The organism is Streptomyces sp. NPDC002130 (assembly GCF_040296465.1).
Lineage (GTDB): Bacteria > Actinomycetota > Actinomycetes > Streptomycetales > Streptomycetaceae > Streptomyces.
This window is the reverse complement of record NZ_JBEOXI010000016.1, coordinates 1-55,366: the sequence shown is the minus strand read 5'-3', so window position 1 is coordinate 55,366 and position 55,366 is coordinate 1. Positions and strand designations below refer to the sequence as shown.

Sequence of the window (55,366 nt, the reverse complement as noted above, 5' to 3'; positions counted from 1 at the left end):
CGGGACGCCGCGCCTGGAACCGGCGAAGAGCCGCGGCTCACGGCCGGAGGGCCGGTAGCGCAGGCCGTCGGCGTCCCGTACGAAACGGCCGCCCCGGCCGGTCGTCAGCAGGGCCGTGTGGTCGAAGAAGTTGAGGCCGAGGCCGCGCAGCAGGACGGGCTCGCCCGCAGGGACGGAGGACAGGTCGACGTCGGCCGGGTTGGCGGGCGGGACGTGGCGCAGGCCGTGCCGCGCGGCGTGGGCCGCGTGCCGCAGCAGGTCCGGGCCTGCGGTCCTCGGCAGATGCCCCTGGGCCAGCACCACCGCGGACAGGCCGGTCAGGGTGCGGCCGTCGTCGAGGGTGAGGGCCTGGCGCTCGCCGGGGGAGTCGTCGAGCCGTACCGCGCGGGCCCGGTGCGTCTCGACCCGTACGGATGGCGGCGCCTGCCGTACCACCTCGGCGAACACCCACTCCAGGTAGCGGCCGTAGTCGGCCCGGGTCGGGTACTCGTCCGGGCCCAGTCTGCCGCCCGCCCACTCGTGCAGGCTCGGACCCGGGCGGATCGGACCCGAGCAGTCCACGCTGTCGTCGGTGAACAGGGTCACCTGGCAGGCCACGGTGTTCATCAGCAGCTCGGGCGACTGGGCGGTGCGCCAGACGCGGCCGGGGCCGGGCGGGTCCGGGTCGATCACATGGACCGTCAGCCGGGCGCCGGGCGGCAGGAGTTCCGGGGCGGAGGCACACAGGCGTTCCAGGACGCTGGTGCCGCGTGGCCCGGCGCCGACCAGGGCGACGGAGACACCCGTGCGTCTCGTGGCCGGTCCAGAACCGTCGGCCGGTCCGTGACCATCGGCCGGTCCGTGACCATCGGCCGGTCGGTGACCGTCGGCCGGCACGGCTTCCTCGGTTTCCTGGGTTTCCTCGTGCGACGCAGACAAGGGTGGGACTCCCGGGCGTGGGGGGCGCGTTCGGCGGTCCGCCGGGCAGGAAGCGGACGGTCCGCCTCATCATGCCGCCGCCGGGGAGGGACACCGGGGTTCGTGGGGAAGGATTGACGGTCGCTGTGGGATGCCTCACGAGCATCACGGGACATCCCCGAGCACAGCACGGCAAACGGGTGGAACAGCCGGGTTACGGGGCAAGCTCGGAGTCCAGCAGTGTCGTCAGGCGGGGCCCCGCCCCCTCGCGGGCCTTGGCCTGCTCCAGCCGCAGCCGGGCGGAGCGGCCCCGCATGGTGAGGGTCATGAGCTGGTTGCCGAACCAGGGGCCGCCCGTCTTGCGCCAGCCGACCGGCGGGCTCGGGAGGCGGCCGTGCCGGGCGAGGCCGCGGCCGAGGCCCCGAGCCATCGCGCTCCAGCCGATGCGGAAGGCCAGCCGCATCGACAGCGGCACCGAGTTGTGGACGGGGGAGCAGACGAGCTGCACGACCCGGGCGTCCGGGCCCCGGCCGGGCCACGAGGGCTCGGCGATGTAGGCGTGGTGCACGTCCCCGGACAGCACGCACACCGTCGCCGGTGCGTCCCGACCCGAGCCCGCCTCGGCGATCAGCGCCGCCAGCCCCGCGAAGGACTCGGGGAACGCCGACCAGTGCTCCAGGTCGGCGGCCCGCCGCACTTTCTCCCCCAACCGCGCCCAGCGCTCGCCGCGTTCGCCGCCGCACAGCGCCGCGTTCCACCCCTCGGCGTCGTGCACCAGGTGCGGCAGCAGCCAGGGCAGCGAGGTGCCGATCAGGAGGTGGTCGTAGGCCTCGGGCCTGTCCAGCACCTGCTCGCGCAGCCAGGCGTCCTCGCCCGGGTCGAGCATCGCGCGCTCGTCCTCGGCGAGGACCCGGGCCGCCCGGCTGTCCACCATCACCAGACGTACCCGCCCGAAGTCGCGCCGGTAGCTCCAGCGGGCCGTGGCCGCGTCGGCGTCGGCCCGGGCGGCGAAGGCGCGCAGCGTGTCGGTGCCGTCGGGAGCCTTGCACACCGCCTCGTACACAGGGTCGGCCGCCAGCTCCTCCAGGGAGAGGTTGCCCAGGTGCTGGTGGACCCAGTACGACATCAGGCCGCTCAGCAGCCGCTCCTGCCACCAGCCGGTGGAGCGCATGTCGGCGAGCCAGGAGGCGGAGGTGTTCCAGTCGTCGATCACGTCGTGGTCGTCGAAGATCATGAAACTGGGCACGGTGGACAGCAGCCAGCGGATGCGCGGGTCGAGCCACGACTCGTAGTAGAGGTGGGTGTACTCCTCGTAGTTGGCGACCCCGCTGCCCGGCCCTTCCTTCAGGTCGCGGCGGGCCGCCAGCCAGCGCTGCGTCGAGTCGGAGGTCTCGTCTGCGTACACCTGGTCGCCGAGCAGCAGCAGGACGTGCGGCCGCTCACCCTCGGGGTCGGCCGCGAGACGGGTGGCGAGGGCGTCCAGGGCGTCCGGGCCGACGGGGTCGTCGCCGCCCGCCGGCGGGGAGGCCCAGCGGCACGAGCCGAAGGCCACGTTGAGGTCGCCCTCCGGGCCCGGCGCGTGGATCGCCGAGGGCGGGAAGGGGGAGCCGGGCAGCGGCCACACCCGGGTGCCGTCGAGGAGCACCTCGTACGTCGTGGTCGTACCGGCCGTGAGGCCCGTCACCGGGACAAGCGCGTAGTGGTGGCCCGCGATCTGGAAGCTGCCGGCCGTGCCACCGGCGCCGTCGGCGCAGCGCACCTCGGCGGTGCACGGACGGCTCGTCTCGACCCACACGGTGGCGGACGAGCCGTCGGTGTACCTCAGCAGCGGTCCGAGGCGCAGTGCGCTCATGTCGTTCCCCTCTCCGTCGCCCCGTACGGTACGGAACGACGGAGGTCAGCGGGGAGGTTCCGACACGACATCAGCGTGTCAGCAGCTCGCGAGGTAGTTCTGCAGCGCGGACTTCTCGGCCGAGTCGACCGACAGGCCGTAGTAGTACTTCACCTGCACCCAGGCGCGGACGTAGGTGCAGCGGTACGTCGTCCGGGAGGGCATCCAGGTGGCCGGGTCCTGGTCGCCCTTGGCCTGGTTGACGTTGTCGGTGACCGCGATGAGCTGCGGGCGGGTGAGGTCGTTGGCGAACGACTGGCGGCGGGACGTCGTCCAGGAGTCGGCGCCGGAGTCCCAGGCCTCGGCCAGCGGGACCAGGTGGTCGATGTCGACGTCGGAGGCGGCGGTCCAGGTGGCGCCGTCGTAGACGGAGTACCAGCTGCCGCTGGTGGCGGCGCAGGAGGAGTCCTGCTGGACGTTGGTGCCGTCGCGCTTGAGGACGACCTCGCGGGTGTTGCAGGCGCCGGACTGGGTGATCCAGTGCGGGAAGAGGTCGCGGTCGTAGCCGGTGCGGTCCTCGGGCGCCACGGTGAGCGAGGCGAGGTAGGTGCGGGCGGTGGCGGCGCTCACGGGGGTGGGGAGGGCGGCGGAGGCCGTGGGGGCGTTGAAGAGGGCCACGGAGGATATGAGCGCGGTGGCCGCCGCGGCGAGACTCAGCCGTCGACGCGCGTAGAACCTGGGCATGCGAACTCCCTGGGGAGAGGGGGGTGTTGGCTTGCGAGCGAGGGAATGCTCGCGCTGCCGTGTGACGCACAGATGTGCGTCCGGTGAGAAGTTAGTGACGCGGCCATGACATGACAAGATTCAAGGCGGAACTTTTCACTCCAGGCGCTTCCCGTACCATGGACGGCGCAGAAGGGGAGTAGCTCTTCGCCGGACCGTCGACATACTGCTCAGCCCGCCTGAGCCGGCGCCCGGAGGCCGGTCCTTTCCCGGACCTGCCAGCGAGACCTTCGGCAAAGCAGTGCACGCCCGTGCCCCCGGCACGGGTACCGATGTGCTGCCGTGCCGAGGTGTCGCGTGCGAAGGTCCAGCACTCTCGGTGGGGCAGCCCCGACCGATTGAGGAACCCTTGATCAGCCTGACCGTGACGGCCGTCGTCTTCGGCGTCGTCTTCCTCGCAGAACTGCCGGACAAGACCGCCCTCGCCGGCCTCGTCCTCGGCACCCGCTACCGCGCCTCCTACGTCTTCGCCGGTGTGGCCGCCGCCTTCGCGCTGCACGTCGCGCTCGCCGTCGCGGCCGGCAGTGTGCTGACGCTGCTGCCGCACCAGATCGTGCAGGCCCTCACGGGCGTGCTCTTCCTGGGCGGGGCCGCGGTGCTGCTGCTCAAGAAGGGCGAGGAAGAGGAGGAGGTCCGCAAGCCGGAGAACCAGTCCTTCTGGAAGGTCTCGGGTGCCGGGTTCATGCTCATCCTGGTCGCCGAGTTCGGTGATCTGACCCAGATCATGACCGCGAACCTGGCCGCCCGCTACGACGACCCGCTCTCCGTCGGCCTGGGTGCGGTGCTCGCGCTGTGGGCCGTGGCCGGGATCGGCATCGTCGGCGGAAAGGCCCTGATGAAGAAGGTGCCGCTGCGGCTGATCACGCAGATCGCGGCGCTGGTGATGCTGGCGCTCGGGCTGTGGAGCCTGTGGGAGGCCGTGACCGGATGACCCGGGCGGGCTGAACAGGGGGTGAACGTTCGGTGGGGGCCCCTGGCGCGAAGCCGGACTTGTTTTGTACCGTGGAGAAACAAAGTGGCCTCCGCCCGTTTTCCCTGACCGGCGGGCGGGGCCGCCTTGTCCCCCCGGGGCCTGCCGGTCGCGATCCGTCGTCAGCCCCTCTCCCGCGCTGTAACGCGCCCCGAGCCCTGGAGCTGCCGATGACGGCCACCGCCGTGCTCACCGCCCGCGCCCTCCTGCTGGACATGGACGGCACCCTCGTCAACTCCGACGCCTCGGTCGAGCGCGTCTGGCGGCGCTGGGCCGAGCGCCACGGGCTGGACGGGGACGAGGTCATGAAGGTCGTGCACGGCCGGCAGGGCTACGCCTCCATGGCGCTGCTGCTGCCCGACCGGCCGATGGAGCAGAACCACGCCGACAACGCCCGGATGCTCGCCGAGGAGACGGCCGACACCGACGGTGTCGTCGCGATCCCCGGGGCGCCGGAGTTCCTGGCCTCGCTGCGGGGGCTGCCGCACGCGCTGGTGACCTCCGCCGACGTGCCGCTCTCGACGGCGCGGATGGCCGCGGCCGGTCTGGAACTGCCCGGGGTGCGGGTGACGGCGGAGTCCGTCGGGGCGAGCAAGCCCGACCCCGAGGGGTTTCTGAAGGGCGCCGCCGAGCTGGGGATCGCTCCCGCCGACTGTGTGGTGTTCGAGGACTCCGGAGCCGGGATAGCGGCCGGCCGCGCCGCCGGGATGACGGTGGTCGGCATCGGTGCCCGGGCCGCGGCCCACGAGCCGGACGTCGTGGTGGAGGACCTCACGACGGTGCGTGTGGAGGCCGGCGCCGACGGGACGATCCGGCTGCACATCGGGTGAACCCCGGCCGCCGGCTCACTCGGGCGGCGCGGGCGCACCCGTCACGTGGGCGGCGATGACGCGCGCGCACTCCAGGGACTCGGCGTGCGTCGTGTCCACCTCCACGTCGTAGCTCAGGCCCTCGTGCACGACCCGGGCCTGTGACGCGGCCATGCCCCTGACCCGGTCTCCCCGGGCGATCTCGCGGCCCGCGGCGACCTCGGCGTCGCACCGGACGCCGACCCAGAGCACGTCGAGTCCGGCGAGGGCCTTCTCCCACCGCTGCCGGGACGCCGTGCCCCCGAGGAAGACGTCGTCGACGATGATCCCGGCGCCGGCGCGGGCCATGGCGGCGATGCCCTCGGTCCAGGCCGCGTCCAGAGCCCGGAACTCCGCGCCCACGCTCACGCCGCCGTCCGCCGCGAACGTGATGCCGCCGTCCGAGTCCCGCAGCCTCGCGGGCAGTGCGTCGACGAACGAGTCGACACCGAAGGCCAGCCACGGATCGGGCAGGACCTGTTGCAGGCACCGGACGATCCCGGACTTGCCCGAGCTCGAACCGCCGTTGAGAACGATCACCTGAGTAGTCACGGGGTCACGGTAGGACGCCCGGGCCGGTCACGGCTCCCGGGTTTCCGACTCCAGCTTGGCCCGGGTTTCCGGGTCGTAGACGCCGAGGTCGTCGCTCTGGATGCCGCGTGACCACTGGTAGGTGCGGACCGCTTCCTGGAGGCGGTCGTCGAAGGTGCCGTCGGTGTCGTCGTCGTAGAGGTACAACTGGCGCAGGCGGAGCTGGAGTTCGGTGACCTCCGGGCCGCTGTCGCCGAGGCGCAGGACGGCCGGGCCCTTGTTCTGGCGGGAGTTGTCCGGAGGTGCCTGTCCGGTGCCGGTCGCCGATGCCGACGGCTGCGATGCCGACGGGGACGGCGACTGCGACGGGCTCGCCGAGGCGCTCGGCTCGGACGGCGACGGTGAGGCGGACGGGCTCGCGGTGCGGGACGGCGACGGCCGCGGTGCCGCCGGGGCCGGCTCAGCCGCAGAGGCGCTGCCCGCCGGGGGTGTGGATGCCGCGCTGCTCGACGGGGCGTCCGGCACGCTCGCGCGGATGTCGTCCGGCAGCGCGGTGTCCCGGGAGGGGCTCTCGTAGGAGAACAGCCCACTCGCGTACCCGGCCGCCGCGACGACGGCGACACAGGCACCGGCGGCGGCGAGCAGCAGGGTGCGCCGCCGCCCGGGCCTCCGCGCGCCGGTCCCACCCGCGTCCGGCGCGCCGCGGTCCGCCCGCGCCGTTCCGTCGAACAGGCGCAGGTCGGTGACGCTCGGTTCGGTCGGGGCGGGCGCCGGGGGCGTCGGGCCCATCGAGACGGTGGCGGCCGGAAGCACGGCGGTCGCGTCCGGGTCGACCGGGCGCAAGGGCATCGTGGCGTCGGCGGGGGTGGGCGGCGGAGCGGCACTCCCGACGGGCGCCGACTCCGCATGCCGCGGCGAGGCGGTGGTGCCTGTGGTCATGTGCGGGGGCGAGGCGGTGGTGCCCGATTCCGCGTGCCGCGGCGAGGCGGTGGTGCTCGTGGCCGTGTGCGGGGGCGAGGCGGTGGTGCCCGATTCCGTGTACCGCGGGGAGGCGGTGGTGCCTGTGGCCGTGTGCGGGGGCGAGGCGGTGGTGCCCGATTCCGTGTACCGCGGGGAGGCGTTGGTGCCTGTGGCCGTGTGCGGGGGCGAGGTGGTGGTGCCTGTGGCCGTGTGCCGCGGCGAGGCGTTGGTGCCTGTGGCCGTGTGCGGGGGCGAGGCGGTGGTGCCCGATTCCGTGTGCCGCGGGGAGGTGGTGGTGCCTGTGGCCGTGTGCGGGGGCGAGGCGGTGGTGCCCGTCTCCGCGTGCCGGGGCGCGGCTGCCTCGGCCGTCGGTTCCCGACCCGGGGCAGGCGGTGATGCCTGGGCGGGGCGGGGCCCGGCATCGCCGTCCGCGTCGGCGGCGCTCGGGGTGTCCACGAGCGGGTCGGCCGGGGGTGCAACGGGCGGCGTCGTCGTGGCCGGGTCGATCTCCACGTACGGGCGGATCCGCAGCGGGTCGAAGTCCTCCGCTGCCGCCGCCTGGGCCGTGCGGGCGTCGCGCAGGGCCTCGGCGGCTCGGTGTGTGCAGGCGCAGGCGGGGGTGTTGTCCCGCTGTCTGGGCGCGCCGCACTCCGGGCACGGGTGGCCGTTCGGCGGTTCCACGCGTTCCTCCCTCCCCTCGCGAACTCCAGAGATTATCCAGATCTTCTCCACAGTGCGGTCGGGGAGCCCCCGGAAGCGCGGCTTCCAAAAGGGCCCGGCAGGCCATAACAGGTCACAGCGGTCAGGATGGAAAAAGTCACAGGAGACGCGGGAGGTCGGATGGCCGAGGACGGGAACGCCACCACGCTGACGCCCCAGGGCGCGGCCCCTCGGGAGCAGGTGCCCGGGAACGTCCTGGTCTCCATCGGCGCCCTGCTCCTCGGCATGCTGCTCGCCGCCCTCGACCAGACCATCGTGGCGACCGCGCTGCCCACGATCGTCAGCGATCTCGGCGGTCTGGATCACCTCTCCTGGGTGGTCACCGCGTATCTGCTGGCCGCGACCGCCGCCACCCCCCTGTGGGGCAAGCTCGGCGACCAGTACGGGCGCAAGAGACTTTTCCAGACGGCGATCGTGATCTTCCTGGCCGGTTCCGCGCTGTGCGGGGCCGCGCAGGACATGGGCCAGCTGATCGCGTTCCGGGCCCTGCAGGGGCTCGGCGGCGGCGGGCTGATCGTGCTGTCGATGGCCATCGTCGGCGACCTCGTGCCCCCTCGTGAACGCGGCCGCTACCAGGGCCTGTTCGGGGCCGTCTTCGGCGCGACCAGCGTGCTCGGACCGCTGCTCGGCGGCCTGTTCACCCAGCATCTGAGCTGGCGCTGGGTGTTCTACGTCAACCTGCCCGTCGGCGTCGTGGCGCTCGCCGTGATCGCGGCCGTCCTGCACATCCCGCGCCGGGCGCAACGACACGTCATCGACTACCTCGGCACCTTCCTCATCGCCGCCGTCGCCACCTGCCTGGTGCTGGTCGCCTCACTCGGCGGGACGACCTGGGCATGGGGGTCCTGGCAGATCGTCGGCCTCGCCGTGCTGGGCGTCGTCCTCGCCGTCGCCTTCGTGGCCGTCGAGCAGCGGGCCGCCGAACCCGTCCTGCCGCTCATACTGTTCCGGGTACGCACCTTCACGCTCGCCGCCGTGATCAGCTTCGTCGTCGGGTTCGCCATGTTCGGCGCCATGACCTATCTGCCGACCTTCCTCCAGGTCGTGCAGGGCATCAGCCCGACCATGTCCGGTGTGCACATGCTGCCGATGGTGCTGGGCCTGCTGCTGGCCTCGACGGCCTCCGGGCAGATCGTCAGCCGGACCGGCCGCTGGAAGGTGTTCCCGATTCTCGGCACCGGCATCACCACACTCGGGCTGCTCCTGCTCCATCAGCTCGACGAGCACTCCTCCACCGCCGAGTTGAGCGGCTACTTCTTCGTCTTCGGACTCGGGCTCGGCCTGGTGATGCAGGTCCTCGTGCTCATCGTGCAGAACGCCGTCCCCTACGAGGACCTGGGCGTGGCCACCTCCGGCGCGACCTTCTTCCGCTCCATCGGCGCCTCGTTCGGCGTCGCCGTCTTCGGCACGGTCTTCGCGGGCCGGCTCGGCGACCAGCTCACCGACGCCTTCCGGGGTGCGCAGCTGCCGCCCGGCACCTCCGTGGACACGCTGGAGGCCGACCCGCGGGGCATCGCCGCCCTGCCGTCCGGCCTGCGCCCGCCGGCCCTGCACGCCTACGCCGTCTCCATCACGGACGTCTTCCTGTACGCCGCCCCCGTCGCACTCCTCGGCTTCGTGCTGGCCTGGTTCCTGAAGGAGGACCGGCTGCGCGGCTCGGTCACCGCACCCGACGCCAGCGAGACCCTCGCCAGCAACCCCGTGGAGCGGTCCTCGTACGACGAGGTGTGCCGGGCGCTGTCGGTGCTCGGCACCCGCGCGGGGCGGCGTGAGATCTACCGGCGGATCACCGCCCGGGCGGGCTACGACCTGCTGCCCGCGACGAGCTGGCTGCTGCTGCGGATGCGGCGCTACGGCTCCGTGGAGCCAGGAGTGCTCGCCGACACCATGCCCGTGCCCCTGACCGTGATCATGGAGGCCGCCCGGCAGGCCGAGGAACGCCGCCTCGCGGTACGCCGGGGCATCGACATGGTCCTGACCGACAAGGGACGCGAGGTCGCCGCCCGGCTGGCCGAGGCCCGCGAGGAGTCACTCGCCGAGCTGCTCGGCGACTGGTGGGGGCCGGACCGGCCGGCCGACCTGGAGCAGCTGGTGCGGGAGCTGAACAGCGAACTGTGCGGATCGCGGCGCGAGCGGCCTTACCGGTTGCGCTCCTCGCAGGAGCCGGCCTGAGGTCGGGTCAGTTCCTTGCGGAACCAGTGCTCCGCGTACCGGTCGTCGTTGTGCGGGCCGGTCTCCGTGTAGCCGAGGCGGGCGTAAAGGCCGCGGGCCTCGACGAGATCGCCGCGGGTGTCGAGGATCATCCGGGTGGCGCCGAGCGCGCGTGCGGCGTCCTCGGCGGCCCGGACCAGGAGCGGCGCGCCGCCCCGGCCGCGCATCGCCTCGTACAGGAACACCCGCGTGAGCTCGGCGGTCGTGCCGTCCAGCAGACGTACGCCCGCGCTGCCGGCCGGCTCGCCGCCATACCGGGCGACGAGCAACCGGCCGTCGGGCGGCGCGAGATCGACACCCGGCTGGGCGGCGATCTCCCGCTCCAGCTCGGCCGGGTCGGTCCGGCGCCCCTCGTGCAGCAGGTACCAGCGGTCGCTGACCTCGGTGTAGTACGCCCGCCACAGGGCGGCGGCGACGGGTGAGTCATACGGTTCCGGCGTCACGGTCCACATCACGAACCGCATTCTCCGCAGCCGCCCCACCGGACACGCAACCGAATACTTCCGGCCACCTGTTCGCGCCCGGTGCGGCCGGGCGCCGTTTGGAGACGGGCTTCGGGGCTACCCGACGGGCGAACCGGCTCGCGAGGAGAGCCGGTTGGGCGAGAACCCGGAAGGCATTCATGTCCACTGGCCTGATCATTGCTCTGATCGTGATCGCGGCGGTCGTCATCATCGCGGCCGTCATGACCCTGCGCGCCCGCGGGCCTCGGCGGGGCCCGAGCCTGAAGCGGCGCTTCGGACCCGAGTACGACCGGGCCGTCGCCCGGCACGACGGTGACGCCAAAGCGGCCGAGCGCGAACTGACCGAGCGCGTGCAGCGCCACGGCGATCTGCGCGAGCGGTCGCTGGAGCCGGCGCAGCGCGAGCAGTACGAGGCGCGCTGGACGGCCGCTCAGGAGCGGTTCGTCGACTCGCCGCGCGATGCCGTCGCCGAGGCGGACCGGCTGCTCGCCGAGCTCGCCGGTGTCCGCGGCTTCCCGGACGGCGGGCAGTACGAGGAACAGCTGGCCGCGCTGTCCGTGCACCACGCCCACCACGTGGACGGCTACCGGCGCGTGCACCGCGCGGCGCATCTGCGCGCGGAGGACGCCCGCGACGGCGGCCAGGGCACGGAAGACATGCGTGAGGCCATGGTGGCGGCCCGCGCCCTGTTCGAGGAGCTGGTGAAGCCGGTCCGCCACGACGGCGGCGGCCACACCGGCGGACGGCACGACAGCGGCCGCGAGCGCGCCGCTCTGAACGGCGGCCGCAAGGCCCCGGCCCGCGGCGGGCACCTGCCGTGGGCGATGAACCGACGTCAGGCGAAGGAGAGTTGAGGTAAATGGCCGACATGACCCGACCGCCCGGCGACCAGACGCCGGCCGCCCCGGACGCCCGCGGCGAGAGCGCCCTGGGCACCGGCCACCGCACGACCGCGCGGGACACGGGCCGTCACGAGACCGCCCGGGGCCCGGAGCAGCCCCACGGCGCCGGCCCAGACCTCGGAACGGACCGCGCAGTCACGCCCGGGCCCGACACCGACCGCGCCGTGGCGCACGGCACCGACGCGGACCGCGCCGTGGCGCACGGCACCGATGTGCCCGGCACGGACCGGCGCGGGGACCGGCATGACACGGATCGGTACGACTCGGACCGGCCCGACGCGGACCTGCTGGGGTCCGGAGCGCGCCGCGGCGACCACGGCACCGGCCCCGACAAGGTCGGCTCCGCCAAGAACCGGGCCGGCCTCCTCGCCCATGAGGAGTGCGACAAGCTCGGCTCGCAGCTGCAGCACGCCGTCGCCGGGTTCGTCGACGGGCCCAGGGCCGCCGTCGAGGAGGCCGACCACGTGCTGGAGGAGATCGCGGCCCGCTTCACCGAGGCCGTGACGCAGCGCCGCCGCACCCTGCGCCACTCCTGGCAGTCCGTGGAGGGCGGCGAGAGCAGGTCCGTGTCGTCGGCCGACACCGAGCAGCTCCGCCTGGCCCTCAAGGACTACCGCGAGCTGGCCGAACGGCTGCTGCACGTGTGAGCCGGGGGAGATCCCCCGGTCACCGGTCCGCCCGGCGCTCCCGCCACTGCCGTACGACGTCCTCGACGTCGTACGGCTTCTTTCCCAGCGGGGGGCCGGGCGGCGGCTTGAACATCATGTCGCGGATCTTCACGTTGACCTCGTCGATGATCTTCCGGACGATCCGCTCCGAGGGGGCCGCGAGCGCGGCCTCCAGCGCGTCCTCCGCCTCCTTGCGCAGGGCCAGTGCCGGCGGGAGGACGGAGAAGCCCTCGCGGGCCATCTTCCGCTTGACCCACCACATTTCGTCGTAGGTGCTCTCGACGTCACGGGGGAGCGGTGCGCCCGCGCCCGGCAGCCGGTCGAACTCCCCGCGTGCCTCCGCCTCACGGATCTGCTTGTCGACCCAGGACTCGAAGTCGACGCCCGGTGGCTTTCGCTCGGTCATGAGGCCATTGTGCCGGACACCGCGTGGCCGGGCGTTTTATCATGCGGCGGGCCAAGAACCCGGCTGACCCACCAGGACGTCTCAGGAGGAGCGCACGTGCTCGAACTCACCATGGCCACCGTCGCGGAGGCGGAGGCGGGCGCCACGGCCGGCATGCTCATGGCCGAAGCGCCCAGCGAGCCGGGCGCGGTGCTGCGGGTGGGCCGCGACAAGTCCGTGTGCCGGCTGAGCACGCCGGACGACTGGCTGTTCGTCTCCCGCGTCCACCTGGAGTTCCTGTGCGGGCCGGAGGGGACCTGGCAGGTCACCTGGCTGCGCGGCTCCCAGCCCGACCCGTCCTCCGAAGTGCGACTGACCCTGGGGGAGTACACCCAGCCCCTCGCGTACGGCGGCACCGTCCCGCTGCCCCGGGGCGGCAGCGGCGAGATCATCATCCAGGACCGCACCGCCCCGCGCAGCGTCAACGTGGGCTTCTACCACGAGGTGTGACGGCGGGCCCTCACGCCAGCACACGGGCCAGCGCGAACCCGTCGTAGCCCTTCATCCCCACCGTCTGGATGGCGGTGCCGCTCAGCCTCGGATGGCCGGCGATCAGCTCGATGGCGGAGCGGGTGCCGGTCACGTCCGGGGCGGTGCTGTCCGCGTCGACGACCCGGCCGCCCCGTACGACGTTGTCGAGGACGATCAGGCTGCCCGTGCTGGTGAGCCTGATCGCCCACTCCACGTAGTGCGGGTTGTTGGCCTTGTCGGCGTCGATGAAGACCAGGTCGAACGGGGGCGGGTTCTCGTCGGCCAGCTTGGGCAGCGACTCCAGGGCCGGACCGACCCGCACCTCGACCAGCTTGTCCAGGCCGGCGCGGGCGATGTTGCGGACGGCGACCTCGGCGTGCCGGGGGTCGTACTCCAGGGAGACCAGGCGCCCGTCGGCGGGCAGGGCGCGGCCCAGCCAGATGGTGCTGTAGCCGCCGAGCGTGCCGATCTCCAGGATGTGGCGGGCGCCCTGGATCTGGGCGAGGAGCTGGAGGAGCTTGCCCTGGTTCCCGGCGACGTTGATGTGCGGAAGCCCGGCGGCGTCGCTGTCCCGCAGGGCGGCCGCCAGGGCTTCGTCGTCCGGGGCGAGGTGGGCGGTGAAGTAGGCGTCGACCTCGTCCCAGACGTGCGACTCGCTCATGCACCTCTACCTTTCGTCAGCATGGTTAGCATCCCTGACTACTGGCGCTGACGAAGATAGTTGGTGCCGGGGTCGCTGTCAGCGGGATCACTCGGCGTGTCGGCCCGCCACCGAGGGGGCCGAGCCGGGCAGTGGGCGACCCGCCGACTCCGCCATGCGCCACACCGCGAAACCGCCGATCACGGCCGCGGCCATCATGTAGTAGGCGGGCATCATCATGTTCCCGGTGGCGCCGATCAGAGCCGTGACCACCAGCGGGGTCGTGCCGCCGAACAGGGACACCGAGACGTTGAAGCCGATCGACAGCGAGCCGTAGCGGACCTTCGTCGGGAACAGCGCCGGCAGCGCGGAGGGCATCGCCGCCGTGAAGCAGACCAGCAGCAGGCCGAGGGCGCCCATGCCGAGCGCGACCGCGAGCAGGCTGCCCTGGCGGATCAGCAGCAGGGCCGGGACGGACAGCAGCAGGAAGCCCGCGCAGCCGGTGGCGATCACCGGGCGGCGGCCGACCCGGTCGGTCAGCGCGCCGACGAACGGCTGGGCGATCATCATCACGGCCATCACGCCGAGGACGACCAGCAGGCCGTGCGTCTCGTCGTAGTGGAGCTGACCGGTCAGGTAGCTCGGCATGTACGACAGCAGCATGTAATCGGTGACGTTGAAGACCAGCACCAGGCCGATGCAGAGCAGCAGCGCGCGCCACTGGCCGGTGACCATCTCGCGCAGCGGGGTCTTCGGGCGGTTGTTCTCGGCCTTCTCCGCCTCGGCCGCGAACGCCGGGGTCTCCTCCAGGCGCAGCCGGAGGTAGAGGCCGATGATGCCCATCGGGCCCGCGACCAGGAACGGGATGCGCCAGCCCCAGGACGTCAGGTCGTCGGCGGAGAGCAGGGCGGTCATGATCGTGACCAGGCCGGCACCGGCGATGTAGCCGGCGAGCGTGCCGAACTCCAGCCAGCTGCCGAGGAAGCCGCGCCGCTTGTCGGGGGCGTACTCGGCGATGAAGGTGGAGGCGCCCGCGTACTCGCCGCCGGTGGAGAAGCCCTGCACGAGGCGGGCGACCAGGAGCAGGATCGGCGCGCCGACACCGATCGTCGCGTACGACGGGATCAGACCGATCGCGAAGGTGCCCGCCGCCATCATGATCATGGTGAGGGCGAGGACCTTCTGGCGGCCCACGCGGTCGCCGAGCGGGCCGAAGACCATGCCGCCGAGGGGGCGGACCAGGAAGGCCGCGGCGAAGGCGCCGAACGTGGACAGCAGCTGGGCGGTGGGGTTGCCCGAGGGGAAGAAGACCTTGCCCAGCGTGACGGCGATGTAGCTGTAGACGCCGAAGTCGAACCATTCCATCGCGTTGCCCAGCGCGGCCGCCTTCACGGCGCGCTTGACGAGCGCGGGGTCGGTGACGGTGGGCTCGGGGGTCTTCGCTTTGCGCGTTTTCACGAGAGAAGCGGGGGCGACGACTGAGGCAGTCGACAAGGCTCGCTCGCCTACCTTTCGACGGGGACAGGGACGCGGTCCCGCGCGGCGGCGCTGTCGTACGGGCCGAATGAGCGACGATAGGCGGATTTGCTCCGCTCACGGGCGGTACAGAAGTCGTTGCACGCTGCACGTAAACCGTCGCTGTACAGGTGCTTCTGCCCCCTCGGGTGCGGTTCCCACTCGATCTTCGTGTGATCCTTCTCGCTTCCGAGTGTGCAGTCGCCAAGTGATCCGTGGTTGCCCGCGCCTTCTTTCCCGGGCTCGCGTGATCCCCATAGGGTTCGCAGGAGAATCCCCGCATTCTGGACATGTGGGATGAACTGCTGCGGAAGGCCGATGAGGCGTGGCGAAGGCGGATCACGGCGGACGACCGGCGGAGGGCTTCGGAGCGACGGCGGTCGACGGGGTCCGCACCCGCCTGCGCGCCACCCGCCTCGTGCTGTGGCTGATCGCCGCCGTCCTCGCCGCCCGGCAGGTGGCCGCCGTCCTGGCCACCCCGCGCGGTGAGCGGCTGACGGACCTGGAAACCTGGGTCGGGCCCAACGGTGTGCTCCATGTGAACGGCTCGCTGTACGACTCCACCCGCTTCACGGGCACGCCCTTCTCGGGCCTCGCCCTCAAGCCCCTCACCCGTTCGGCCGAACAGGCCCTCGGCTGGGGCTGGACCTCCGGCACGCTGCTGCTCGTCGTCGCCCTCGGCCTGACCGCCGCCCGCGCCCTGCCCCAGCCGGTCAGCCGCCGCACGGCACTGCTGGCCGCGCCGGTCGCGGTCAGCCTGCTGATGCTGTCCCTGCCGGTCCGCGACACCCTGTCGCTCGGCCAGACCAGCGTCATCCCGGTCCTGCTCGTCCTGCTCGGCTGCTTCACCGTCCGCGGCCAGCGCACCAGCGGCCTGCTCATCGGCGTCGCGGCGGCGCTTCAGCCCACCCTGCTGCTGTTCACGCCCCTGCTGTGGTGCACCGGCCGCAGACGCGCCGCGCTCGCCACCGGCGTCACCTTCGCCGCCTGCACCGGGCTCGCCTGGGCGGCCATGCCGCACGACTCCTCCCAGTACTGGGTCCACCACCTGGCGGGCGCCGGCCTCGGCGGCCGGGCCGACGACCTCACCAACCAGTCCCTGCACGGCGCCCTGCTCCGGCTCGGCCTGGACGGCCCCGCGGAGGTCGCGCTCTTCCTGTCGCTCGGCGCGGCCGTCGCCGTCCTGGCCCTGCGCCGGGCCGTGCGCTGCTTCCGGGACGGCCGTCCGCTGCTCGCCGTCGCGATCACCGGCTGCGCCGCGATCGTCGTCTCGCCCACGGCCTGGCAGCACCAGCTGCTGTGGGTACTGCTCACGGTCGTCGGCCGGGTCGGCACGCGTGCGTCGGACCGGTACGTCTGGCCGGTCACCGTCGTCCTGGTCATGACCCTGCCGGCCCGGATGCTGCTGCCGGACATGGCGCTGCTGCGGCCGCTGCGCGACAACGTCGTTCTGCTGGCCGCCCTCGCCGCCGCCACCGCCGTGCCGTTCCTGTCCCGCACCTCGCCCGCCTACCGAACGCCGACGCCGCCCGCCTACGCGCCCACCACCCCGGCCCGCTTCCGGCACGTGCCGCTGATGCCGTTCCTGCGCCGGGTCCTCAGTCGGCCCAACCTCCTGCTCGAACTGCTCCTCCTGCGCGTCACCTACGCCGCCTACTCCAAGGTCCGTCTCGCCGCCACCGGCGGCAGCAACTCGGCAGGGCGTGCCGAGGCCGAGGAACACGGCATGCAGATCTACGACCTCGAACGCGCCCTGCGCCTCGACGTCGAGCACTGGCTCAACCACACCGTCGTCACGATCGGCTGGCTACGGGACTTCCTCGACTTCTACTACACGTCGCTCCACTTCGTTGTCCCGCTGGCGATCCTCGCGGTCCTCTACCGGCGCCGCCCCGGCGACTACCGCTGGGCCCGCTCCGCCCTCGGCTTCGCCACGCTGCTCGCCCTGGTGGGCTTCTGGCTCTACCCCCTGGCCCCGCCCCGTCTGATGCCGACGCTCGGCTTCATCGACACGGTGCACGGCACGCAGGACTTCTCACGGCCCGACTACGGCACGCTCACGCACCTGACCAATCAGTACGCGGCCATGCCGTCCCTGCACTTCGGCTGGGCGCTGTGGTGCGGACTCGTGATCGCCGTCCTGGCGTCACGGTGGTGGGTGAAGGCGCTGGGCGTGCTGCATCCGCTGCTCACCTTCGCCTCGATCGTGGCGACGGGCAATCACTGGGTGCTGGACGCGGCCGGGGGAGCGGTGGTGGTGGCGGCGGGGTTCGGACTCACGTACCTGCTGTCCGGGCCCCGGGCCGTCACCGTCGCGGCGGCCGAGCGGGAACGCGCACCGACCCGAAAGACCGTACGAAGGTGACTGCTTGACGGCGCAACCGGCCCGAGATGCAACGCAGGTGAGGGCCGCGCACGATGAGAAGGAAGAGCACCCTCTCTGGAGGTGATCGGGATGCGACGTGTCCTCACCGCCGTAGCGGCGCTGGCACTTCCCATTTCCCTCGCGGCAGCACCGGCTGTGGCTTCGGCGCCCGACGTGGTCAAACCAGCCCAGGCCGTGGACAAGTTGAATCGTCCAACAGCCCTCGTGGCCCAGGGGCCGGACGACGTCTGCGACTTCACCATCAACCGTCCGAGCCTTCGTCTGGGATCGTCCGGGGCGGCAGTCCAGCAGGCCCAGTGCTACCTGAACCAGGCGATCGATGCGGGCCTTGACCAGGACGGGGACTTCGGCCAGATCACGCAGTCCGCGACAAGGGCCTTCCAGCAGTGTGCCGGCATCGTCGTGGACGGTCGCATCGGAGCGCAGACCTGGTCGTTCCTCTCCTTCTGGGCCAACGCGCCGGGCGCTCCCTTCTGTTAGTTAGCGGGGCCCGCATTCGAACCACACGGTCTTCCCGCCCCCGGACCAGAGCGACACGCCCCACTTGTCGGCCGTCGCGTCGAGCAGGAGCAGCCCGCGGCCGCTCTCGGCGTCGGCGTCCAACCCATCCGGTGTGGAGGGCAGTTCATCGCTGCCGTCCGTGACCTCCACCCGTACGCCCGTGCGCTGCCGCAGCAGCAGTAGTGCGCAGCGGCGGTCCGGGACGTGCCGTACGACGTTGGCGAGCAGCTCGGTCACGCCCAGCTCCACGGCATCCGACAGCTCGGGCAGGCGCCACTCCTCCAGGAAGGAGCGGACGATACGGCGGATGTGCCGGGGGGCGTGTTCACCGACAGTGAGGCGCATCGAGTACTGGGCGGGAAAGTATTCGTTCACGGGACGAGGCTGACGTGTGGTGACTACTCTCGGCAACGGAACGGATACAACCCGTCCCGTGGTGGACGGGGTTGCGTGAGAGGGGCTCTGCGTGACCAACATCAACGCCCTCGACCCGGGTGCGTCCCCGCTCGACTACTACGGCTACGAGCTACGGCGGCACAGGGAGGCCGCCGGGCTGACACAGCGGCAGTTGGGGGACATCCTCAACTACACCGGCTCCCTGGTGGGCCAGATCGAGACGGCTCGGAAACTTCCGACGCCGGAGTTCAGCGAACGGGCGGATGCGGCGCTGGGGACGGACGGTATGTTCTCCCGACTCGTCGAGTTGGTGTTGCGCAGTCGGCTTCCGGCGTGGTTCCAGCAAGTGGCGGAGCTGGAGGGGCGGGCGACGGAGATCAGCACCTTCCAGACCCATGCCATCCACGGCCTTCTTCAGACCCCCCAGTACGCACGTGCCGTGCTCGGGGTGCTGGACGACACCGACCTGGAAGACCGCACTGCCGTCCGGTTGGCTCGACAGCGCATCCTGGAGAAGGGGCAGGCCGCTGTCCTCTGGATGGTCATCAGCGAATCCGTCCTGTACCAGGAGGTGGGCGGTCGGGAGACCATGCGGGGGCAACTGGCTCATCTGTTGACCTTCGAGCGCATCCCTGCGATCAACCTGCAAGTCTTGCCGTTCTCTGCCGGTGCGCATGCAGGAATGCAAGGCTCGTTCACCCTCTTCCGGTTCGCGGGCGACGCAGCCATCGTCTACACAGAGGGCTACGGCAGCGGACATCCGACCGCGAATCCGGACACCGTCAAGGACTGCTCGCTCCGTTACGATCATCTGCAGGCCGCCGCGCTCTCCCTCAGGGATTCGGCGGAGTTGATCCGGCGATTGATGGAGGAACGCTATGGCGAGCAACGCGCTTCCGGCGGGGACTCAGTGGCGTAAGTCCAGCTACAGCGGCGATCAAGGCGGCGAATGCGTCGAATGCGCGCCGATCGGGGCCCTGGCCTGGCATAAGTCCGCGCACAGCGGCGACCAAGGCGGCCAGTGCCTCGAGGTCGCCGAAACCCCGCACGCCACCGTCGCGATCCGCGACTCCAAAACCCCGGCGGGACCGATGCTCACCCTCGACCCCGCCGCCTTCACCACCTTCGTCAACTGGACGTCTACAGCCGCTGAATGATCGTGCCGGTGGCCAAACCGCCCCCCGCGCACATGGTGATCAGCGCGAACTCCTTGTCCACGCGCTCCAGTTCGTGAAGCGCCGTCGTGATGAGCCGGGCCCCGGTCGCTCCCACCGGGTGCCCGAGCGCGATCGCGCCGCCGTTGACGTTCACCTTCGACAGGTCCTGGTCGAAGACCCGTGCCCAGCTCAGCACCACCGACGCGAACGCCTCGTTGATCTCCACGAGGTCGATGTCCTTCAACGACATCCCGGCCTTGCCCAGCACGGCGTTCGTCGCGTCGATCGGGCCGTCGAGGTGGAAGTGCGGGTCGGAACCGACCAGTGCCTGGGCCACGATCCGGGCCCGGGGCCGCAGCTTCAACGCCCGGGCCATCCTCTTCGACGCCCACATGATCGCCGCCGCCCCGTCGGAGATCTGGGACGAGTTGCCCGCCGTGTGCACCGCCGTCGGCATGATCGGCTTCAGCGCGGCCAGCGCCTCCGCCGTCGTGTCACGCAGGCCCTCGTCCTTGTCGACCAGGCGCCACATGCCCTGCCCGGCGTGCTGCTCCTCCTCGGTCGTGGGGACCTGGACCGCGAACGTCTCCCGTTTGAAGCGCTCCTCCGCCCAGGCGTGCGCGGCCCGTTCCTGCGAGGCGAGGCCCAGCGCGTCGACGTCCTCGCGGGTCAGGCCACGGTGCCGGGCGATCCGCTCGGCCGCCTCGAACTGGTTCGGCAGATCCACGTTCCACTCGTCGGGGAACGGCTTTCCCGGCCCGTGCTTGGAGCCCGACCCCAGCGGCACCCGCGACATCGACTCCACCCCGCAGGAGATGCCGACGTCGATCACGCCCGCCGCGACCATGTTGGCCACCATGTGCGAGGCCTGCTGGGACGACCCGCACTGCGCGTCGACGGTCGTCGCGGCCGTCTCGTACGGGAGCCCCATGGTCAGCCAGGCCGTGCGCGCGGGGTTCATGGACTGCTCGCCGGCGTGGGTGACCGTACCGCCGACGATCTGCTCGACGCAGTCAGCGGGAATGCCGGTGCGGCCGAGGAGTTCGCGGTAGGTCTCGCCCAGGAGGTAGGCGGGGTGCAGATGGGCGAGCGCGCCGCCGCGCTTGCCGATGGGGGTGCGTACGGCTTCGACGATCACGGGTTCGGCAGCCATGGGTGCGGGTCCTCTCCGGGAGGCTCAGCGGAACTAGTACGCGTTCTAGTTCTGCAAGCAGTGTGCTGAGGGCTGCTCGGTGACCGCAATAGTCGTGCGGGCAATTGGCGGGCCCATGCCTCTTGCTACTTGTAGAACCCGTTACTACCGTCACCGCAACTCCGCACAGCTGATGGGCCGTCAGACCGATGAGTCGGTACGAGTGGTGGGAGCCGCCCATGCCCTGTCCCGCGCTGCCCGACGGGTTCGACTTCACCGACCCCGACCTGCTGCACCACCGCGTGCCCCTGCCGGAGTTCGCCGAGCTGCGCCGGGCCGAACCGGTCTGCTGGGTGCCGCAGCCGGCCGGACTCGCGGGCTTCCAGGACGAGGGCTACTGGGCCGTCACCCGGCACGCCGACGTCAAGTACGTCTCCACGCACCCGGAGTTGTTCTCGTCGTCCCTCAACACGGCGATCATCCGCTTCAACGAGCACATCGAGCGCGACGCCATCGACGCGCAGCGGCTCATCCTGCTGAACATGGACCCCCCGGAGCACACCCGGGTCCGGCAGATCGTGCAGCGCGGGTTCACGCCCCGGGCGATCCGGGCGCTGGAGGACCGGCTGCGGGCGCGGGCCCACTCCATCGTCGCGTCCGCCCGCGCGCACACCGGGCCGTTCGACTTCGTCACCCAGGTCGCCTGCGAACTGCCTCTCCAGGCGATCGCCGAGCTGATGGGCGTCCCCCAGGAGGACCGGGACAAGATCTTCGACTGGTCCAACAAGATGATCGCGTACGACGATCCCGAGTACGCCATCACCGAGGAGGTCGGCGCCGAGTCGGCCACGGAGATCATCGCCTACGCGATGAACATGGCCGCCGACCGCAAGCAGTGCCCGGCCCACGACATCGTCACGCAGCTCGTCGCGGCGGAGGACGAGGGCAATCTCAGCTCCGACGAGTTCGGCTTCTTCGTGCTGATGCTGGCCGTCGCGGGCAACGAGACCACCCGCAACGCCATCACCCACGGCATGCACGCCTTCCTCACCCACCCCGGGCAGTGGGAGCTGTACAAGAGCGACCGCCCGGAGACGGCGGCGGAGGAGATCGTGCGCTGGGCGACCCCGGTCGCCGCCTTCCAGCGCACGGCCACCCAGGACACCGAACTCGGCGGCAAGCGCATCCGCGAGGGCGACCGGCTGGGGCTGTTCTACGCCTCGGCCAACCACGACCCCGAGGTCTTCGACGACCCGGACACCTTCGACGTCACCCGTGATCCCAACCCGCACCTCGGTTTCGGCGGCGGCGGCCCGCACTACTGCCTGGGCAAGTCCCTCGCCGTGCTGGAGATCAACCTCATCTTCAACGCGATCGCCGACGCCATGCCCGGGCTGAGGCTGGTCGGGGATCCGCGCCGGCTGCGGTCGGCGTGGATCAACGGGGTGAAGGAGCTGCCGGTGAGCACGGGCTGACGTACCGGTCCGGACATGGCACAGGCGACGGCCCCGGGGATCAGGGGGCCGTCGCCTGGTCGTCCAGGGAAACAGGGCCCCGCCCGTACCCGCAAAGCTCCCTCTTACTAGGCCGGGCCGCATGTCAGGCACCGCTCCGGCGGTGTGACCGGGACCTTGTCCCACTATTCGGCTTCGTACGTGACGCGGGTCATGTGGGGCGCTTCACTGCCGGGCGCCTCGAACATGACCGGTGCCTCGAAGGCCGCCCTGCGCGTGGCCCTGCGCAGCGCCCTGAGGACCGCGGGGCCGAGGGTGAGGGTCAGGACGACCGTGACGACGGCCCGGCCGAGGTCCCAGCCGAGCGACGTGGCGACGCAGTAGGCGACGAACCGGGCCAGGTTCGTGGCCACCGGCGCGTGCGGGTCGAAGGCCACGTTCGAGGCGAGAGCGCTCATGAAGGGCCAGCCCGCCATGTTCATCACCGTGCCGTAGGCGAACGCGGCGAGGAAGCCGTAACCGGCGAGCAGCGCGAGCTCGGTCCGGCCGCGCAGCCGGTCCGGGCCGGGCAGCAGGCCCGCGCCCATCGCGAACCAGCCCATCGCCAGCATCTGGAACGGCAGCCACGGCCCGACCCCGCCCGTGAGCAGCGCCGACGCGAACATCGTCACCGAGCCGAGGACGAACCCGAAGCCCGGGCCGAGCACCCGGCCGCTCAGCACCATCAGGAAGAACATCGGCTCGATCCCGGCGGTACCCGCGCCGATCGGCCGCAGGGCCGCCCCCGTGGCGGCCAGCACGCCGAGCATCGCGACCGCCTTCGGGCCGAGCCCGGACTCCGAGATCGCCGCGGCCACGACCGCCACGAGCAGCACCAGCAGACCGGCGAAGAGCCAGGGCGCGTCCTGCGCGTGCGCGCTGAGCCGCGAGGTGGGCGGGGTGAGGAAGGGCCAGGTGAAACCGGCCACGCCCACCGCGCTGACCAGGGCCAGGGCGGTGAGGGAGCGAGGGCCGAGGCGGACGGCCCGGGCCTGCCGCTGGAGGGTCGTCGGGGTGTCCATCAGCCGGCCTCGGGGTGCAGGGCCGCGCGGACCTGGGTGACCGTGAGCCAGTGCTGGGGCGCCAGGATCTTGGTGACCTGCGGGGCGAAGGACGGCGAGGAGACCACGATGTCGGCCGTCGGGCCGTCCGCGATCACCTCGCCCTCGGCCAGCAGCACCACCCGGTGGGCGATCTCGGCCGCCAGTTCCACGTCGTGCGTGGCCAGGACGATGGCGTGCCCCTCGGCGGCCAGCGCGCGCAGCACCGCCACCAGCCGGGCCTTCGCCGCGTAGTCCAGGCCCCGGGTCGGCTCGTCCAGCAGGAGCAGTGGCGGCCGGGCGGTCAGCACCACGGCCAGGGCGAGCGCGAGCCGCTGCCCCTCCGAGAGGTCCCGGGGGTGGGTGCCGTCGGTGACACCGGGCAGCAGCTCGGAGACCAGGGCACGGCAGGTGCCGGAGGCTGCGCCCGCGTCCTTGTCGGCCGCCGCGCACTCGGCGGCGACGGTGTCGGCGCAGAGCAGGTCGCGAGGCTCCTGCGGGACCAGGCCGACCTTGCGGACGAGGTCCTTCGGGGCGGTGCGGTGGGGGGTGGCTTGGCCGAGGCGGACGGTTCCGGAGCTGGGCTTGACGAGGCCGACCAGGGCGTTGAGCAGGGTGGATTTTCCGGCGCCGTTGCGGCCCATGAGGGCGATGGTCTCGCCGGGGGTGATGGTCAGGTCGACGTGGCTCAGGGCTTGGACGCGGCCGCGGAGTACGGAGAGGGCTCGTACCTCGCCTATGGGGGTGGGGTGTGCGGATCGCTTGTGGGTGCGGGGTGTCTGTGGCTTGTCGCGCCCACGCGGCGGCAGCCGCACATCGACTGCAGCCCCGCGCCCCTCAAGAGGGGCGTTTTCCAGCTGTTGCTTCAGATGTCCTGCCTTGCGGCGGGCGTCGCGGACCGTCAGGGGCAGTGGGGTCCAGCCCGCCAGGCGGCCCAGGGCCACCACCGGTGGGTACACGGGGGACACGGCCATCACCTCGGCCGGGGGGCCCAGGATCGGGGCGGCGTTCGGGCCGGGCAGGAGGACGACCTGGTCGGCGTACTGGATGACGCGTTCCAGCCGGTGTTCGGCCAGGAGGACCGTCGTGCCGAGGTCGTGGACGAGCCGCTGGAGCACGGCCAGCACCTCCTCGGCGGCCGCCGGGTCGAGCGCGGAGGTCGGCTCGTCCAGGACGAGGACGCTCGGGTGCGGGGTGAGGACCGAGCCGATCGCGACGCGCTGCTGCTGGCCGCCGGACAGCGTGGCGATCGGGCGGTGCCGCAGGTCGGCGAGGCCGAGCAGGTCGAGTGTCTCCTCGACGCGGCGGCGCATCACGTCCGGGGCGAGGCCCAGCGACTCCATGCCGTAGGCGAGTTCGTCCTCGACGGTGTCGGTGACGAAGTGCGAGAGCGGGTCCTGGCCCACCGTGCCCACGATGTCGGCCAGTTCGCGCGGCTTGTGGGTGCGGGTGTCGCGCCCGGCTACCGTGACCCGGCCGCGCAGGGTGCCGCCGGTGAAGTGCGGGACGAGTCCGCTGACCGCGCCCAGGACCGTGGACTTGCCCACGCCGGACGGGCCCGCCAGCAGGACGAGTTCGCCTTCCGGGACCTCGAAGTCGATGCCCCGCACGGTGGGTTCGGCGGCCCCGTCGTAGGTCACGGAGACATCCTCGAAGCGGATCACGACGGCTCCTCGGGGTCGGGGGCGACGAACGCGGGCAGCAGGCCGAGGAGCACGGCCGCGGCCGGCCAGAGGGGGAGGGTGGGGGCGACCAGGGGCACCACGCCCGGGTGCAGGGCCGCGGGGTCGCGGGCCGCGGCGACGGCGAGCAGGGCCGCGACCGCGACGCCGGAGGCGGCGACCAGCCAGGCGCGCACGTCCCAGCGGTCCGGGCGGTAGCGGGTGCGCAGCGACCGGCGGCCGCCGAGTTTGAGGCCGACGAGGGCGGCGGCGAGACCCGTGAGGAGCACGGGGAAGCCGTAACCGGCGCCCTCGGCCGTGAGGAGGCCGTACGTTCCCGCGCAGACGCCCAGCAGGCCGCCGAGGGTGAGGGCGGCGGTGGTACGGCGTACGGCGGGCGGGACCTGGGCGGTACGGCCGTAGCCACGGGCGTCCATCGCGGCGGCCAGGGAGACCGAGCGCTCCAGCGCGCCCTCCAGGACCGGGAGCCCCACCTGCAGCAGGCCCCTGATGCCCTTGTCCGGGCGGCCGCGCAGCCGGCGGGCGGCGCGCAGGCGCTGGACGTCGGCAATGAGGTTCGGGGCGAAGGTGAGGGCGACGACGACCGCGACGCCCATCTCGTACAGGGCGCCCGGGAGGGACTTCAGGAGGCGGGAGGGGTTGGCCAGGGCGTTCGCGGCGCCGACGCAGATGAGGAGCGTGGCCAGCCTCAGTCCGTCGTACAGGGCGAAGGTGAGGGCCTCCGCGGTCACCTCGCCGCCCAGGCGGATGCCCTGGGCCCAGGCGGGGAGGGGAACCTCGGGGAGGGTCAGGAGGGTGTGGGTGCCCGGGATGGGGGAGCCGAGGACGGTCGCGAAGAGCAGACGGACGAGGATCACGGCGAGGGCGAGTTTCACGAAGGCGCCGTAGGAGCGGGACCAGGGGGTGTCGGGGCGGCGGGTGGCCACGACGTAGGCGGAGACCGTGATGAGGAGGGCGAGGAGCAGGGGGTTGGTGGTGCGGGTGGCGGCGGTGCCGAGGGCGAGCGCCCAGAGCCACCAGGCTCCGGGGTGCAGTTGGGCCCGGCCTCGCCGCCGAGGGCCGCTATCCACGCCGCCGTACCTGCCAGATCGCCGCGCCGCCCAGGACCACCACCACGGCGACACCCGCCACCAGGCCGAGGGACGGGCCGTCGTCCGACGGCGTCCTCTGCTCCGCTGCCGGCTTCTCCTTCTCCTTCTGACGCTGCTGGACCTGCTCGCCGCAGCCCTGCTCCGGATAGCCCGAGATCGCGCACAGCAGGGCGTTGGTGTCGTAGCGCAGCGGCTTGGCGACCGATGCCAGGGCCTCGGCCGTCGTCGCGTCGGGGGAGACCCGGGCGCAGGCGGTGCGGGCGGCGGGCGGGGTTTCGCCCTCGGGAGCGTCCGAGGGGGTGCCGAAGTCGAGGACCAGGGCCACTCGCTTGCTGCCGTCCCGCGCGGGCGTCTTCGCGCAGATCGTCGCGAAGTCGGCGCTGCCGCGCGGCCGGACCGCGCTCGCGGAGTCCTCGCTCACCGCGAAGCGGAAGCCCTGGACGTCGCCGTCGGAGGGGCGGGCCAGGGACGGGCCCTGGGTGGCGTAGACCCAGCGGCCGGCGTCGCGCTCCCAGAACGACCAGTACCGGTAACCGGCGGCCTGGGCCTGGCCCGCGCCCGCGCACAGCAGGAGCGAGGCCAGGAGGAGGAGAACGGCCCGGCGGATCACAGCTGCTGCTGCTTCTTGCGGCCGGTGAACAGGAACCCGATGCCGATGCCGGCGACCAGGCAGACGCCGACGTACCACCAGACCCCGAAGAAGTCCGAGCCGGAGTCCTTCTTCTCCTCCGCCGCCTTGGTCTTCTCGGCGGTCTGCGGGGCCGGGCCCGTCGCCCCCAGCTGCTTGACGAGGTCCGCGCCGCCGAAGTCACGCGGGTTCGTGCCCGTCGCGTGGGCGGCGAGGATCAGCTGGGCGTAGGCGGCCGGACCGCTCTGCGCGGCCCAGGACGCGGAGTTCTTCTCCAGCCACCGCACGGACTTCTCGGCCTGCGCGGTCTCACCGAGCGCGGCGAGTGCGACGACCGCGTCGGCGGTGTTGCCGAAGTCGGGCTGGGGCTCGGCACCGGCCAGGGCGGACATGAGGTGGTTGCCGTCCTCGGAGAGGGCGGTGGTGAGGTAGCCCGCGCCGTTCGCCGCCGCCTGCTGCGGCGTCGCGGCCTTCTCGCAGGTCGCGTCGGACTTCTCCGCGGCCTTCTCGCCGGGCTCGACGACCATGCCCTTGCCCAGCGCGCCGAGCACACCGGCGGCCGTGGCGTCCGCGTTGGCGGCGAGCTCGCCCTTCTTGTCCGGCTGGAACGCGAAGGCGCCGCCGCCGTCCCCGCCGCAGGGCAGGGCGAGCTTCAGCAGCGCGTCGTAGGGCGACTTGCCGTCCTTCTCGACCTGGCCGGGCTTGTCGCCGACGGCGGCGAGCGCACCCGTCACGATCGACGTCGAGTTGGTGTCGCTGGCGCCGCCGGGCGAATAGCCCCAGCCGCCGTCCTTGTTCTGGACGGACTTCAGCCAGCCGACGGCCTTGCCGGTGACGTCGTCGTGCCCGCCGAGCGCGGTCAGGGCCTGGACGGCGGCGGACGTGGCGTTGGTGTCCCGCATGGTCTTGGCGTCGCACGGGGTGGTGGGGTCGGGGCGGTACGAGGCGAAGGAGCCGTCCGCGCACTGCTGCCGCGCCAGCCACTGCACGGACTTCGCCGCCGGCTTCACACCCACCGTGTCCTGCGCGAGCAGTGCGAGGGACTGCCGCCAGACCCCGTCGTACTTCGGGTCCGTGCCGCCGTACAGGGCGGAGGGGAACGCCTGGGAGGGCGACGGGGACGGGGCGGCGGCGGCCGGGGTGGCGGCGCCGATCACGGCGACGGCGGCCAGGACCGCGGCGCTGCGGCGGACGTTCATGATCGGCGGGTGCCTCTCCCTGTGGGGGAGCCGGGCAGCGCGGGACACCCCGGCGGCTCGGCTCCGTATACCTCGACGGTGCCGTGCACCGGCGGTCTGCCGGGCACATGAGCCGGTCACGAACCATACGAGGCGATCCGGCTCACCACCACGGGCGGCGGTTCACGGTTGCGAGTCAGCGCCGGAATTGCACCGGCTTCTCCTCATACGGTGTGATGACGACCTGCTTACTGTACCCGCCCGTAGGAATCGGGCTGAGGGGTGCCGAGTGAGGGCTTGGCCACGTGCCGGCGGGGTGCCGGGGGGGGATGGCTCGGCCCTCCCGTTCCGGGCGGGGCGGGCAGTGGTGCGGCTTCGCCCTGCGCCGTCGGGGTGTCAATCCGACGATGAGTCAGGGTGAAGTCGAACTGCCGGACTTCGCAGAGGAGTTGATCCTCCTTCGGGAATGGAAGGGCTAACGTGGGGCTCCCCGACCACACACGCAGGAGCGTCCATGACCGACCAGGCGGAGAATCCCGAGCAGGAGCCGTTCCCCAAGATCGACACCTCGGTGCCGCACTCGGCCCGGATCTGGAACTACTGGCTGGGCGGCAAGGACAACTACGAAGTCGACCGGGTCGCCGGTGACGCGTTCCGTGAGGTGTTCCCCGGTATCGAGACCGGGGCCCGCGCCGCCCGGTACTTCCTCGCCCGCGCCGTGCGCCACCTGGCCGCCGAAGAGGGCATCCGCCAGTTCCTCGACATCGGCACCGGTCTGCCCAACGTGGACAACACCCACCAGATCGCCCAGCGGGTGGCCCCGGAGAGCCGGATCGTCTACGTCGACAACGACCCGCTGGTGCTGGCCCACGCCCGCGCCCTGCTCACCAGCACACCGGAAGGCGTCACCAACTACGTGGACGCCGACCTGCGCGAGCCCGACAGCATCGTCCGGGAAGCCGCGAAGACACTCGACTTCGACCAGCCCGTCGCCCTCATGCTGATGGGCATCCTGGGCCACATCGAGGACCACGAGGAGGCCCGCTCGATCGTCCGGCGGCTGGTGGACGCCCTGCCCCCCGGCAGCTACCTGGTGCAGTACGACTCCACCGACACCAGCGAGGACTACGTCCGGGCCATCCAGACGTACAACGACGGCGGTTCGATCCCGTACATCCTGCGCAGCCCCGAGCAGATCGCGCGCTACTTCGACGGTCTGGAACTGCTTGAACCGGGCGTGGCGTCCTGCTCGCGCTGGCGTCCCGACGCGGCGGCCCTGGGCCTCCCGGCCGAGGTGCACCAGTACGGCGGCGTCGCCCGCAAGAACTGAGCCGTCAGGTCTCCTGAAGGATGCGGTGCAGGACGGTCGGAGTCTCGTCGGGCGACTCGGCTTCGACCACCAGCCGGTTCATCGCGTCCCAGTAGCACTCGATCTCGGCCGGCCGGTCGGGGTACAGGGCGCCGGTGAGCTGCTCCAGGTAGACCACGTCGGGCAACTGCCCGCCGGGCAGCCGCAGAATGGTGACCGAGCCGCCCTCCGCGGCGTGCGCGCCGGCGGCGAACGGCAGGATCTGCACGGTGACGTGCGGCAGCCGGCAGCTCTCGATGAGATGCCTGAGCTGGTCCCGCATCACGCGGATGCCGCCCACGGGGCGACGCAGCGCCGCCTCGTCGATCACGGCCCACAGCCGGGTCGCCGGCTGCCGGTGCAGGATCCGCCGGCGTGCCATCCGCAGGGCGACCCGGCGGTCGGTCTCCGCCGCACCGGCGTCCGGGTGGGCGAGCCGGATGTCGGCCCGTGCGTAGTCGGCGGTCTGCAGCAGGCCGGGGACGCGCTGGACCCGGAAGCTGCGGATGAGACTCGCCGCCTGTTCGGCCCCGAGGTAGGTCTGCGTCCAAGCGGGCACGACATCGCTGTACGGCCGCCACCAGGCGGGGGTGTTGGCCTGCTCGGCCAGCGCCAGCAGGGTCGCGCGCTCGGCCTCGTCCGTGACGCCGTAGAGCGTCAGCAGGTCGGTGACGTCGCGCAGTTTGAAGCCGTGGCGTCCCGCCTCCATCCGGCTGATCTTGGAGGAGGAGGCGCGGATGACATGCCCCGCGTCCGCCCGGCCGATGCCCCGCTCCTCCCGCAGCCCGCGCAGCCGGGCGCCCAGGGCCAGCCGCGGCACCATGGGCCCGGCGCACCCGCCGTCCAGGGCCCCGCTGCCGGTCGTCGTGCGTGCGGCTTTGTCGGTGCCCATGGGCGTCTCTCCCGGTGCGAGCGTTGCTTCCGACCATCCTAGGGGGCGCCCGGGTGCCTCAAGAGCCTTGTGGCGAAGGCATGTTCGGACGCGGTGTGGGCCCGCCGAAGGGAAGGTGGAGGGTCCGTGAGGCGAGCAGCCAGCTCCCGCCGTCGGCCCGGCGGAACGTGTCCTCGTAGTGCCCGATCTGGACCGGCGGCCCGGCGGGGATGACACCGCCCTCGTAGCCGTCGACGCGGTACGTAGTGAAGTAGGCCACCGCTTCGGCCGTGTCCGGCGATGTCACCGTGACCAGGACGTTGGACATCATGCGGCGGGACAGCCGGTCGGCCGGACGGGATCCGAAGTACGCGCGCAGGGCGTCGCGCCCCTCGACCCGCCGTCCGTCCTGCGGCCACTGCCAGACGCCGTCCTCCGTGAACAGCCCGGCGACGGACGAGGGTTCACCCAGGTCGAGCCGGTGGACGAAGTCGAGGATCAGGCGCTCGCAGGCGCGTTCGGCGAGGAGGCGCTCCATGGGGTCCAAAGGGCCCCTGGGGTCCATGATGTCCATGGGGGTTTCTAGCACCCTTCCGGGCGCCCGGCGACGCGATCGCACCCCGCATTGCCCTCCGCTTGCACGGTCTTTACGCCGCCACGTACGTCACCGGCTCGCTCCCCGGCACCGCCTCCGCCCGGCCCAGCTTCACCAGCCGCCGCAGATGCGCCTCGGCCTCCGAGACGGCGATGGTGCGGGAGCCGTACGGGATCTGGCCCCAGGGCCGGTTCCACTCCATGCGCTCGGCGAGCTGCCAGGGGGTGAGGGGCTCGGCGAGCAGCGCCAGCAGGTCGGTCAGGCGGGACTCGTGGTGGGTGAGCAACTCCCGTACGCGACCGGCGGCGTCGGAGAACGGGTGCTGGTGGGCCGGGAGGATCTCGGCGGGGGCCAGTCGGCCGACGCGTTCCAGGGAGTCGAGGTAGTCGCCCAGGGGATCGGTGACGGTGGTGTCCTCGGGATCCTCGTAGAGGCCGATGTGCGGGGTGATCCCGGGCAGCAGGTGGTCGCCGGAGAACAGGCGGCCGTGGCCCGGGAGTCGCGCCGGGTGGGTCTCCTCCAGGTGGAGGCAGACGTGGCCGGGTGTGTGCCCCGGGGTCCAGATCGCCCGCAGGCGGCGGCCGGGCAGCGCCAGGAGTTCGCCGGGGACGATGTCGCGGTCGGGCAGGGCGGGGGAGAGGCCGGGCAGGGTGCGGGGCCGGGGCGTCCGCAGCGGGGCGATGTGCTCCTCGGGCGCACCGGCCGCGGTGAGCTTGGCCGCCATGTAGGTGAACCAGCGCTCGGGGCGGGCCTCCCGGGTCCGTCGCACGACCGCGGTGTCCGCCGCGTGCATCGCGATCCACGCGCCCGACGCCTCCCGTACCCGGCCGGACAGGCCGTGGTGGTCCGGGTGGTGGTGGGTGATGACCACGCCGTGTATCTCGGCGGCCGAGGTGCCGCAGGCCGTGAGGCCCTGCGCGAGGGTGTCCCAGGAGGCCGGGTCGTCCCAGCCGGTGTCGATCAGAACGGGGCCGCGGTCGGTGTCGACGACGTACACCAGCGTGTGGCCGAGCGGGTTGTCCGGGATCGGGACCCGGAGCGACCGGACGCCTCCGCCGTGGTCGGTCACCTGTGTCATGGGGTCCCCCGTCGCCGGCTCCCCGCCACTATAACTAGAACGGGTTCCAGCGAGGAGTCTCCCCGTGATGCGCGGTCCGTGGACTCCTCGGGGCGGGGCTGGTATCAGTGGGCGTATCTGATGAACCGTCAGAGAACGCTCCCGGGGAGGCAGTCGGCCATGACCGAGCTCGTGGAACACGGACAGCTGTTCATCGGCGGGGAGTTGACCGACCCCCTGGGCCGGGACGTCATCGAGGTGGTCTCGCCGCACACCGAGGAGGTCATCGGACGCGTCCCGCACGCCTCGACGGCGGATGTGGACCGGGCCGTGGCGGCGGCGCGGCGGGCGTTCGACGAGGGACCCTGGCCGCGCATGAGCCTCGACGAGCGCATCGAGGTCGTCGGCCGGATCAAGGACGCCATCACCGTCCGGCACGACGAGATCGCCCGCCTGATCTCCGCCCAGAACGGCTCGCCATATTCCTGGAGCGTCCTCGCCCAGGCCCTCGGCGCGGTGATGGTCTGGGACTCGGCCATCACCGTCGCCCGGAACTTCACCTACGAGGAGCGGCGCGACGGCGTCCTGGGCAGGATCCTCGTGCGGCGCGAGCCCGTCGGGGTCGTGGCCGCCGTGGTCCCCTGGAACGTCCCGCAGTTCGTCGCCGCCGCCAAGCTCGCCCCGGCCCTGCTCACCGGCTGCACCGTCGTGCTCAAGCCCTCGCCCGAGTCCCCGCTCGACGCCTACCTGCTCGGCGAGATCACCCGCGAGGCCGGGCTGCCGGAGGGCGTGCTGTCGATCCTGCCCGCCGACCGGGACGTCAGCGAGTACCTGGTCGGGCACCCCGGGATCGACAAGGTGTCCTTCACCGGGTCGGTCGCGGCCGGCAAGCGCGTGATGGAGGTCGCCGCCCGCAACCTCACCCGCGTGACGCTCGAACTGGGCGGCAAGTCGGCGGCCGTCGTGCTGCCCGACGCGGACGTCGAGACGGCCGTGGCGGGCATCGCCCCCGCGGCCTGGATGAACAACGGGCAGGCCTGCGTCGCCCAGACCCGCATCCTCCTGCCGCGCTCCCGCTACGACGAGTTCGCCGACGCCCTCGCCGCCGCGGCGGGTGCCCTGACGGTCGGCGACCCGCTGGACCCGGCGACCCAGGTGGGCCCGCTGGTGGCCCGGCGGCAGCAGCAGCGCAACCTCGACTACATCCGCATCGGGCAGGAGGAGGGTGCCAAGATCCTGACCGGCGGCGGACGCCCGGCCGGCCTGGACCGCGGCTGGTACGTCGAGCCGACCCTCTTCGGCGACGTCGACAACTCCATGCGCATCGCCCGCGAGGAGATCTTCGGCCCGGTGATCTGCCTGCTGCCCTACGACGACGAGTCCGACGCCGTGAAGATCGCCAACGACTCCGACTACGGGCTGAGCGGCAGCGTCTGGACGGCGGACGTCGAGCACGGCATCGACATCGCGCGCCAGGTCCGTACGGGCACGTACTCCGTCAACACCTTCAGCCTGGACATGCTCGGCCCCTTCGGCGGCTACAAGAACTCCGGCCTGGGGCGGGAGTTCGGGCCCGAGGGGTACGGCGAGTACCTGGAGCACAAGATGATCCACCTCCCGGCACAGGGGTAGCGATGGGTGACCGCTGGCACGTCGAGGTCGACCGCTCCCTGTGCATCGGCTCCGCGCAGTGCCTCCACCACGCGCCGGACGGCTTCCGCCTGGACGGCGCCCGCCAGTCCCGGCCCACGGCCCCCGACATGGACGCGAACGAGCGGGTGCTGGAGGCGGCCGAATGCTGCCCTGCGGAGGCGATCACGATCACGCTGGGGGACACCGGGGAGGCGGTGTTCCCGCCGGACGAGTAACACCCGAAAAATCATGGATCGAGGGGTTTCATTCCCCTCTGGGCGTTCTATCCTGGAAATCGGCCTACGAGGCGAGTGAGGGAGTCCGACCGGAGTAGCCGACGTCGGCGGGAAGTTTCAGTTCCGGCTTCCGCTGGTGCCGACTGCGACGGTAGGGCTGAGAGGCCGGAAGGGCGCAGGGCCGAAAGGCCGGGCGACCGGAAGGCGACCCCCATCACCTGATCCGGACCATGCCGGCGAAGGGAACCCGTCTCGTAGGTCCTTTGCGTGCCCGGGGCCTGCGGCGCTTACGGGGCGGTCGGCGCCGTCAGGTCGATCAGCCGGCACACCGTCTCGATGTCGATCTTCACTTGGGCGATCGAGGCCCGGCCCGACAGCCAGGTGATCAGCGCCGAATGCCAGGTGTGCTCGATGACCCGGACCGCCGAGAGCTGCTCCGGAGTCGGGTTCTCCTGGCCCATCGCGTCCAGGATGATCGCCGTCGTCTGGCGGGAGACCTGGTCGACCTCCGGGCTCACGCTGCGGTCCGCGAACGTCAGCGCGCGGACCATCGCATCGGCCAGATGCGGCTCGCGCTGCAACGCCCTGAACGCCCGCATCAGCGTCTCCGCGACCCGCTCGGCCGCCGTCTCGCCCTGCGGCGGCTTCTTCCGCAGCGTGCCGTGCATGTGCTCCAGCTGGTCCTGCATCGTGGCGACCAGCAGGTGGATCTTGGACGGGAAGTAGCGGTACAGCGTGCCGAGCGCCACCTGGGAGGACTCCGCGACCTCCCGCATCTGCACGGCGTCGAAGCCGCCCCGGCTGGCCAGCTGCGCGCTCGCGTGCAGGATGCGGCGACGGCGGGCCTCCTGCCGCTCCGTGAGGGGCGGGGAGGCGGGGGCCGCCGCTCTGGCTTCCACCTTGGCCGGCTTGTTCACCTTGGCGCTCACCTTGGCTTCCGCGGGCATGTGTCGGTCCCGTTCCGTGACCGTCCGTGAGGACGAGTGATCACACAGCATGGCACGGCGCCGGTCGTGGCGTGAATCACCTGATCCACTGCTCACAGCACCCTTACCTGCCGGTAGATTCAGAGCCTCCGAACGATCAAGTCTGAAACTTGTTCTAGATTAGCGTCCCGGCGTAATCTCGCGGGACAGTGCAGGGAGAAGGGGGCCCGGAGTGACCGCTGAGGCCAGGGAGGCCGGGGCTCCACAGGCCCTTGCTGCCGACGGCTTGCGACCGCTCAACATCGCGCTCCTCACCTACAAAGGGAACCCGTTCTGCGGCGGCCAGGGCGTCTACGTCCGGCACCTCTCGCGCGAACTGGCCCGCCTCGGCCACCGCGTCGAGGTCATCGGCTCCCAGCCGTACCCCGTCCTCGACGAGGGTCACGACGGGCTGAGCCTGACCGAGCTGCCCAGCCTCGACCTGTACCGCCAGCCGGATCCTTTCCGCACACCCGGGCGCGGCGAGTACCGCGACTGGATCGACGCGCTGGAAGTCGCGACGATGTGGACGGGGGGCTTCCCGGAACCGCTGACGTTCTCGCTGCGCGCCCGCCGCCATCTGCGCGCCCGCCGCGGTGAGTTCGACGTCGTGCACGACAACCAGACCCTCGGCTACGGCCTGCTGGGCGATGTCGGCGCGCCCCTGGTGACGACCATCCACCACCCCATCACCGTCGACCGGCAGCTGGAGCTGGACGCCGCGGACGGCTGGAAGCGGCGCGCCTCGGTGCGGCGCTGGTACGCCTTCACGCGCATGCAGAAGCGCGTCGCGCGCCGCCTGCCGTCCGTGCTCACCGTGTCCGGCACCTCGCAGCAGGAGATCGTCGACCACCTCGGTGTCCGGCAGGACCGGATCCACGTGGTGCACATCGGCGCCGACACCGACCTGTTCTCGCCGGATCCCTCGGTGCCGGTCGTGCCGGGCCGGATCGTGACGACGTCCAGCGCGGACGTGCCGCTGAAGGGCCTGGTGCATCTTGTCGAGGCGCTGGCCAAGGTACGGACCGAGCACCCGGGCGCCCATCTCGTCGTCGTCGGCAAGCGGCCCACCGAAGGACCGGTCGCGCAGGCGATGGAGCGGTACGGCCTCGACGGTGCCGTCGAGTTCGTCAAGGGCATCTCCGACGCGGAACTCGTCGACCTCGTGCGCTCGGCGCAGGTCGCCTGCGTGCCGTCGCTCTACGAGGGTTTCTCGCTCCCGGCCGCCGAGGCCATGGCGACGGGCACGCCCCTGCTCGCCACGACCGGCGGTGCCATACCCGAGGTCGCCGGCCGCGACGGGGAGACGTGCCTGGCCGTACCGCCCGGCGACGCGGACGCCCTGGCCGCAGGCCTGCGCCGCCTGCTGTCCGACGCGGACCTGCGCGCCCGCCTCGGCACGGCCGGACGGGAGCGTGTGCTCCGGCACTTCACCTGGGCCAGGGCCGCGGAAGGCACGGTGGCCCGCTACCGCGAGGCGATCGACAGGGCCGGGGTTCGCGACGTGCCGCGGGTTTCCGGCCGTTCGGGCCCCACGACAGGTGCTGTACCCACAGCCCCCGCAGTCACAGCGGGTGCTGTCTCCGCAGCCCCGGCAGATGTAGAAGGCGTCAACTCCGAAAGCAGGGCCACGTGCTGACCGTCGACTTCTCCCGGTTCCCGCTCGCCCCGGGGGACCGGGTCCTGGACCTCGGCTGCGGGGCCGGGCGGCACGCGTTCGAGTGTTACCGGCGTGGCGCGCAGGTTGTGGCGCTGGACCAGAACGCCGAGGAGATCCGCGAGGTCGCGAAGTGGTTCGCGGCGATGAAGGAGGCCGGTGAGGCCCCCGAGGGCGCCACCGCCACCGCGATGGAGGGCGACGCCCTCGCGCTGCCCTTCCCCGACGAGTCCTTCGACGTCGTGATCATCTCCGAGGTCATGGAGCACATCCCGGACGACAAGGGCGTCCTCGCGGAGATGGTGCGGGTGCTCAAGCCCGGCGGGCGCATCGCCGTCACCGTCCCGCGCTACGGCCCCGAGAAGGTCTGCTGGAGCCTCTCCGACGCCTACCACGAGGTCGAGGGCGGCCACATCCGCATCTACAAGGCGGACGAACTGCTGGAGAAGATCCGCGAGGCCGGCCTGGAGCCCTACGGCACGCACCACGCCCACGCCCTGCACTCGCCCTACTGGTGGCTCAAGTGCGCGTTCGGCGTCGACAACGACAAGGCGCTGCCGGTGCGGGCGTACCACAAGCTGCTCGTCTGGGACATCATGAAGAAGCCGCTGGCCACCCGGGTCGCCGAGCAGGCGCTGAACCCGCTGATCGGCAAGAGCTTCGTGGCGTACGCGACCAAGCCGCACCTGCCGCGTCTGGCCGACACCGGGACGGACGCCACGTGACCACTCCCCGGACGGAACATCTGGTCCTGCCCGGGGTCCTCACCGCAGGGCAGGCCGCCGCGACCGTCGCCGGCATCCTCGCCGTGCAGCGCGAGGACGGTGCGATCCCCTGGTTCCGGGGGCACCACCTCGACCCGTGGGACCACGTCGAGGCGGCCATGGCCCTCGACACGGCCGGCGAGCACGAGGCCGCCGAGCGGGCCTACCTGTGGCTGGCCCGGCACCAGAACGAGGACGGCTCCTGGTACGCCGCCTACACCGACGGCGAGTTCGACGCGGTCACCGACCCGGGCCGGGAGACCAACTTCGTCGCCTACATAGCCGTCGGCGTCTGGCACCACTACCTCTCCACCGGCGACGACGCGTTCCTGGAGCGTATGTGGCCGGCGGTGTACGCGGCGGTGGAGTTCGTGCTGTGCCTGCAGCAGCCCGGCGGGCAGATCGGCTGGCGGCGCGACGACGACGGTACGCACACGGCGGACGCCCTGCTGACGGGCAGCTCCTCCATCCACCACGCGCTGCGTTGCGCTCTCGCCATCGCCGAGCAGCGCGAAGAGGCCCAACCGGACTGGGAGTTGGCGGCGGGTGCGCTGCGGCACGCCATACGCCACCACCCCGAGCGGTTCCTCGACAAGAACCGGTACTCGATGGACTGGTACTACCCGGTGCTCGGCGGTGCGCTGACCGGCGCGGAGGCCAAGGCCAGGATCGAGGAGGACTGGGACCGGTTCGTCGTCCCCGGGCTGGGGGTGCGGTGCGTGGTGCCCAACCCATGGGTGACGGGGGGTGAGTCGGCAGAGCTCGCGCTCGCGTTGTGGGCGATGGGGGAATCGGACCGTGCGCTGGAGATCTTGCAGTCGATCCAGCATCTGCGTGATCCGGAGAGCGGGCTCTACTGGACCGGGTACGTCTTCGACGACGAGGCGATCTGGCCGCGGGAGTTGACGACGTGGACTGCGGGGTCGTTGTTGCTGGCCGTTGCCGCGTTGGGCGGGCATGAGGCTACGTGCCAGGTGTTCGGTGGTGCGGACTTGCCTGTGGGGCTTGAGTCGGACTGCTGCGCCTAGGAGCCCGGGGGTTTCGCCTGGTGTGCGGGCGCGGGGTGTGCGTGGTTGATCGCGCAGTTCCCCGCGCCCCTAGGGCATCAGTGCCGGTGTGCTCGATTGGCGATGGCGTGGCCCACGAAGAGGTACACCACCGCTGCCAGGCCGTAGCCGCATACCACTCGGGCCCATGCCTCGTCGAACGTGAACAGGTCGTGCGACCAGCCGGCGAGCCAGCGGGCCGCGTCGTGGATGAACTGGACGAACGAGTTGCCCGGGTTGGCGTCCAGCAGGTACATCAGGATCCAGAGACCCAGGATGAGGGCCATGATGTCGGCCACGACCGCGACGATCGTGCCGGCTTGATTCGCGCCGTTGCGATATCGAGGGGACATACCTTCCGGATTGCCCTTGAACTCTGGATGAAACCCGGGGATTCGCTCAGGAGTTCAACTCCGCGAGGACCCGCAGGGTGTGCGGGTCGGGGCTGAGCGCGAGGAGGTCCGTCACCGGGCCCTTGCGCCACGACTCCAGCCGCTCGGCGATCCGTTCACGCGGGCCGACCAGGGAGATCTCGTCGGCGAAGGCGTCGGGGACCGCCAGCACGGCCTCCTCCCGGCGGCCGGAGAGGAACAGTTCCTGGATGCGGCGGGCCTCGGCCTCGTAGCCCATGCGGGCCATCAGGTCGGCGTGGAAGTTGCGGGCCGCGTGGCCCATGCCGCCGATGTAGAAGCCGAGCATCGTCTTGACGGGCAGCAGGCCCTCGGCGACGTCGTCGCAGACCCGGACCTGTGCCATCGGCGCGACCAGGAACCCTTCGGGCAGCTCCGCCAGGGCCGGGCCGTAGACCTCCGGCCGGGTCGGCGACCAGTACAGCGGCAGCCAGCCGTCGGCGATCCGGGTCGTCTGGGCGACGTTCTTCGGGCCCTCCGCGCCCAGCAGGATCGGCAGATCGGCGCGGAGCGGGTGCGTGATCGGCTTGAGGGGCTTGCCGAGACCCGTGGCGTCCGGGCCCCGGTAGGGGTGGGAGTGGAAGCGGCCCGCCAGCTCGACGGGGGCCTCGCGGCGCAGCACCTGCCGCAGGACGTCGACGTACTCGCGGGTGGCCGTGAGCGGCGAGGCGGGGAAGGGGCGGCCGTACCAGCCCTCGACGACCTGCGGGCCGGAGAGGCCGAGGCCCAGCATCACGCGACCGCCGGAGAGATGGTCCAGCGTGAGCGCGTGCATCGCGGTAGTGGTGGGCGAGCGGGCCGCCATCTGCGCGACCGCCGTGCCGAGCCGGATGCGGGAGGTGTGGGCCGCGATCCAGGTGAGCGGGGTGAAGGCGTCCGAGCCCCAGGACTCCGCCGTCCAGACCGAGTCGTAGCCGAGCCGCTCGGCCTCCTGCGCGAGGGGGACATGGCCGGGGGAGGGACCGCGGCCCCAGTAGCCGAGCGCGAGACCGAGCCGCATGCCTGCCTCCTGACGATGCGTCAGATCACGGAGGCGACGACTGTACGGCAACGGCCCCCCACCCGGAAGGGCGAGGGGCCGTGCGAGAGGTGTGCGGGCTCAGCCGCGCTGGATGCCCGACGTGTCCTGAAGGACACCGCGGCGGCCGTCCTGCGTCTGGGCGACCAGGGCCGCTCCGCGCTGCTCGACGGCCAGGTACCAGGTACCCGGGGCCAGTTCGGCGATGGGCGTGGGCGAACCGTCCTCCGCGAACAGCGGCCGCGGCACCGGCACCGCGAACCAGAACGGGGAGAAGTCCCCGGCCGGCGGCTGCGGCTGGGCCTGCGCCTGCTGGGGCTGGCCGCCGAACGGCTGCCCGGGCTGTCCGGGCTGCGGCTGGCCGTAGCCGCCGGGCTGCTGCGCGCCCGGGTAGCCGTAACCACCGGGGGGCTGGGCGCCGTAGGGCTGCGGGGCGGCCGGACGGGGGGCCGGGAGCAGGGCGCCCTTGAGGACCGGGACGAGGGGGGTGGCGAGGGCGGCGGCGGCCATCAGCAGCGTGGCGACGAGGGCGAGGATGATGCCGATGCCCGGGCTCGGGGCGCCCTCGCTGCCGTTCTCACCGATGTTGTCGAAGCCGCCCGGCACGTCGAAGATGTTGCCGAGCGCGCTCCATGCGGCGAACACCGTGAAGGCGACGCCGAACGGGACGAGTTCCAGCCCCGCGATCTTCGGGGCCTGCGGAAGGCCCCGGCCGACGACGACGAGCGCGGCGCCGATGATTCCGGCCAGCACGACGCTGAACACGACCGGGCCGCTGCCCCACAGGCTGGGGAGGTCGACGCTGTCGGGGACATTGTCGAACGAGTAGAGGTCGAGGAACGACGCGATCAACAGCAATACCGCTGCTCCGATCACCACGCCGTCGCCCCGAGTGAGGGAGCGGATATTCACTTCAGGTCCTTCGTAGGTCGTCTCATCGTCGGTAGAGGCGTCGCTGTCACCATGCCGCCGTCCGGACTCGGTGTGAAGCGCGGGGGTGGCCCCTCATCGTAAGGAGGACCCTATCGTCCGCCCCATCAGGGTGTCCGCCGGGATCTGCCGGTCCGGGACTACCCGCGCAGAAAACTCACGATTCCCTCGGAGATCCCTTGCGCCGCCTTCTGTCGCCACGCGCCGCTGGTGAGCAACGCCGCGTCCTTGCTATCGCGCATGTTGCCGCACTCGATGAACACCTTGGGAACCGTTGACAGATTGAGACCGCCCAGGTCCTTACGCGTGACGAGACCGCCGCCGTCGCCGATGTAGTTGGAGGGCGCGCTGCCGGTGACCGCCACGAAACGGCCCGCGACGCGCTCGCCGAGATCGCGGGAAGGGCCGACGATCGCCCGGGTGTCCGCGGCGCCCGCCTTGACCGCGCCGGGCAGGATCACGTGGAAGCCGCGGTTGCCGGCGCCCGAGCCGTCCGCGTGGATCGACACCACGGCATCGGCCTTCGCCTGGTTGCCGATCCGGGCCCGCTCGTCCACGCACGGCCCGAACGGCCGGTCTGCGTCCTGCGTCAGCTTCACCGTGGCGCCCTGCTTCTCCAGCAGCGTGCGCATCCGGTGCGCCACGTCCAGCGTGAACTTCGCCTCGGTGTAACCGTCGTTGGTGGACGTGCCCGTGGTGTCGCACTCCTTCGAGTTCGTCCCGATGTCCACCTGGCGGTTGATCTCGGACGCGTGCCGGAAGTTGCCCGGGTTGTGCCCCGGGTCGATGACGACGACCTTGCCCTTGAGCGGCCCGGAGGCGGCGGGCGCGGAGGCCGAGGGCGTGTTGGTGGGCTCCGGTGAGGCGCTCGGCTCCTTGGCGTCGTCGGAGGGAGCGCTCGACGCGGCGGGAGGGGAGGACCGTACGGTCGCCTGCCCCGACCCCCCGTCGTCCCCCGAGCCGCCCACCGTCTCGTACACCAGCCAGCCGAGCAGCGCCCCCGGCACCAGCGCGGCGAGCGCCACGGTCAGGGGGCCGCGGCGGGGGCGGCGGTTCTGGGGAGGTTCGAAGTCCGGGCCTACGTACGACACGCCTGCCACCCTAGCGGCCGTCGGCGGGGGCGGCGGGCCGAGGACGGCCCGACGGGTGGCGGCTACGTCCCGTTCCCGCCGTCGTCCCCGTGCCGTACCGCCTCCTTCACCCGCGCCTCCACCTCCTGACGCGGTGTGCCCTCCTGCTTCGCGTACCCGGTCACCGCCGCCTGGACGTCGCGGGCGAGATCGCGCCAGGCGCGCCAGGCCGTCTCCCAGGTGGTGGTCTGCTGGTCGCTCCACTTCGTCTGGGTGGGCGGCCCGTACGCGTCCTGCAGATGACGCACGCGGGCGTACGCCTCGTCCGCCGCGCGCTGCTTCTCCACGAGCTCTTCGAAGGTGTGTGCCACGCGCCCGGATCCTTGGGCAGTGACGGTCGCCCACCGACGCGCCACGCCGCCCGTGGGCCGACCGGGCGGGGGTGCGGGGGGCGCAGTTCACCCGCCCAGCCGTCGAAGGGACTGCCGTGCGTCAGATGCCCGGGCCCGTGCGGCGCAGCACCCGCAGCGAGTCCGTCGCCGAGACCTCGGTGAACGCGCCGGAGGCGAGGGCGCGGAGGTAGACGCGGTAGGGGCCTGGCCGGTGAACTCGTCCTTCGGGTCACCGACGCGCCACGCCGCCCGTCGGCCGACCGGGCGGGGGTGCGGGGGGCGCAGTTCACCCGCCCAGCCGTCGAAAGGGCTGCCGTGCGTCAGATGCCCGGGCCCGTGCGGCGCAGCACCCGCAGCGAGTCCGTCGCCGAGACCTCCGTGAAGGCGCCCGAGGCGAGCGCCCGGAGGTAGACGCGGTAGGGGGCCTGGCCGGTGAACTCGTCCTGCGGGTCGGGGAAGACGTCGTGGATGAGCAGCAGCCCGCCCTCGGCGACGTGCGGGGCCCAGCCCTCGTAGTCGGCGCCTGCGTGCTCGTCGGTGTGGCCGCCGTCGATGAAGACGAATCCGAGCGGCGTCCGCCAGAACGCGGCGATCTGCGGGGACCGCCCGACCAGCGCCACGACGTGCTCCTCCAGGCCCGCCCGGTGGAGCGTGCGGCGGAACGTGGGCAGCGTGTCCATCAGGCCGATCTCGGGGTCGACCGTCTCCGGGTCGTGGTAGTCCCAGCCGGGCTGCTGCTCCTCGCTGCCGCGGTGGTGGTCGACGGTGAGCGCGCTGACCCCGGCCGCGCGGGCCGCGTCGGCGAGCAGGATCGTGGACCGGCCGCAGTAGGTGCCGACCTCCAGCAGCGGCAGCCCGAGCCGCCCGGCCTCCACCGCCGCCGCGTACAGCGCCAGGCCCTCGCCGACGGGCATGAACCCCTTCGCCGCCTCGAACGCGGCCAGGATCTCGGGCTTCGGCGCCGCGGGCATGGGGTTCCTCTCGGTCGTACGACGGTCAGGGCGCCCATCGTGCCGTACCCCCTGCCGAAAGGACGACAGGGGGTACCGGTGAGTAGCGGGTCGGGCGGCAGGTCAGGCGGGAACCGTCTCTCCCGGCAGCGACAGGTCCAGGTCGACCGGGCGCTCGTCGCCCGCGTGGGTCGCGGACGAGGCGAGCGGGCCGTGCCCCGCGGCGCGTGCGGCCACGACGTAGGAGCCCTGGGCGGGGACGGTGAGCGCGTAGCTGCCGTCCTCGGCGGAGAGCGTCGCACCCGCCTGGCGGCCGCAGCGGTCGATCAGCGTGACCTTGGCCCGGGCGACCGGGGAGCCGTCGGCGCCCAGCACCCGGCCGCGGAAGCCGCGAAGGGCCTGCTCGGCACGCTCCAGCGCCGCGTCCTCCTCGCTGCTCGCGCGCAACTGCGGCTTGTCCGACGGCCGCCGGCCCGGCAGGAACAGCGCCAGGAGCAGGCCCACCGCCACCGCGCCCGTCGCGATCAGGAAGGACACCCGGAAGCCGTGCATGGTCGGGATCTCGACACCGCCGACGTTGTTCGCGGTGTCGGCCAGCACCATGCCGATCACGGCGCTCGACACCGACGTGCCGATGGAGCGCATCAGGGTGTTGAGGCCGTTCGCCGCACCCGTCTCCGACGCCGGGACGGCGCCCACGATCAGCGCGGGCAGCGAGGAGTAGGCGAGGCCGATGCCCGCGCCCAGGAGGACCGAGATGACCAGGCTCTGCCAGGCGGCGCTCATCAGGCCGAGGCCGGCGCCGTAACCGATCGCGATGATCAGCAGGCCGAGGATCAGGGTGAACTTGGGGCCGTGCTTCGCGGACAGCCGGGCGTAGACGGGCGCCGTGAACATCATCGTCAGGCCGAGCGGCGCGACGAGCAGACCCGCGACGACCATCGACTGGCCGAGGCCGTAACCGGTGGACGTCGGCAGCTGGAGCAGCTGCGGCAGGACCAGGGAGACGACGTAGAAGGAGACGCCGACCATGATCGAGGCGAGGTTGGTGAAGAGGACGGCCGGGCGGGCCGTGGTGCGCAGGTCGACCAGCGGGGCCTTCAGGCGCAGCTCCATCACGCCCCACAGCACGAGCACGACCGCCGAGGCGGCGAACAGGCCGAGCGTGGTGCCGGAGGCCCAGCCCCAGTCGCTGCCCTTGGTGATCGGCAGCAGGAACAGGACGAGCCCGGCGGACAGGCCGAGCGCGCCCGGCAGGTCGAAGGAGCCCTCGGCGCGCATCGGGGACTCCGGTACGACGAGGAGGGTGAGGGCGATGGCCGCGACGCCGAGACCGGCGGCCCCGTAGTAGAGGGTGTGCCAGTCGCTGTGCTGGGCGACCAGGGCGGCGGCGGGCAGGGCGAGGCCGCCGCCGACGCCGATGGAGGAGCTCATCAGTGCCATCGCCGAGCCGAGCTTCTCGCGGGGCAGCATGTCGCGCATCAGACCGATGCCGAGCGGGATGGCGCCCATCGCGAAGCCCTGCAGCGTACGGCCGGTGATCATGAGCAGCAGATCGCTGGTGAGCGCGCTGACCAGGGCGCCGACGACCATCACGGCCAGGCTGAGGATCAGCATGCGGCGCTTGCCGTAGAGGTCGCCCAGGCGGCCCATGATCGGGGTGGCCACCGCGCCCGAGAGGAGGGTCGAGGTGAGGACCCAGGTGGCGTTGCTGGGGGCGGTGTCCAGCAGTTGCGGCAGATCCTTGATCACCGGAACGAGCAGGGTCTGCATCACCGCGACAACGATGCCCGCGAAGGCGAGCACCGGGACCACGGCCCCGCTCGCTCTGCCGGCGGGGCGGTCTGTCGTCGTCTGCGTCATTGAGGAGGGCCTCCAGGCCGGGGAGCGTCGGGTTACGTGGAGTCTGAACCTTGTATGTCCAGGCAACTATTCCGTTGCTTTGGCACCCTAACGAAAACTTGACCTTTCCTTGGTCCTGGAGGGGGAGTGCGGGGTATTTGTGACGGTTTGCCCAGTGGCCTAGGTCCCGGGACCGAGAACCGGGCCCTGCGAAATCCCGATGCAAGGGGCGCAAGGCGGTTGAGAGCATGACACCCATGCTCGAATCCGCCGATGCCGCCACCGCCCGACGCCCCCGCATATCCCGACTGTCCCGGCTGCGTCCGCGCGGAGCGCCGCCGATGTGGCTCGTCGTCGCGCTCACCTGCGCCGGGCAGTTCCTCGTCGTGCTGGACGTGTCCGTCGTCAACGTGGCGCTGCCGTCGATGCGGACCGGGCTGGGCCTCGGCGAGCAGGGCCTGCAGTGGGTGGTGAACGCCTACGCCATCGCCTTCGCCGGGTTCATGCTGCTCGGCGGACGCGCCGGGGACCTCTACGGCCGCAAGCGGATGTTCCTCGTCGGGCTCGGCCTGTTCACCCTGGCCTCGGCGGCCGGCGGGCTGGCACAGGACGACTGGCAGCTGTTGATGGCGCGGGCCGTGCAGGGGCTCGGCGCGGCGGTGCTGGCGCCCTCGACGCTGACGATCCTCACGGCGTCGGTGCCGGAGGGCGCCGCGCGGGCCCGGGCCATCGGGACCTGGACGGCCGTCGGGGCCGGTGGCGGCGCGGCGGGCGGTCTGGTCGGCGGACTGCTGGTGGAGACGCTCTCCTGGCGCTGGGTGCTGCTGATCAACGTGCCCGTCGGGGCCGTGGTGCTGTGCGCCGCCGCCTGGTTCCTCACCGAGGGCCGCGCCGGGGACGGACGCCGCCTCGACCTGCCGGGCGCGCTGCTCGTCACGGCCGGTCTCGGCACGCTGGCCTTCGGCATCTCCCAGACGGAGGCGGCGGGCTGGACGGCACCGGCCACCCTGCTGCCGCTGCTCGCCGGCCTGGTCCTGCTCGGGGCGTTCCTGGCCGTGGAGGCCCGCACGGCGAGTCCGCTGATGCCGCTCGGCCTCCTGCGCGTGCGCTCGGTGTCCTCGGCGAACGTCTCGATGTTCCTGTGCGGCTCCGCGATGTTCTGCATGTGGTTCTTCATGACCCTCTACGCGCAGAACGTCCTCGGCTACACCCCGATCGAGGCGGGCCTCGCCCTGGTCCCGAGCTCCCTCGCCGTCATCCTCGGCTCCAAGCTCGCACCACGCCTGATGCGGCCGGTCGGCCCGCGCAACGTCGCCGCGCTGGGAACCCTCGTCGCCGTGGCCGGATTCGCCTGGCAGTCCACGATGACCTCCGACGGCTCCTACGCCACGGCGATCCTCGTCCCCGGCGTCCTCATGATGCTCGGCGCGGGCCTGGCGGCGACCCCCCTCGCCTCCCTGGCCACCTCCGGCGCCGCCCCAGAGGAGGCGGGCCTGGTCTCCGGCCTCGTCAACACGTCCCGCACGATGGGCGGTTCCCTGGGCCTGGCGGTCCTGTCCACCCTCGCGGCAGCCGAGTCGTCGGGCAGCACGACCCCGCAGGCCCTGACAGCGGGCTACGCCCTCGCGTTCCGTGTGGGGGCCGGGGTGCTGACGGCCGGGGTCGTGCTGATGTGGGTGTGGCTGCCACGGCGGGCGGCGCAGGGGCCGTAGAAGTGCGCGGGGCTACAGCCAACCCTGGCGGCGGGCCTGGCGGAGGGCTTCCATGCGGTTGCGGGTGGCCGTCTTGCCGATCGCGGAGGAGAGGTAGTTGCGGACGGTGGACTCCGAGAGGTGGAGCCTGGCGGCGATGTCGGCGACCGTCTCGCCCGCCGGGACCCGGCGGACGGCGGCGGCGAGTTCCTCCACGGGACCGTCCTTGACCAGGAAACCGGCCGCTCCCGCCTCCACGGCTCGGCGCAGGTAGCCGGGGCGGCCGAAGGTCGTGAGGATCAGCACGCGGCAGTCGGGGACCCGGGCGCGCAGGTCCGCCGCGGCGTCCAGACCGCTCCCGGGAGTTCGATGTCGAGGAGGGCGACGTCCGGACCGTGGGCGAGCGCCGCGTCCAGGATCGCGTCTCCCGCGGCCACCTGTGCGACGACCTCGATGTCGTCCTCCATCCCCGGCAGCAGCGCGAGCGCACCGCGCATCATGCCCTGGTCCTCGGCGAGCAGCACGCGGATGGGCCGGGCGGTCATGGGCCCGGGGTGGGGCGGGCCGTGTCCAGCAGTGAGGTCAGCGTCCGCATGAAGGACGCCGCCGAGTGGTCCGCGTGGTCGCGGATGCGCGCCGCGACCGTATCGGCGCCGCCGCCCTCCAGAAGGCCGACGATCCGGGCCAGGTCCTGCCCGTGCCCCTCCTCGGTGGTCAGGTAGAAGTCCGTCGCGTCGTACGTTATGTGGAAGACGTGCTTCTTCACATCGCTCAGCGTCAGGTAGTCGTCGTGCGTCTTGGGGGTCGGCTCGGGCGCGCCGACGCACACCGCAGGGGTACCGGCGCCCCACGCGTTGACGGCCAGGTGGTACGTGTCCGTGATGACCAGCCGGTAGCGGGGCAGGACCCCGACCAGGTCGCCGACGGTGGGACACCCCGGGCGGGCCGCGATGTGGCCGACCGCGGCGGGGACGTCCCGGTCGAACCAGGGCAGCCACTCCAGCGGGGCACCCAGACGGTCGGACAGGCCCTGGCAGAAGGCGGGCAGCCAGTCGGGGATCGGCGTACGGGCGCCGAGGAAGACGCCGATCGCACCGTCGTCGGGCACCGACCGGGACCACTGCGAGGTCGGGAGGTGGCCGAGGTCACCGGGGCGGGACAGCAGCGCCGCGTCCGAACCGAAGTGGTCGGTCGTACGGTCCCCGCGCAGATGCGCGAGCTTCGCCGCCGAGAGCGGATCCCGCACCCACATCCGGTGGCTGCGCGTCACCAGGCGGGAGAACAGCTGGCCGTACTCCTTGTCCTCGTAGTCGGACTGCGTGTTGTGCAGGATCGTCCCACCGTAGCTGAGGGTCCGCGCGAGGACCTCGTCCGGCTGGTCGGCGAGGAGCAGGGCCCGGTTCAGCTGCGCCCGGGCGTCCTCCCGGTCCGTGGCGAAGCCGAAGTCGAGCAGGCGGTTCGTCGCGTCCTGCGCCAGGTAGTGCCGGGTGTGCAGGAAGTCGCCCCAGAAGACGACCGCGTCATGGTCGCGGAGCGTGTCGAGGTGCTCGGCCAGCGGATGGAAGCGGAACGGGAACTCGGTGCCGCGCGCACCCTCGCGCAGTGGCACGGTCTCCGGTGCGTGCAGCGTGTACCAGGTGGCGTCGAACGCGGTGTCCATCCGCCGCCGCAGGGACTCGAACGCCAAGTCCACGGTCAGCATGCCCGTGTTGCGGTACCCGATGTTCGGCGCGGTGATGACGGCGACGCGTCCCATGTGCTCCCGTTCTCCCAGCCGTTGCCGACGCCCTGGACGTGTGGTGGCGCGGACCACCGGCCAACGTACACGTCCGGGTCGCTGCGCAAACCTGCCGCCCCCGACCCCTCCGGCCGCTCCTCCGCCACGTCCGCCGGAAGCTCCGCCGCCACCGCGAAGCCACCCCTGGTCCGCCACCCCGCGGTCAGCGAACCCCCGCCGCCGCGAGCCGCTCCGTCAGGCCGGTCAGCCCCGTGCCGGCGGAGCCGACCCCCGCGCGGGGGAGCCGGTGAGCCCTGTGCTGTCAGAGTCGTCTCTCCAGGACATCTCCCCTCCTTCGTCCCGACCGCGCCGGCGAACGGCACGACCCGCCGGGCCCGCGCGGTCATGGCGACGACGTTACGGACCCGCCGGGCCGCGCGGCAGATGCGCTTGTACGGACTGCGGCAGGACACATGTCGTCGCCACGCCGATCTGACACGGTGTCAGGAGTCTTCACAACTGATGGGGCCTCGGCTATACAGAGGGCGCGGGACTGGAACGCGTTTCAGTTCGCGTCCCGGCCCGGTCCCAGACGGCCTCGGTGCGGCCGACGGTGCGGACGGCCGTACCGAGGTCCTTCCTCCGGCGATCAGGAGCCCCATGCCCATCGACGCAGCCACGGCGCTCGCGGCCGAACCCCGGACCGGCGAGCTCTCCTGGGACCACAGGGACGTGCAGCTCTACCACCTCGGCATCGGCGCGGGCAGCCCCGCCACCGACCCCGACGAACTGCGCTACACCCTGGAGACCCGGCTGCACGTCCTGCCGAGCTTCGCCACCGTCGCGGGCGGCGGAAAGCCCGGCGTCACCAGCGGGCTGTCCATGCCCGGCATCGAGGTCGACCTCGCCCGCGTCCTGCACGGCGGCCAGAGCCTCGTCATCCACCGGCCCATCCCGGCGACGGGCACCGCCACCGCGACCAACCGGATCGCCGCCGTGTACGACAAGGGCACCGCGGCCGTCCTCGTGCTGCGCACCGAAGTCGCGGACACCGGAGGCCCGTTGTGGACCAACGACGCCCAGATCTTCATCCGCGGCGAGGGCGGCTGGGGTGGCGACCGCGGCCCCTCCGCCCGCCTCGAACCCCCCGCCGGGGAACCCGACCGGACCGTCGAACGGCCGATCCGCGACGACCAGGCCCTGCTCTACCGCCTCTCCGGCGACTGGAACCCGCTGCACGCCGACCCGGAGTTCGCCAAGGTCGCCGGATTCGAGCGGCCCATCCTGCACGGCCTGTGCACCTACGGCATCACGCTCAAGGCGGTCGTCGACACCCTGCTCGGCGGGGACGTGACCCGGGTGCGGTCCTACGCCACCCGGTTCGCCGGGGTCGTGTACCCGGGGGAGACCCTGCGGATCCGCATGTGGCACACACCCGGCTCCACCCGGGTCGCCGTCAGTGCCGTCGAGCGCGAGGACGCTCCCGTCCTCGCCGACACGGTCGTCGAACACACCTGAACCACCACGCCGTACGAGGGGAGCCCGCACCATGCGCGCAGCCGTACTGCACGAGATCGGCCAGGACAAGCTGGAGGTCCTCGACGACGTCGAGGCGGTGGGGTTCGGGCCCGGCAAGGTCAGGATCCGGGTGCGCGCCACGGGGCTGTGCCACTCGGACCTGTCCGCGATGAGCGGGGTGCTCCCGCAGCCCGCGCCCTTCGTACCCGGCCACGAAGGGGCGGGAGAGATCCTCGAAGTCGGCGAGGGCGTCAGCCACCTGAAGGCCGGCGACCGGGTCGTCGTGTGCTGGCTGCCCGCCTGCGGCGCCTGCCCCGCCTGCAAGCGCGGCCAGACCCAGCTGTGCCTGGCCGGATTCATGAACGCCGGCACCCCCAACTTCAAGCGCCCCGGCGGGGACCTCTTCGGCTTCGCCGGCACCGGCACCTTCACCGAGGAGGTCGTCGTCGACGCAGGCTGCGCGGTGCCGATACCCGACGACGTGCCCTTCGACATCGCCGCCCTCATCGGCTGCGGGGTGACCACCGGCCTCGGCGCCGCGCTCAACACGGCCGACGTGGAAGCCGGTTCGTCGGTCGCCGTCATCGGCTGCGGGGGCGTGGGCATCTCCGCGATCCAGGGGGCCCGGCTGAAGGGCGCCGCCGAGATCGTCGCCGTCGACCCGGTGTCCTCGCGCCGCGAGTCGGCACTGAGGTTCGGCGCGTCGCGGGCCGTCTCCCCGGAGGAACTGCCCGACGCCAGGCAGCAGGTGACCGGCAGCGAGGGCTTCGACTACGTCTTCGAGGTCGTCGGCAGGTCCGCCACCGCCCGCACCGCCTACGAGAACACCCGGCGCGGCGGCACCCTCGTCATCGTCGGCGCGGGCGCCATGGACGACTTCCTCCAGCTCAGCATGTTCGAGCTGTTCTTCGACGAGAAGCGGATCCTGCCGTCCATGTACGGCGGCGGTGACGTGCTGACCTCCTACGAGCGCACCATCGCCCTGTGGCGGGCGGGCCGGATCGACCTGGCGGGCCTGATCACCCACCGGGTGCCGTTCGCCGACATCAACGAGGCGCTGGATCAGATGCGCACCGGGACCGCCCTGCGCACGTGCATAGAGATCTGAGGACCCACCGATGTCACTGCCACTCGAGGGGCTGTCCGCCGTCGTCACGGGCGCCGGACGCGGGCTCGGCCGGGCCGAGGCGCTGGAACTCGCCCGGCTCGGCGCCGCCGTCGTCGTCAACGACTACGGGCAGCCCGGCCGCGACGGCACGGGCGAGGCGTCAGCGGGGCCCGCCGAGGAGGTCGCCGCCGAGATCCGCGCGGCGGGCGGGAGCGCCCTCGCGCACACCGGCGACGTCTCCGACTTCGCACAGGCCCGCGCGCTCGTCGAGTCGGCCGTCACCGCGTACGGCAAGCTCGACATCCTCGTCAACAACGCGGGCATCCTGCGCGACCGCATGGTCTTCTCGATGGCCGAGGAGGAGTGGGACTCCGTCCTCCGCGTGCACCTCAAGGGCCACTTCAACACCACCCGGTTCGCCGCCGCGCACTGGCGGGAGCGGTCCAAGAGGGCCGGGGAGCCGGTGTTCGGGCGGATCGTGAACACCTCCTCGGAGGCGTTCCTCGCGGGCTCCGCCGGCCAGCCCAACTACGCCGCCGCCAAGGGCGGGATCGTCGGCCTCACCACCTCCACCGCCCTCGCCCTCGCCCGGTACGGCGTCACGGCCAACGCCATCTGCCCCCGCGCCCGCACCCGGATGACCGAGGACGTCTTCGCGGGCATCGAGCAACCCTCCGGCACCGGCCTCGACCCGCTCGCCCCCGAGCACGTCGCCCCGCTCGTCGGCTATCTGGCCTCGCCCGCCGCCGCCCACGTCAACGGCCAGCTCCTCGTGGTGCACGGCGGGATGGTCGCCGTCGTCGAACGGCCGCGGGTCGCCGCCAGATTCGACAGCAAGCAGGACACCTTCACCTACGACGAACTGGAGGCCGTCCTCGGCCCCTACTACGCGGACCGGCCGGCGGGGGAGACGTTCGCCGCGGCGGAGGTGCTGGGTCTGAAACGCGGGTGAAAGACGGTGCCGTAGCTGAAGCGCTGGAGCGGAAGCACGACGGAGGACACGGAACGGCCCTCCCCGCTTGTGGCGGGAAGGGCCGTTCGCCGTTGGGTGACTGGCGTGCCCTCAGGCCGCAGTCACGGCCTGCTCGGTCTCCGCCACCGGCTTGCGGTGGCGTCCGCGCGGAGCCGTCTCGCCGTCCTGCGTGGAGACTTCACCACGGTGCCGGCCGGGGCCGGAGGAGGGCTGCCGGACGTCGGCATTGCTCGGCTGGTTCGTGCTGGCGTCGCTCATCGGATGGAATTCACCCCGTCAACATGATCTTTTTTAGAGCCGGGTGAGTCTAACCGGCACCCCTGACCTCGGATCCAGGCGGCCACGCCAACCGGCACTGGTTCGTTACAAGGCGTCCCAACGGCGCTTCCTGAAGCGGCACAGGACGTGCGACCGAGGGCGTAGGAGGCTGGGCGGACGGGGCCGGCGGGCGAGGCTCGCCCGGTGCTGCGAGCCGTCCCGGGTCTCCCGGAGGCGGGGCCGCCGGCTGCGGTCGCGACGGCGGCTGCTGTTCCGGCTGCGGCCCCGGCGCGGCGACGGGCGGCGGCGCGGCGACGGGCGGCGGACTCACCTGCGCCACCCCGCACGGCACGGCCGCCGTCGCGTACGGCAGCCGCAGCACCCCCTCCGGCGTCCACAGGCCCGTCCCCCTCAACCAGCCCTCCGGCGCCCGAAGATGGTGCAGCCGCCGCTCGGCGGGACGCCAGACACCGACCCAGCTGCCCGTCGGCCCGTCCACCCGCAACGCCACCGCGCAGCTCTCCGGCGTCAGCACCTGCCCCGGCTGGATCGCGAACGGTGTGACGGAGCAGTCCCGCACCCGCAGGCACTCCGGGAAACGCACCGGCAGCGTGCTGCCGAGGACACCCCAGCCCAACCGGTCCTGCCCCGGCGAGGGCGCGTCCGAGCGGACGATCAGCAGCCCGCTGTCGTGGTCGGCGAGCAGCACCCGGTCGTCGCTGTCGGCGGCGATCTGCAGCAGCGGCGACACCTCACCACCGCACCCCAGGTCCACCACGACGGCCTTGGTGCGGCCGTCGGCCTCCCGGTCCAGTGCCAGCAGTCGTCCCGACCGGTCCAGCCAGACCCCGCCCGAGCAGCGGCCGGGCAGCTCCGCCAGCCGCTCGGGCCCGCAGGCGCCGCCCGCCACCAGCCACACCGACGTCGTACGCGGCCCGACGGCGAGGGCGTAGGCCCGTTCGCCGTCCGGGGCGGGCGGCAGCAGCCGCAGCCGGGCGGTCCGGTCCGGGCAGCCGACCGCGCCCAGGGGCAGCTCGCCGGTGCCCGGACCGGTCGGGTACAGCAGTGAGAAGGCGTGCCGCCCGGCCACCACCCGGTGGATCAGCACCCGTCCGTCGGCCATCGGCTGCACCTCGGTGCCGGGCTCCTCCGGCTGGTTGCGCGGCAGCGGCACCGCATACGGCTCGGGGCCGTCCAGGGTCCAGCGCTCCGGGAACCAGGAGCCGCCGGCCGACGCGAGACGCGCGCCGTAGGCACCGTCCGCGGTGAATGTGCAGCCGGCCGGCGCGGCCCCGTCCCCGCGGCCGTCCCCGCACCCGTACTCGTCACCGTCCTCGAATCCCGCCGAAGGCTCGATAGCACAGACCGTCATCGCTCGGTCACCTCCAGTGACGAAGGTAGTTCGCCCGCACGAACGTGGAATTCCGCTACAGCGGGCTTCACACATAAGGGTGTTCCAGGAACGATTCGCCTGAGGAAAAGGGGGCGATTGTGCTGAGCGGGGCGATGGGTGCCGGGAGCGGGCGGTGGCGGTGCAACGCCACAGATCAGGCGGGTAGCCTTGCTCCCGTGCCCCGTCTGTCTGAAGTCATCGCCGCGCTGGAGACCCTGTGGCCCGCCGAGCGGGCCGAGTCCTGGGACGCGGTCGGCACCGTCGCGGGCGACCCGGACCAGGAGGTCACCCGGGTCCTGTTCGCCGTCGACCCGGTCCAGGAGATCGTCGACGAGGCGGTGAAGCTGGGCGCCGACCTGCTCGTCACCCACCACCCGCTCTACCTGCGCGGCACGACGACGGTCGCGGCGACGCACTTCAAGGGCCGTGTCGTCCACACCCTCATCAAGAGCGACATCGCGCTGCACGTCGCCCACACCAACGCCGACACCGCCGACCCGGGTGTCTCCGACGCCCTCGCCGGCGCGCTGGACCTGCGGGTCACCGGGCCGCTCGTGCCGGACCCCACCGACCCCGAGGGCCGCCGGGGCCTGGGCCGCCTCTGCGCGCTGGACCACCCGTTGACCGTCCGCGAATTCGCCGCCCGCGCCGCCGAGCGGCTGCCCGCCACCGCGCAGGGCATCCGCGTCGCCGGCGACCCCGAGGCGCTCGTCCGCACGGTCGCCGTCAGCGGCGGCTCCGGCGACAGCCTCTTCGACCACGTACGCGCCGCCGGGGTCGACGCCTTCCTCACGGCCGACCTGCGCCACCACCCGGCGTCGGAAGCCGTTGCCCACAGCCCCCTCGCGCTGCTCGACGCGGCGCACTGGGCCACCGAGTGGCCCTGGTGCGAGCTGGCCGCGAGCCAGCTCGACGAGATCTCCGACCGGCACGGATGGGACCTGCGCGTCCACGTCTCGAAGACGGTCACCGACCCCTGGACCGCGCACGCGGCCTCGCCCCCTTCTGATCCCCTTGGAGCCCCGAACTGAACGCCGCGCCCGCCGACCAGATCCGTCTCCTCGACGTCCAGGACCTCGACGTCCGCCTCCAGCAGCTCGCGCACAAGCGCAAGTCGCTGCCCGAGCACGCCGAGATCGAGTCGCTGACCAAGGACCACACCCAGCTGCGCGACCTGCTCGTGGCCGCGCAGACCGAGGAGAGCGACACCGCCCGCGAGCAGACCAAGGCCGAGCAGGACGTGGACCAGGTGCGCCAGCGCGCCACCCGCGACCAGCAGCGCCTCGACTCGGGCGCCGTCACCTCCCCCAAGGACCTCGAGAACCTCCAGCGCGAGATCGCCTCCCTCGCCAAGCGGCAGGGCGATCTGGAGGACGTGGTGCTGGAGGTCATGGAGCGCCGGGAGTCCGCGCAGGAGCGGGTCGCCGAGCTGACCGAGCGCGTCACCTCCGTCCAGTCGAAGATCGACGACGCGACCGCGCGCCGCGACGCGGCCTTCGAGCAGATCGACGGCGAGGTCGCCACGATCACCAAGGAGCGCGAGGTCGTCGCCGCCTCGATCCCGGCCGATCTGCTGGGGCTCTACGACAAGCTGCGCGGGCAGCAGGGCGGCGTCGGCGCGGCGAAGCTGTACGCCCGCAGCTGCCAGGGCTGCCGGCAGGAGCTCGCCATCACCGAGCTGGCCGAGATCCGCAAGGCGGCGCCCGACACGGTCGTCCGCTGCGAGAACTGCCGCCGCATCCTGGTGCGCACCTCCGAGTCCGGCCTCTAGGCCTTCAGGGAGCCGCTGCGGTGCGGGAGTTCATCGTCGAGGCCGACGGCGGGTCGCGGGGCAACCCGGGGCCGGCCGGCTACGGGGCCGTGGTCAGCGACGCGGCGACGGGGGAGACCCTGCGGGAGACCGCCGAGTACATCGGCGTCGCCACGAACAACGTCGCCGAGTACCGCGGCCTGCTCGCCGGCCTGCGCGCCGCACACGCGCTGGACCCGGAGGCGACGGTCCACGTCCGCATGGACTCCAAGCTCGTCATCGAGCAGATGTCGGGCCGCTGGAAGATCAAGCACCCCGACATGAAGCCCCTGGCCGCGCAGGCGGCCCGGGTCTTCCCACCCGGCCGGGTCACGTACGAGTGGATGCCGAGGGCGCAGAACAAGCACGCCGACCGGCTGGCGAACGAGGCGATGGACGCGGGGGCCAGGGGCGAGCGGTGGTCGGAGTCGGCCTCGACGGCCGAGCTGGACACGGCTGCCGGGGGCGCCGGGAGCGCTGAGACCGTCGCGCCCTCCGGGCCGCCCGGTGACGCGGCGGCGGGCGCGGCCCGGGTGCGCGGGGCTCTGGCGCAGGGCCGTGGGGGGGGCCGGGGGGGCGGGCGGGGCCGGGGGGGC

Annotated in this window: 54 protein-coding genes, 2 pseudogenes and 1 riboswitch (1 of these 57 cut by a window edge); of the genes and pseudogenes, 24 read left to right on the top strand and 32 right to left on the bottom strand. The window is 72.3% G+C overall.

Translation table 11 applies throughout. From position 1 onward, the window contains the following. From ABT116_RS05155 to ABT116_RS05145, 3 genes are all read right to left on the bottom strand, one after another. Positions 1-768, bottom strand: partial view of an FAD/NAD(P)-binding protein gene (locus ABT116_RS05155; protein WP_351628026.1) — the 5' portion only. Its footprint begins 1,104 nt before the window's first position; the window shows 768 of its 1,872 coding nt (coding positions 1-768); its start codon is at positions 766-768; its stop codon lies off the left edge, out of view. Between the two features lie 343 nt (positions 769-1,111). Beyond that, entirely contained in the window at positions 1,112-2,749 is a 1,638-nt protein-coding gene (locus tag ABT116_RS05150; protein ID WP_351628003.1) for an alkaline phosphatase D family protein, read from the bottom strand. Between the two features lie 78 nt (positions 2,750-2,827). Then, the gene (locus tag ABT116_RS05145; protein ID WP_351628001.1) at positions 2,828-3,472 is read right to left on the bottom strand and encodes an HNH endonuclease family protein; all 645 of its coding nucleotides are present in this window, start codon (positions 3,470-3,472) and stop codon (positions 2,828-2,830) included. Positions 3,473-3,860: 388 nt separating this feature from the next. Between ABT116_RS05145 and ABT116_RS05140 the strand changes: the two genes are divergently transcribed. Further along, positions 3,861-4,442: a TMEM165/GDT1 family protein gene (locus ABT116_RS05140; RefSeq protein ID WP_351627998.1), complete on the top strand. Its 582-nt coding sequence runs from the start codon at positions 3,861-3,863 to the stop codon at positions 4,440-4,442. A 209-nt stretch (positions 4,443-4,651) separates the two neighbouring features. Further along, on the top strand, positions 4,652-5,311 hold the full coding sequence (locus tag ABT116_RS05135; RefSeq protein ID WP_351627995.1) for an HAD-IA family hydrolase: 660 nt from the start codon (positions 4,652-4,654) through the stop codon (positions 5,309-5,311). Between the two features lie 15 nt (positions 5,312-5,326). Here ABT116_RS05135 and cpt read toward each other — a convergent pair whose 3' ends face one another. Beyond that, entirely contained in the window at positions 5,327-5,881 is a 555-nt protein-coding gene (gene cpt / locus ABT116_RS05130; protein WP_351627992.1) for a chloramphenicol phosphotransferase CPT, read from the bottom strand. A 27-nt stretch (positions 5,882-5,908) separates the two neighbouring features. Next, the gene (locus ABT116_RS05125) at positions 5,909-7,501 is read right to left on the bottom strand and encodes a peptidoglycan-binding protein (RefSeq protein ID WP_351627989.1); all 1,593 of its coding nucleotides are present in this window, start codon (positions 7,499-7,501) and stop codon (positions 5,909-5,911) included. Between the two features lie 159 nt (positions 7,502-7,660). Here ABT116_RS05125 and ABT116_RS05120 point away from each other — a divergent pair, with 159 nt between their 5' ends. Next, positions 7,661-9,712: an MDR family MFS transporter gene (locus tag ABT116_RS05120; RefSeq protein WP_351627986.1), complete on the top strand. Its 2,052-nt coding sequence runs from the start codon at positions 7,661-7,663 to the stop codon at positions 9,710-9,712. On the opposite strand, the gene ABT116_RS05115 is transcribed toward ABT116_RS05120, so the two are convergent. Continuing rightward, positions 9,679-10,206 carry a GNAT family N-acetyltransferase gene (locus ABT116_RS05115; RefSeq protein ID WP_502983821.1) on the bottom strand — a complete coding sequence of 176 codons (528 nt, stop codon included), beginning with the start codon at positions 10,204-10,206 and terminating at the stop codon, positions 9,679-9,681. The genes ABT116_RS05120 and ABT116_RS05115 overlap by 34 nt on opposite strands. Before the next feature lie 167 nt (positions 10,207-10,373). Between ABT116_RS05115 and ABT116_RS05110 the strand changes: the two genes are divergently transcribed. Together ABT116_RS05110 and ABT116_RS05105 are read left to right on the top strand one after the other, a co-directional pair. Further along, positions 10,374-11,069 carry a hypothetical protein gene (locus ABT116_RS05110; RefSeq protein WP_351627977.1) on the top strand — a complete coding sequence of 232 codons (696 nt, stop codon included), beginning with the start codon at positions 10,374-10,376 and terminating at the stop codon, positions 11,067-11,069. A 5-nt stretch (positions 11,070-11,074) separates the two neighbouring features. After that, on the top strand, positions 11,075-11,764 hold the full coding sequence (locus ABT116_RS05105; protein ID WP_351627974.1) for a hypothetical protein: 690 nt from the start codon (positions 11,075-11,077) through the stop codon (positions 11,762-11,764). 19 nt (positions 11,765-11,783) lie between these two features. On the opposite strand, the gene ABT116_RS05100 is transcribed toward ABT116_RS05105, so the two are convergent. Continuing rightward, a complete protein-coding gene (locus tag ABT116_RS05100) occupies positions 11,784-12,191 on the bottom strand; it encodes a DnaJ family domain-containing protein (protein WP_351627971.1) in 408 nt (135 codons plus the stop codon). Between the two features lie 96 nt (positions 12,192-12,287). On the opposite strand from ABT116_RS05100, the gene ABT116_RS05095 reads away from it, so the two are divergent. Continuing rightward, complete coding sequence (locus tag ABT116_RS05095; protein ID WP_351627969.1) at positions 12,288-12,680, top strand: FHA domain-containing protein; 393 nt, start codon at positions 12,288-12,290, stop codon at positions 12,678-12,680. 10 nt (positions 12,681-12,690) lie between these two features. On the opposite strand, the gene ABT116_RS05090 is transcribed toward ABT116_RS05095, so the two are convergent. Both ABT116_RS05090 and proP read right to left on the bottom strand, forming a co-directional pair. After that, positions 12,691-13,362 carry an O-methyltransferase gene (locus ABT116_RS05090; RefSeq protein WP_351627966.1) on the bottom strand — a complete coding sequence of 224 codons (672 nt, stop codon included), beginning with the start codon at positions 13,360-13,362 and terminating at the stop codon, positions 12,691-12,693. An 87-nt stretch (positions 13,363-13,449) separates the two neighbouring features. Beyond that, entirely contained in the window at positions 13,450-14,835 is a 1,386-nt protein-coding gene (gene proP / locus ABT116_RS05085; RefSeq protein WP_502983820.1) for a glycine betaine/L-proline transporter ProP, read from the bottom strand. 346 nt (positions 14,836-15,181) lie between these two features. Between proP and ABT116_RS05080 the strand changes: the two genes are divergently transcribed. Continuing rightward, positions 15,182-17,221: a bifunctional glycosyltransferase 87/phosphatase PAP2 family protein gene (locus tag ABT116_RS05080; protein ID WP_351627960.1), complete on the top strand. Its 2,040-nt coding sequence runs from the start codon at positions 15,182-15,184 to the stop codon at positions 17,219-17,221. A gap of 90 nt (positions 17,222-17,311) precedes the next feature. After that, positions 17,312-17,722, top strand: coding sequence for a peptidoglycan-binding domain-containing protein (locus ABT116_RS05075; protein WP_351627957.1), 411 nt, complete (start codon positions 17,312-17,314; stop codon positions 17,720-17,722). On the opposite strand, the gene ABT116_RS05070 is transcribed toward ABT116_RS05075, so the two are convergent. After that, entirely contained in the window at positions 17,723-18,118 is a 396-nt protein-coding gene (locus ABT116_RS05070) for an ATP-binding protein (protein WP_351627954.1), read from the bottom strand. Positions 18,119-18,209: 91 nt separating this feature from the next. Between ABT116_RS05070 and ABT116_RS05065 the strand changes: the two genes are divergently transcribed. Both ABT116_RS05065 and ABT116_RS05060 read left to right on the top strand, forming a co-directional pair. Further along, positions 18,210-19,058: a helix-turn-helix domain-containing protein gene (locus tag ABT116_RS05065; protein WP_351627951.1), complete on the top strand. Its 849-nt coding sequence runs from the start codon at positions 18,210-18,212 to the stop codon at positions 19,056-19,058. Continuing rightward, on the top strand, positions 19,018-19,296 hold the full coding sequence (locus tag ABT116_RS05060; RefSeq protein ID WP_351627948.1) for a DUF397 domain-containing protein: 279 nt from the start codon (positions 19,018-19,020) through the stop codon (positions 19,294-19,296). Before ABT116_RS05065 ends, ABT116_RS05060 begins: the two co-directional genes overlap by 41 nt. Here the strand turns inward: ABT116_RS05060 and ABT116_RS05055 are convergent. Next, entirely contained in the window at positions 19,280-20,449 is a 1,170-nt protein-coding gene (locus ABT116_RS05055) for a steroid 3-ketoacyl-CoA thiolase (RefSeq protein WP_351627945.1), read from the bottom strand. The two genes, ABT116_RS05060 and ABT116_RS05055, sit on opposite strands and share 17 nt — an antisense overlap. Positions 20,450-20,667: 218 nt before the next feature. Between ABT116_RS05055 and ABT116_RS05050 the strand changes: the two genes are divergently transcribed. Continuing rightward, the gene (locus ABT116_RS05050) at positions 20,668-21,903 is read left to right on the top strand and encodes a cytochrome P450 (RefSeq protein ID WP_351628017.1); all 1,236 of its coding nucleotides are present in this window, start codon (positions 20,668-20,670) and stop codon (positions 21,901-21,903) included. 164 nt (positions 21,904-22,067) lie between these two features. Here the strand turns inward: ABT116_RS05050 and ABT116_RS05045 are convergent, their stop codons facing one another. The 5 genes from ABT116_RS05045 to ABT116_RS05025 are packed head-to-tail and all read right to left on the bottom strand — an operon-like array spanning position 22,068 to position 27,561. Then, positions 22,068-22,943: an ECF transporter S component gene (locus ABT116_RS05045; RefSeq protein ID WP_351627943.1), complete on the bottom strand. Its 876-nt coding sequence runs from the start codon at positions 22,941-22,943 to the stop codon at positions 22,068-22,070. Further along, positions 22,943-24,625 carry an ABC transporter ATP-binding protein gene (locus ABT116_RS05040; protein WP_351627941.1) on the bottom strand — a complete coding sequence of 561 codons (1,683 nt, stop codon included), beginning with the start codon at positions 24,623-24,625 and terminating at the stop codon, positions 22,943-22,945. Before ABT116_RS05040 ends, ABT116_RS05045 begins: the two co-directional genes overlap by 1 nt. Then, on the bottom strand, positions 24,622-25,713 hold the full coding sequence (locus ABT116_RS05035) for an energy-coupling factor transporter transmembrane component T (RefSeq protein ID WP_351627939.1): 1,092 nt from the start codon (positions 25,711-25,713) through the stop codon (positions 24,622-24,624). Before ABT116_RS05035 ends, ABT116_RS05040 begins: the two co-directional genes overlap by 4 nt. Then, positions 25,706-26,344, bottom strand: a complete 639-nt coding sequence (locus ABT116_RS05030) for an SCO2322 family protein (RefSeq protein WP_351627936.1) — start codon at positions 26,342-26,344, stop codon at positions 25,706-25,708. The genes ABT116_RS05035 and ABT116_RS05030 overlap by 8 nt, the downstream gene beginning before the upstream one ends. After that, positions 26,341-27,561 (bottom strand): SCO2321 family membrane protein, encoded by a 1,221-nt coding sequence (locus ABT116_RS05025; RefSeq protein WP_351627933.1) that lies wholly within the window; start codon positions 27,559-27,561, stop codon positions 26,341-26,343. The genes ABT116_RS05030 and ABT116_RS05025 overlap by 4 nt, the downstream gene beginning before the upstream one ends. A gap of 139 nt (positions 27,562-27,700) precedes the next feature. Next, positions 27,701-27,817, bottom strand: a riboswitch (cobalamin riboswitch). Positions 27,818-28,054: 237 nt separating this feature from the next. Here ABT116_RS05025 and ABT116_RS05020 point away from each other — a divergent pair. After that, entirely contained in the window at positions 28,055-28,870 is an 816-nt protein-coding gene (locus ABT116_RS05020) for an SAM-dependent methyltransferase (protein ID WP_351627930.1), read from the top strand. A gap of 4 nt (positions 28,871-28,874) precedes the next feature. Here ABT116_RS05020 and ABT116_RS05015 read toward each other — a convergent pair whose 3' ends face one another. The 3 genes from ABT116_RS05015 to ABT116_RS05005 all read right to left on the bottom strand — a co-directional run bounded on the left by ABT116_RS05015 (position 28,875) and on the right by ABT116_RS05005 (position 31,432). Further along, a complete protein-coding gene (locus ABT116_RS05015) occupies positions 28,875-29,780 on the bottom strand; it encodes a Sco1979 family transcriptional regulator (RefSeq protein WP_351627927.1) in 906 nt (301 codons plus the stop codon). A gap of 58 nt (positions 29,781-29,838) precedes the next feature. Then, complete coding sequence (locus ABT116_RS05010; protein ID WP_502983819.1) at positions 29,839-30,333, bottom strand: nuclear transport factor 2 family protein; 495 nt, start codon at positions 30,331-30,333, stop codon at positions 29,839-29,841. Between the two features lie 73 nt (positions 30,334-30,406). Beyond that, positions 30,407-31,432 carry a Strvi_7410 family MBL fold metallo-hydrolase gene (locus ABT116_RS05005; RefSeq protein WP_351627924.1) on the bottom strand — a complete coding sequence of 342 codons (1,026 nt, stop codon included), beginning with the start codon at positions 31,430-31,432 and terminating at the stop codon, positions 30,407-30,409. A gap of 159 nt (positions 31,433-31,591) precedes the next feature. Between ABT116_RS05005 and ABT116_RS05000 the strand changes: the two genes are divergently transcribed. Both ABT116_RS05000 and ABT116_RS04995 read left to right on the top strand, forming a co-directional pair. Next, on the top strand, positions 31,592-33,043 hold the full coding sequence (locus tag ABT116_RS05000) for an aldehyde dehydrogenase (protein WP_351627921.1): 1,452 nt from the start codon (positions 31,592-31,594) through the stop codon (positions 33,041-33,043). A gap of 2 nt (positions 33,044-33,045) precedes the next feature. Next, positions 33,046-33,279, top strand: a complete 234-nt coding sequence (locus ABT116_RS04995) for a ferredoxin (protein ID WP_351627918.1) — start codon at positions 33,046-33,048, stop codon at positions 33,277-33,279. 287 nt (positions 33,280-33,566) lie between these two features. Here ABT116_RS04995 and ABT116_RS04990 read toward each other — a convergent pair whose 3' ends face one another. Continuing rightward, positions 33,567-34,226, bottom strand: a complete 660-nt coding sequence (locus tag ABT116_RS04990) for a TetR family transcriptional regulator (protein ID WP_351627915.1) — start codon at positions 34,224-34,226, stop codon at positions 33,567-33,569. Positions 34,227-34,437: 211 nt separating this feature from the next. Between ABT116_RS04990 and ABT116_RS04985 the strand changes: the two genes are divergently transcribed. The 3 genes from ABT116_RS04985 to ABT116_RS04975 are packed head-to-tail and all read left to right on the top strand — an operon-like array spanning position 34,438 to position 37,693. After that, positions 34,438-35,883 carry a glycosyltransferase family 4 protein gene (locus ABT116_RS04985; protein ID WP_351627912.1) on the top strand — a complete coding sequence of 482 codons (1,446 nt, stop codon included), beginning with the start codon at positions 34,438-34,440 and terminating at the stop codon, positions 35,881-35,883. Then, the gene (locus ABT116_RS04980) at positions 35,877-36,626 is read left to right on the top strand and encodes a class I SAM-dependent methyltransferase (protein WP_351627909.1); all 750 of its coding nucleotides are present in this window, start codon (positions 35,877-35,879) and stop codon (positions 36,624-36,626) included. Before ABT116_RS04985 ends, ABT116_RS04980 begins: the two co-directional genes overlap by 7 nt. Continuing rightward, a complete protein-coding gene (locus ABT116_RS04975; protein ID WP_351627906.1) occupies positions 36,623-37,693 on the top strand; it encodes a prenyltransferase/squalene oxidase repeat-containing protein in 1,071 nt (356 codons plus the stop codon). The genes ABT116_RS04980 and ABT116_RS04975 overlap by 4 nt, the downstream gene beginning before the upstream one ends. 77 nt (positions 37,694-37,770) lie before the next feature. On the opposite strand, the gene ABT116_RS04970 is transcribed toward ABT116_RS04975, so the two are convergent. The 8 genes and pseudogenes from ABT116_RS04970 to ABT116_RS04935 all read right to left on the bottom strand — a co-directional run bounded on the left by ABT116_RS04970 (position 37,771) and on the right by ABT116_RS04935 (position 44,344). Beyond that, positions 37,771-38,064, bottom strand: coding sequence for a hypothetical protein (locus ABT116_RS04970; protein WP_175432264.1), 294 nt, complete (start codon positions 38,062-38,064; stop codon positions 37,771-37,773). A gap of 46 nt (positions 38,065-38,110) precedes the next feature. Next, positions 38,111-39,121 carry an LLM class F420-dependent oxidoreductase gene (locus ABT116_RS04965; protein ID WP_351627903.1) on the bottom strand — a complete coding sequence of 337 codons (1,011 nt, stop codon included), beginning with the start codon at positions 39,119-39,121 and terminating at the stop codon, positions 38,111-38,113. 99 nt (positions 39,122-39,220) lie between these two features. Then, on the bottom strand, positions 39,221-40,051 hold the full coding sequence (locus ABT116_RS04960; protein ID WP_351627900.1) for a hypothetical protein: 831 nt from the start codon (positions 40,049-40,051) through the stop codon (positions 39,221-39,223). Between the two features lie 158 nt (positions 40,052-40,209). Further along, positions 40,210-41,160: an N-acetylmuramoyl-L-alanine amidase gene (locus ABT116_RS04955; RefSeq protein ID WP_351627897.1), complete on the bottom strand. Its 951-nt coding sequence runs from the start codon at positions 41,158-41,160 to the stop codon at positions 40,210-40,212. A 62-nt stretch (positions 41,161-41,222) separates the two neighbouring features. Next, positions 41,223-41,510: a hypothetical protein gene (locus ABT116_RS04950; RefSeq protein WP_351627894.1), complete on the bottom strand. Its 288-nt coding sequence runs from the start codon at positions 41,508-41,510 to the stop codon at positions 41,223-41,225. A gap of 121 nt (positions 41,511-41,631) precedes the next feature. Continuing rightward, a pseudogene (locus tag ABT116_RS50830) lies at positions 41,632-41,837 on the bottom strand (class I SAM-dependent methyltransferase); the annotation flags it as partial. Between the two features lie 14 nt (positions 41,838-41,851). Continuing rightward, complete coding sequence (locus ABT116_RS04940) at positions 41,852-42,502, bottom strand: class I SAM-dependent methyltransferase (RefSeq protein ID WP_351627891.1); 651 nt, start codon at positions 42,500-42,502, stop codon at positions 41,852-41,854. Between the two features lie 102 nt (positions 42,503-42,604). After that, positions 42,605-44,344, bottom strand: a complete 1,740-nt coding sequence (locus ABT116_RS04935; protein WP_351627888.1) for an MFS transporter — start codon at positions 44,342-44,344, stop codon at positions 42,605-42,607. Positions 44,345-44,571: 227 nt separating this feature from the next. Between ABT116_RS04935 and ABT116_RS04930 the strand changes: the two genes are divergently transcribed. After that, entirely contained in the window at positions 44,572-46,035 is a 1,464-nt protein-coding gene (locus ABT116_RS04930) for an MFS transporter (protein WP_351627885.1), read from the top strand. Between the two features lie 12 nt (positions 46,036-46,047). On the opposite strand, the pseudogene ABT116_RS04925 reads toward ABT116_RS04930, so the two are convergent. Both ABT116_RS04925 and ABT116_RS04920 read right to left on the bottom strand, forming a co-directional pair. Then, positions 46,048-46,559 (bottom strand): annotated as a pseudogene (locus ABT116_RS04925) (response regulator). Further along, positions 46,556-47,770: a hypothetical protein gene (locus ABT116_RS04920; RefSeq protein WP_351627882.1), complete on the bottom strand. Its 1,215-nt coding sequence runs from the start codon at positions 47,768-47,770 to the stop codon at positions 46,556-46,558. The pseudogene ABT116_RS04925 and the gene ABT116_RS04920 overlap by 4 nt, the downstream one beginning before the upstream one ends. Positions 47,771-48,391: 621 nt before the next feature. Here ABT116_RS04920 and chsH3 point away from each other — a divergent pair. The 3 genes from chsH3 to ABT116_RS04905 are packed head-to-tail and all read left to right on the top strand — an operon-like array spanning position 48,392 to position 51,309. After that, positions 48,392-49,249 (top strand): enoyl-CoA hydratase ChsH3, encoded by an 858-nt coding sequence (gene chsH3 / locus ABT116_RS04915; RefSeq protein ID WP_351627879.1) that lies wholly within the window; start codon positions 48,392-48,394, stop codon positions 49,247-49,249. A gap of 31 nt (positions 49,250-49,280) precedes the next feature. Next, the gene (locus tag ABT116_RS04910; protein ID WP_351627876.1) at positions 49,281-50,357 is read left to right on the top strand and encodes a Zn-dependent alcohol dehydrogenase; all 1,077 of its coding nucleotides are present in this window, start codon (positions 49,281-49,283) and stop codon (positions 50,355-50,357) included. 10 nt (positions 50,358-50,367) lie between these two features. Beyond that, positions 50,368-51,309, top strand: a complete 942-nt coding sequence (locus tag ABT116_RS04905; protein ID WP_351627873.1) for a 3-oxoacyl-ACP reductase — start codon at positions 50,368-50,370, stop codon at positions 51,307-51,309. Positions 51,310-51,420: 111 nt separating this feature from the next. Here ABT116_RS04905 and ABT116_RS04900 read toward each other — a convergent pair whose 3' ends face one another. After that, complete coding sequence (locus tag ABT116_RS04900) at positions 51,421-51,588, bottom strand: hypothetical protein (protein ID WP_351627870.1); 168 nt, start codon at positions 51,586-51,588, stop codon at positions 51,421-51,423. A gap of 49 nt (positions 51,589-51,637) precedes the next feature. Beyond that, positions 51,638-52,960, bottom strand: a complete 1,323-nt coding sequence (locus ABT116_RS04895) for a hypothetical protein (protein WP_351627867.1) — start codon at positions 52,958-52,960, stop codon at positions 51,638-51,640. A gap of 197 nt (positions 52,961-53,157) precedes the next feature. Between ABT116_RS04895 and ABT116_RS04890 the strand changes: the two genes are divergently transcribed. From ABT116_RS04890 to ABT116_RS04880, 3 genes are all read left to right on the top strand, one after another. Beyond that, the gene (locus tag ABT116_RS04890; RefSeq protein ID WP_351627864.1) at positions 53,158-54,012 is read left to right on the top strand and encodes a Nif3-like dinuclear metal center hexameric protein; all 855 of its coding nucleotides are present in this window, start codon (positions 53,158-53,160) and stop codon (positions 54,010-54,012) included. Beyond that, positions 54,009-54,752 carry a zinc ribbon domain-containing protein gene (locus ABT116_RS04885; RefSeq protein WP_351628012.1) on the top strand — a complete coding sequence of 248 codons (744 nt, stop codon included), beginning with the start codon at positions 54,009-54,011 and terminating at the stop codon, positions 54,750-54,752. Before ABT116_RS04890 ends, ABT116_RS04885 begins: the two co-directional genes overlap by 4 nt. Before the next feature lie 20 nt (positions 54,753-54,772). Beyond that, positions 54,773-55,366, top strand: a 594-nt coding sequence (locus ABT116_RS04880) for a reverse transcriptase-like protein (protein ID WP_351627861.1), incomplete at its 3' end; no start/stop codon positions are given.

What these genes read in the sequence shown, in the direction of transcription:
- ABT116_RS05150 (WP_351628003.1), bottom strand. Translation starts at nt 2,749, where the DNA reads ATGAGCGCACTGCGCCTCGGACCGCTGCTGAGGTACACCGACGGCTCG.
- ABT116_RS05145 (WP_351628001.1), bottom strand. Translation starts at nt 3,472, where the DNA reads ATGCCCAGGTTCTACGCGCGTCGACGGCTGAGTCTCGCCGCGGCGGCC.
- ABT116_RS05135 (WP_351627995.1), top strand. Translation starts at nt 4,652, where the DNA reads ATGACGGCCACCGCCGTGCTCACCGCCCGCGCCCTCCTGCTGGACATG.
- ABT116_RS05120 (WP_351627986.1), top strand. Translation starts at nt 7,661, where the DNA reads ATGGCCGAGGACGGGAACGCCACCACGCTGACGCCCCAGGGCGCGGCC.
- ABT116_RS05110 (WP_351627977.1), top strand. Translation starts at nt 10,374, where the DNA reads ATGTCCACTGGCCTGATCATTGCTCTGATCGTGATCGCGGCGGTCGTC.
- ABT116_RS05105 (WP_351627974.1), top strand. Translation starts at nt 11,075, where the DNA reads ATGGCCGACATGACCCGACCGCCCGGCGACCAGACGCCGGCCGCCCCG.
- ABT116_RS05100 (WP_351627971.1), bottom strand. Translation starts at nt 12,191, where the DNA reads ATGACCGAGCGAAAGCCACCGGGCGTCGACTTCGAGTCCTGGGTCGAC.
- ABT116_RS05090 (WP_351627966.1), bottom strand. Translation starts at nt 13,362, where the DNA reads ATGAGCGAGTCGCACGTCTGGGACGAGGTCGACGCCTACTTCACCGCC.
- ABT116_RS05075 (WP_351627957.1), top strand. Translation starts at nt 17,312, where the DNA reads ATGCGACGTGTCCTCACCGCCGTAGCGGCGCTGGCACTTCCCATTTCC.
- ABT116_RS05060 (WP_351627948.1), top strand. Translation starts at nt 19,018, where the DNA reads ATGGCGAGCAACGCGCTTCCGGCGGGGACTCAGTGGCGTAAGTCCAGC.
- ABT116_RS05055 (WP_351627945.1), bottom strand. Translation starts at nt 20,449, where the DNA reads ATGGCTGCCGAACCCGTGATCGTCGAAGCCGTACGCACCCCCATCGGC.
- ABT116_RS05050 (WP_351628017.1), top strand. Translation starts at nt 20,668, where the DNA reads ATGCCCTGTCCCGCGCTGCCCGACGGGTTCGACTTCACCGACCCCGAC.
- ABT116_RS05045 (WP_351627943.1), bottom strand. Translation starts at nt 22,943, where the DNA reads ATGGACACCCCGACGACCCTCCAGCGGCAGGCCCGGGCCGTCCGCCTC.
- ABT116_RS05025 (WP_351627933.1), bottom strand. Translation starts at nt 27,561, where the DNA reads ATGAACGTCCGCCGCAGCGCCGCGGTCCTGGCCGCCGTCGCCGTGATC.
- ABT116_RS05020 (WP_351627930.1), top strand. Translation starts at nt 28,055, where the DNA reads ATGACCGACCAGGCGGAGAATCCCGAGCAGGAGCCGTTCCCCAAGATC.
- ABT116_RS05015 (WP_351627927.1), bottom strand. Translation starts at nt 29,780, where the DNA reads ATGGGCACCGACAAAGCCGCACGCACGACGACCGGCAGCGGGGCCCTG.
- ABT116_RS05010 (WP_502983819.1), bottom strand. Translation starts at nt 30,333, where the DNA reads ATGGACATCATGGACCCCAGGGGCCCTTTGGACCCCATGGAGCGCCTC.
- ABT116_RS05005 (WP_351627924.1), bottom strand. Translation starts at nt 31,432, where the DNA reads ATGACACAGGTGACCGACCACGGCGGAGGCGTCCGGTCGCTCCGGGTC.
- ABT116_RS05000 (WP_351627921.1), top strand. Translation starts at nt 31,592, where the DNA reads ATGACCGAGCTCGTGGAACACGGACAGCTGTTCATCGGCGGGGAGTTG.
- ABT116_RS04995 (WP_351627918.1), top strand. Translation starts at nt 33,046, where the DNA reads ATGGGTGACCGCTGGCACGTCGAGGTCGACCGCTCCCTGTGCATCGGC.
- ABT116_RS04990 (WP_351627915.1), bottom strand. Translation starts at nt 34,226, where the DNA reads ATGCCCGCGGAAGCCAAGGTGAGCGCCAAGGTGAACAAGCCGGCCAAG.
- ABT116_RS04970 (WP_175432264.1), bottom strand. Translation starts at nt 38,064, where the DNA reads ATGTCCCCTCGATATCGCAACGGCGCGAATCAAGCCGGCACGATCGTC.
- ABT116_RS04965 (WP_351627903.1), bottom strand. Translation starts at nt 39,121, where the DNA reads ATGCGGCTCGGTCTCGCGCTCGGCTACTGGGGCCGCGGTCCCTCCCCC.
- ABT116_RS04940 (WP_351627891.1), bottom strand. Translation starts at nt 42,502, where the DNA reads ATGCCCGCGGCGCCGAAGCCCGAGATCCTGGCCGCGTTCGAGGCGGCG.
- ABT116_RS04935 (WP_351627888.1), bottom strand. Translation starts at nt 44,344, where the DNA reads ATGACGCAGACGACGACAGACCGCCCCGCCGGCAGAGCGAGCGGGGCC.
- ABT116_RS04930 (WP_351627885.1), top strand. Translation starts at nt 44,572, where the DNA reads ATGACACCCATGCTCGAATCCGCCGATGCCGCCACCGCCCGACGCCCC.
- ABT116_RS04920 (WP_351627882.1), bottom strand. Translation starts at nt 47,770, where the DNA reads ATGGGACGCGTCGCCGTCATCACCGCGCCGAACATCGGGTACCGCAAC.
- chsH3 (WP_351627879.1), top strand. Translation starts at nt 48,392, where the DNA reads ATGCCCATCGACGCAGCCACGGCGCTCGCGGCCGAACCCCGGACCGGC.
- ABT116_RS04910 (WP_351627876.1), top strand. Translation starts at nt 49,281, where the DNA reads ATGCGCGCAGCCGTACTGCACGAGATCGGCCAGGACAAGCTGGAGGTC.
- ABT116_RS04905 (WP_351627873.1), top strand. Translation starts at nt 50,368, where the DNA reads ATGTCACTGCCACTCGAGGGGCTGTCCGCCGTCGTCACGGGCGCCGGA.
- ABT116_RS04900 (WP_351627870.1), bottom strand. Translation starts at nt 51,588, where the DNA reads ATGAGCGACGCCAGCACGAACCAGCCGAGCAATGCCGACGTCCGGCAG.
- ABT116_RS04895 (WP_351627867.1), bottom strand. Translation starts at nt 52,960, where the DNA reads ATGACGGTCTGTGCTATCGAGCCTTCGGCGGGATTCGAGGACGGTGAC.